Origin of the sequence: Clostridium sp. MB05 (assembly GCF_046581255.1) — a bacterium.
In the GTDB taxonomy this organism is placed as follows: Bacteria; Bacillota; Clostridia; order Clostridiales; family Clostridiaceae; genus Clostridium.
Genome location: NZ_CP174370.1, coordinates 2,380,317 through 2,437,987, shown reverse-complemented (window position 1 = coordinate 2,437,987; position 57,671 = coordinate 2,380,317). Strand labels below are relative to the sequence as shown.

Here is a 57,671-nt window from a genome sequence, read left to right as displayed (position 1 = left end):
AATGAGTTTTTAAATTCAAATTTAAATGAATATGATGTTAATTGGAAGCTATTAACAGATAATGGCATTGAGGCAGAAGGAAAGCTTTCAGAAGAAGAAAAAAATATTTTAGCTGGTGAGGAAAAAACAATTCAATTAAAATTACCAGAAATTAAAGTAATAGAAGGTTCTGATTATACATTAGAATTTAATGTTACATTAAAAGAAGATAAACCTTGGGCTGGAGATTATTATGGTCATAAGGGAGATGAAGTAGCATTTGAGCAATTGACATTAAATTATACACCTGAAGTAGCACGTCCTGCTATTGATGTAAGTGATTATAATCCAATAAATGTAGAAGAAACAGAAAAAGAAACAGTTATTACTGGTGGAAAAGATAAAGAATCCTTTTCGGTTACAATTGATAAAACAACCGGTTATATAACAAACTATGTTGTTAATGGAGATGTACTACTAAAAGAAGGTCCAAAGCCAAATTATTGGAGAGCAAGAGTAAGTAATGATCCTGATTTTACTGATAGTATGAAAAATGCAGCAGATAATTTTAAAGTTGAAAATTATACAATAGACGCTAAGGAAAAAGCAGTATCAGTACGTATAGATGGAAATATTGAAGGTATAGACTCTCCGAATAGCATTGATTATATGATTTATGCAAATGGTGATATAGTAGTAAGTAATAGCTTTACCCCTTCAAACTCAAGTTCTGTTGGAGAAATTGCAAGAATTGGTATGAAGATGGTTGTTCCTAAAGGATATGAAAATCTAGTGTATTATGGAAGAGGGCCTCAAGAAAACTATATAGATAGAAAAACAGGTGCTAAGCTTGGTATTTATAAAGATACAGTTACAAATGCTTTTTCTAGTAAATATACTAGACCTCAAGAGAATGGAAATAAAACAGATGTTAGATGGACAGCTTTAACAAATGGAGAAAATGGAAAAGGTATAATGGTAGTTGCTGCTGATAAGATGGAAACAAGTGCATTACATTATAGGGCAGAAGATATAAATAATGTATGGAAGAGTTTTGGACATCCATTCCAAGTGCCAACTATTGAAGATACAGTTTTAACAGTAGATTATGCACAAAGAGGTCTTGGTAATGCAAGTTGTGGACCTGGACCTTTAGGGGAATATATACTAAACAAGGGACAAACTTATACACATTCATTTAGAATTACACCTATTTCTACTGAAGCTGCTAATGAAGATGAATTTGTAAAAGAAAGAATGGAAAATAGTAAATTAAATGTAAACTCAACAATGCCGGTTACTGGAGTTACATTAGATGGCATTAAGTTAGATGAGTTTGACCCTATAAGGACAACTTACAATTATGAGTTAATTAATAAAAAGGATATTGCACTTCCAAAGGTAGAGGCTATTAAAACAGCTGAAAATGTATATGTAAAAATAACACAACCAACCATTGAAAATCCAGTTGCAATAATTGAAGCAGTTTCTTCATTTGGTATAAAAAAGGAATATAAAATTCAATTTAATATTGTTGATGAAATTCATGTAAGTGATATGAATTGGATAGTGGATAAGAGTGGATACAGCTCAAATAAAAGGGATTTCTGTACATGCGGTAGCCCACTTGGAGTTTGGATAGATGGAGTAAAAACTCCGTTTACAAAAGGAGTTGGATCTCATGCACCTTCAGAAGTAAAGATTAACGTTAAGGGTAAGAATGCTACAAACTTTACAGCAATTGCAGGAATTGGCATGGAGCAAGGTGGAAATGGTAATGTGAATTATGTAGTTAAAGTAGATGGCAAGGAAGTATTCCGTAAAGATGGTATAATGTTCAAAACATCTATTCCAGTAAATGTAGATATTCGTGGAGCTGAAACAGTATCTCTTATTACAGAAACTAATGGAGCAGATTCTAATGACCATGCTGTATGGGCTGATGCAAAGCTAATTTATGAAGTTTCAAAGATAGGCTTAGAAGAAGCAATAAGAGAGTACAAAGTAATTGAGGAAAATAAGGAAGATTATACAAAGGGAAGTTTTGAGTTATATACAAATGCATATAATGTAGCAACAGAAACATTTAAAGCAGAAGATGCAACTCAAGATGAAATTGATAATGCAGTTAATGCTTTAATGTCTAATAAGAAAGGTCTTGTTTATATTAAGGATTTAAAAGTAACAGTAGAAGAATATAAGGCATTAGATTCTACATTATTTGTAGAAGATAGCTTTAATAAATTTAATGATGTATTAGCAAGAGGAGAGGTTTTACTAGCAAATCCACTAGCAACAACAGAAGAAGTAACATCATTAATAAATGAATTAAGAAATGCATTTAAGAATTTAATTCCATTAGATGAAAGTAGAAAATCTTTAATTAATATTATTAATGAATTTAATGAAAAAGATAAAGATTCTTATACAAAATCATCTTGGAGTGCTTATGAACTTATTATTAAGGAAGCTATTGAAATATTAAATGATGTTAAAGCAACTGATGCAGACATTCAATTAGTAATAGCGAAAACAGATGAAAAGGTAAAATCATTAGTTGATTTGACAATATTAAAAGAAAAAATTAAAAACTTAACTAATCATGATCAAGTAAATTACACTGTAAATTCATGGAATGATTATATAAGTGTAGTTGAAGAAGCAAAGGCTGTTTTAAATAAATCTGATTCAAGTAAGGAAGAAGTTAATAAGGCAGTAGAAGATTTAAGAGATATAGATAATAAATTAGTAGATGTATCAAAATTAAAGCAATTAATTGTGGAAGCAGAAAAGCTTGAAGAAAAATATTATGAAAAAGATGCTTGGAAGTCATTACAAGAGGCAATTAAAAAGGCTAAAGATACATTGATTTCAGGTACAAAGGAAGAGGTTGCTAATATTATAGAAATCTTAAATAACAAAATGAATGATATAAAAACACCAGAAAAACCAGATCCGAAACCACCAGTTGTAACACCAGATCCAAAACCAATTGAAACTCCAAAGCCAGGAACTGGAGGCAATAATGGTAATAACAATATAAATGGTTCGGATAATAATGGCGGAAAGTTACCAAGCACAGGAGGAACATCATCTTCTGCTGTAGGAGTTATTGGAGTACTAACTTCAATTGCTGGAATATTTATGATGAAGAGAAAAAATAAATAATTAGTATTGAGACAGTAGGTGAATTTGCATAAATTAAAGAGCAATAAATTAGAATTTTCATTCTAATTTACTGCTCTTTTTTCTTTTGTATCTAAGATATCACTAAATATAATATCAGAAGCTGAAGACTTAACAGAAAAGGTTTCAGCTCGAGTAGTTACTAAAGAAACAAATAAAGTAACTACTTAGCAATAAATTAAATTTAAAATAGTATCTATAATATAAATCATGTTAACTATTTGCACAGTAAACTAAAAATTTGGATGTATAAGCTCAAAGGCGTATCGAGTAAATTCTTAATTAGACTATATGACTTGAAAGTTTTAGGGAAGATAAAGAAATAGTTAGAATAAAGAATATGCTAATTCACAGAGTAATATCATCTGTATATACTAAAATTAAAAGGTATAAATATAGAGATGTAAAATTTATATAATATATTACTAAAACACTGTATTTGTGTTATGATTTGGTAATAAATGTAATATGATATTTTATAAATAAAGGAGGTTTTAAAATAATGAGAATTAGTTTCAAAAGTTTTAATGAACCAAATGTAACAGATGAAAATGGAAAAGAAATTATTAGCTTTGAGAAATCGAAAGCATTACCTACACGGGTATGCTATTCTGTTATTAACGCTAATCATGAAAAGATAGGAAAGATAGAAAGAATTAGAAATACTTTTGGCTTGTTTGATTTGCCCCGAATAGTTATCTCTGTAAATAATGATAAAATTACAATCAGAAAAGATATAAAAGAATTGAGGGATATTTACGAGATTACGGGGAGTGGCTTTTCAATTATTGGTAATTGGTATGGACCGCACTTTAATATCTCCAAAAGTGAAAAAGTGTTAGCTTCAGTTGATGTAGAAAAAGAAGAATCAGAAAGTACCTATTTAGTTGATATTATTGACAAATCAAACACAGAGCAGATTATATGCATCTTATTCGCATTAAGCTGGATTATGTAAGAAGAAAATAATAAAGTATCTACTTAATAGCATAAAAATTGATAGTCATCGTCACAACTAAAATAACAAAAGAAAACAATTCTGTTGATTTTTTAATTTGCTCGTAAAACTTTAAATCTATTCGCTAAATTCCAATTTATATGATATATTAGATAGAAATATATAGTAACAATATTAAATTAATTAAAATTATATACCAAAAGGATTAAAAACACTTTCGTAGTTAATACTAATTAAGGAGGTGTTAGTATGTCTGAGTTAGATGAATTATTAAAGGATATAGATATATTAAGGGAACAACTAGAGCGTTTAATAAACGAAAAACAGGGGAATTTAGTTGATCAGGAAGTAGTAGCAGCGAGCAAGGTATTAAATGCAGCATTAAATCAGTATAATAAGTTTATTGATGAAAAGTTAAATAAGAAATGAGCTCTTAACAGGGCTCTTTTTTATATTTCAATAAACCTTTTATATATTATAAGAAAGTATAAATTTTTGGCGTTTTATAGGGAGATATTGGTTTCACATTGACTAGTTCCAGAAATTTCATGAAGTCTGTAAAAAGTCAATATTACATGTACTTCTAATTATGAAAATGGTATAATTTAATACAGAAGTAAATTAAAGGTTAGTTTTCATGATTTATGAATTTAGTACACTATTAATCAAATCACGGAAGATAAGAAGTTTTCAGTACTATTTCCTAGATTAAAAGAAGTAAATTATTATTGAGAGGTCAAATCAGATGAAGAAGTTTAGTAATGGTATAAGTAAGTGTTTTAATTGTATACGCTGGAAGGGGATAGGTATTATAGCCGTAGTATTAAAACCTACTATAAAGTATTTAGAATCTAAAGGTACACAAGGATATCCTATATTAGGTGTTGTAGGTAATATCCTATTAGCAGTACCTAGTATAATATTTTTTATAGTAGCATGCTTGTGTTTAAAATGGGACCTATTCATAGATATACATAGTCATAAAGGAAAGAATAGAAATAAATCAGAGTTTGTAGATGATTCTAAATTTATCAATAAGGTTTTACCAGATTTGATAGGATTTATGTTATTTATGGAACTTCTAGACAGAGAGAAAATAGAAAATATAATTAAAGAAAAAGAGGATAAATCTATCTACAACTTTGGAGTGGATACCTTTTGAAAAATATTGCCAGAAAATGAGAAACGATAATAAAAGCTTTATTACAAACATTTAGATGTAAAATGCTTTAAAATATATTTTATGGAGGTAAATTATGAGAAAAATATACGTTTTAATTATAGCTTTAATTGCAAGTATAGGCCTTATTTCATGTAGTGCTAAAACAAAGAATGAGGGGCCAAAGGAAAGTGATACTAAAGTCAGCAATGAAAAACAAGAATCTACAAATGAAAAGTCTTTAGATGGATTAAAGTACACAGTATTAAAAGTTTCAAAAGAAGCACCTATAGGTGATATGAATGCAGATATGTCCTATAATGAAAAGGGAGAATATTTTCAAACAGGATTAACTGCTAAAAAGGTATCTGATTATGATTATGTTGTTATTGACTTAAAAGTTGAAAATACTACTGATAAAGCTGTAAAGTTATTTCAAACTGGATGGTATGCAACAGCAGCAGATGGTTATGAATTTAAAGACATAATAGTTACAGATAAACTAAACAATGAGCAGGTGCCATCTAAATATTCTTTTGAGGCAAAAGTTAAGATTCCAGTAGAAAAGAGCTTGAATTTAGATAAAATAAATTTAAAATATAATCTTAAAGATTACAGTGATTTAGGAGCTGCAATGGAAGATGCTACAAAAGGTATGTCTAAAAGTGATATACAAAAAAAATATCCTCATCTTTATAAAGACAATTTTATAGAGTTTGGTACTTTGGAAATTAAATAATATTTATATAAAACACTTACTTAGGTAGGTGTTTTATTATTTTTATCAAAAATAATTTTTAGTAATTCAATGCTAAAAAGTAGATTTGTTTTATACTGTCCTTAACTTTAGTTTATAAGTGGATATATGCAAGTTTGTGTTGACTTGGAGTGAAGTGACGGAATAAGTAAACTTACAGATGTCCACTTTTTTATTAGTTATCTATACTTTTTAAAAAATCTTTACTTTTGTTTGCAATATTTTCAGGAGAATATAAATATATAGAATGTTTAGCTTCATAAGTAATTAATTCTCCTTTTTCAAATTTAGATATATAATCATTGTAATATTTAAATCTTCCTTCTATAAAATCCTTCTTTTCTAATCTCTCTTCTTCTGTTAAAGGAGTAGCAAGAAAAATGCAAATAGGCGTTTTGCTAGGTAAATCTAGACTATTGGATTTATTTGAGTTATCTATTAATAAAGCAAATTCATTAATTATATCATTAGAAGATAAATTTTTATATGTTAGAGCTTTATATATTTCTTTATCATCTTCTGAAATAAGATTTGAATTTAAAACGCTCTCATCAAGACTAAGAGAAGGTAAAAACCTATGAACTCCAAGTTTAGCAAAAAGACATTGGACTTTCATTATAGATAAGTTTGATTTCATTCTTTCACTTTCCATTAAATACCCTTCTGGGAATCCAATATCAAGTCCAATTATAGCCTTAACTTCACTTGGGTATTTTTGTGCCCAATATATTGCTTCTAATCCAGATATAGAATGAGGAAATAAAACATATGGAGGTTTTTCACCAGCTAAGGTTAAAGATTTTCTTGTTTCATCTAAAATAGTATCAATATCTCGAGGACTATTTGAACTTTCGCTAAAGCCATAACCCGATCTATCTACAATAGCTATTCTATATTCATTAGACATTTCTTTATATAAGGGCTTTAAGTCTATTTCTGGTGCAACGTTACCTAATCCAGACATAAATACACAGGTTAAATCACCTACGCCTTCAGAGTATACATGGATATTTTTATTATTTACTTCTACAAGTTTGCCAGGAGGGTTTAAAATCTTAGATTCTTTCTTTAATTGTATTTTATTATTTATAACAGATACAGAAATAAAAATTATAAAAAGAGCTATAGCAGCAATTATGCTAAACTTAGTAAATTTTAATATCTTTTTTAATATTTTTTTCATTTACTTCACCATCCCAAATATATTAATTTAAATTTTCAAGTTAATTTAGTCTATCAATAGAATGTTAAGATAAGCTATATACTACCTTAAGGCAACCTTAAATTTCATATAAGCTTAAGTTGTATAAAATTAATATGATATAATGAGAAATATTAAAAAGGGAGATAAGAATTATGTATTCAATTAAGAAAAAAAAGATATTAATTGTAGATGATGAGCCTCAATTGTTAGAAATGCTAGAAACCATATTTAAAAAAGATGGTTTTAATGATATATATACAGCTAAGTCTTGTGAAGAAGCAATGAATAAATTAATTAATAATAATCCTGATATTGCAATTCTTGATGTTATGTTGCCAGATGGAGATGGATTTTCACTTTTTAATGAATTTAAGAAGTACTGTGAAATACCAGTATTATTCCTTACTGCAAGAGGAGAAGCAGAGGACAAGCTTTTAGGCTTAGGACTTGGAGCTGATGATTATATAGTAAAGCCATTTTTACCAAGAGAACTTACTTTAAGGTTAAATGCAATATTAAAAAGAACATATTCTAAGAATTTAAAAGAAGAATTGCCAATTATATATCTTAATTCATCAACGATTGATTTAGGAAAAGCTGAAGTAGTAAAAGATAATGAAAAGTTTTATTTAACTGCTAAGGAGCACGCTATTTTAACTGTTTTATATGAAAATGCAAATAAAATAGTAACTAGTAATGTGCTTTGTGAAAAGGCTTGGGAAGATGATTCATATGGTTATGAAAATACACTGATGGTACATATAAGGCATATTCGTGAAAAGATAGAAGAAAATCCTTCTAAACCTAAAGCTCTTATTACAGTTAAAGGCCTTGGATACAGCTTAATAATAAATAACAGGTGATTATTATGAAAAATAGTTCATTAAAGTTTATTTTAAGATATATAGCTACAATTGTTTTAGTTGTCTCAATAATAATTGCATTAAATTATGGTAGTATTATTTATTTTACTCGTTATAGTTCCTATATAAAAGAGCCAACTAAATTAGTAGAAGATATTGCAAAGGAATTAAGTGAGAACAAAAATGAGTTATCTGATAAAACTTCAGAAATAATAAAAAACAATGATATATGGGTACAACTTATAAGTCCAAGTGGTGAAGTTATTTATAGCAATAATAAACCAAAAGATATAGGAAATTATTATTCGATAAAAGATATTGCAGTACTATCTAAGAGCTATTTAAATGATTATCCAGTTTTTTTGTGGGAAAGTGATGAGAATCTAGTTATACTAGGATATCCTAAAAATTCTATAGAAAAATATAATTTTTTTATACCATCAAATTTTAAAGACTCTAAATTAACTAGTTTTTTATATATAATTTTACTTAATATAGGGGTTACTGTTATCTTATCTATAGTTTTAGTTAAGGTATTAAATAAGCCACTAACTAAATTAATAAAAGCAGTATTTTCATTAAAGGAAGAAAAAGAAGTATTATTAAGTGAAAAAGGAATATATAAGGATTTAGCAAAAAGTATAAATGAAACATCAAAAATAATTATAGATAAAAATAATAAAATAAAACTTCGAAATAATGCTATTGAAAGCTGGATTGCATCAATTTCACATGATGTTAGAACACCTTTATCTATGATTTTAGGATATTCATCAATGATTGATGAAGATAATGAGCTGTCTAAAGAAACAAGGGAACAAGCGAAAATCATAACTGAAAACTCTATAAGAATAAAAGAACTTGTTACAAACTTAAATCTTGCAACATCATTACAATACAATATGCAGCCATTAAAGATAGAGAAATTAAGAGTAGGTGATTTAGTAAGAGAAGCAATAGCTAATTGTATAAATAGTAATGTTATTAAAAGCTCTAGTATTGATATACTTATAGAAGATGAAAGTGCTACTATTCTTGCAGATAAAGATTTGATTTTAAGAGCCATAATAAATTTAATAATAAATAGTGTAAAGCATAATAAAGAAGGCTATAATATAACAGTTACTGTTCCAAAGGTAGATAAAGATTCTTATGTTACTATAATAATTTCAGATAATGGATGTGGTATCTCAGAGGAAAAAATCAATAAGATAAATAATGAAAATACTTTTTATAATAAAGAAAAGAAAAATCATGGATTAGGATTAATTATTGTTAAAAGCATATTAGAGGCTCATAATGGAAGCTTTTTAATTGAGAATGGAAAGGAAACCGGAGCAGTTGTGACATTGAAGATTCCTCAAAAAAGAGATAGCTATGCTTAAAAGTTAGTATTTTCAATACATTAGACATAAAATTAAGATTATCTTAATTAGGTTTACCATTATAGCGATAAATGTTAAAATACACATATATAAATTGAAATAAGGTGATAAAATGTTAGATTTTGATTTAATGAATGTATTTAATGGGTTTATAAAAAATTATATAAATTTTAATTTAAAAAAGGATAGTATTAAGTTTTATATAGTCAAGCAAGAAACGAGATATTTTATAATGTTAGGGCAATTATTAGGTTATTCAGTTATTTATAAGGGACTAAATGAAAATGACAAAATAGCTTCTAATAAAATTGAACTTTCATGGAAAGATAATGATTTTAATAAGATGGCATCTGGAGTAACTAAGTTACAGTTATTTAGAGAGAACGATTTAGAAAATGATTTATCTGCAATACAAAATTTATTGAATAAAGTAAAAGAAAATCCAAATTGTGTGTATATCCAAATAATAGAAACATCTTCCAAGACAAGAATAGATTATCTTAATAATATAATTGCAACATCGATTACAGGCATAAAAAAAGATATTTTAGCAATTTATATAATTAGAGATATATTAAATGATACAAGTTATTACAATGCATATTTATTTGAAAAAGGGAAAATTACTAAAGATAAGGTAGGTATTTGTTATAGTGATGCAGTTGGAAATATGAAAGGTATCTTTAAAGTTTAATTTATAACAAGTCTTTATAAGGAGATAAGCTATGGAAATACAAAAGGGAAAAATAATAGAGGTATGGAATGATAATCATAATAAGGTATTAAAATATAGGCAAGTAATAAGAAATAATACTTTAAATGAAGTTGCAGAAATAGAAACTAAAAGTCTGAATTCCTTAATGAGTAAAGTAAGACAGCAGCTTAATGAATGGGATAAAATAACTTAATTAGTGAGGGAAATATGGGAATCAAAGCAATAAAAAAGAACGAATTTAACATGGTTATAAAGTTAAAATTTGAAAATATTTTAGAGGGTTTTGATAATTATAAATATGTTGAGCTTTATCCTAGGAAAAATAAAAGCCAAATCAATATAGAAAATGATTTTATTAATACATTAGAAGATTTTTTTTATTTAAATTCTGATAAAGATAAATTAATAATTGATTTTTATAAAAACAAGTTAAATTCAGATAGTATTAAATATATAGAATCTTATCTTAATTATGATGAAAAGGAGCTATTTCATAATATCTTAAATGAAGGTAGTGAAGAAGATATATTTTTTGAAATAACTGATAAGAGATATATAAAATTATTAACGAAGCTTTGTGTTAAGGAATTGTTTTTTATAACTTTCTACTTTACTAAAGGACCAATAACGTTATGGGGAAATTATAATTTGAAATTCCCTTTATTTTATTGTAATGAATATTCAATACAAGAATACTTAAAAATCGCAAGAGATAATGACTTACTATAATTAATTAAAATATTCATTCATAAAAAATGCTTATATATCATAATAATTACTATTATATTATATAAGTGAGGAATCATAATGAATCTCTTAAGGGAATTAATAGAGAAAATTAACATTGAAGATTTTGAAGAGGAAAATACTAATGAGTTATTAGCAAACTGTATATATTGTAATAGTGATATTAATATTAAAGTTGCATATATAAATAAAGATAATTTAAATATATATTGTTGTAAGGAATGTTTTTTAAGGGATTTAAGCTCTAAATATTATTAAGGGTAAATAGGTATTTACCCTTAATTTTTTTACTTTTTAGGAAATTATATTTCTAAATTTATTATTGATAACTATTTTAAGATTTAGGACTATAGTATCATTATTCAAATACTAGTGAATTAGTAATGAGGTGACTTTCATATCAACATTTTACCCTAACAGAACCTAAAAATATAATTTCATATAGAGTAAGAAAGTGGACATATGTAAGTTTGCGTTGACTTGGAGCGGAGCGACGGAATAAGTAAACTTACATATGTCCACTTTTAATTATTAAAAGCCTTATATAATAACATTTTTAAAGCTTTAAACTTTTATAATTTCTAGGCATTAAAAAATGCTGATTATTTCATCAGCATTTCTATCATTATATCTAAAGTAGATTTAGTTTTATTTAAATTATCAATGTAGTCAGAAATATGATATTTGTAATATTCAATTCCACTATCTGTTATTGAATATATCTTTTTACTTCTTTTATTTAGAAATTCATCTCCTGTCCAATTACTTTTGACATATCCTTTTAATTCTAAATCATAGAGTGTTTCATATATGGTACTTGATGAAACTGGAAATGGCAACGAGGTTTCAGAAAATCTATTTCTAAACTCTTCAAGGACTCTATTACCAAATATAACATTTCCTTTTGATAACTCCTTTAATATATAAAAACTATAAAGCATTTTTGTATTTACTACATTTCTAGGCGCCACAAGTCTATTTCTTTTTTCCATAGAACAACCTCCTTATATATATTTTATCATAAAAACTAGTAAGTGTACATTTAAATAATATACTCGTAAATGATAATAAAAAATATAAAAAATATAACAGAACATAAGCAATATATAATGAATAGAATGTAATAAACCAAAGAGTAGGAGTTGATAAACATGTCAAGAAGATCTTGTTGTACTAGCTGTTGTAGGAGTAATTGTTGTAGTAGAAGAAATTGTTGCTGCGTTAGAAGAGATTGTTGCTGTGGAGGATTCGGCGGTGGATTCGGCGGCGGATTCGGTGGCGGATTTGGATGTGGCGGCTGTTTCCCATTATTATGGATATTATTGCTAGGCGGCTGTTGGTAGTAAAATAATAATAAAAGGGTGCATTATGCATCCTTTTATTATTATTTATAAATTGTAACGATACATTTGACTTATTGTGTTAATAAATTTACCATAAATATGAAAGATAAATTAATTCTATTAGGTTATTATAAAAAATAGTTTAAGGTTAGGAGATTTAAATATGAAATTTAATACAAAAAGATTAATAGTAATTTCTTTATTAGCTGCATTATGCTACGTAGGTACATTTATTAATATAAGAATACCTATAGGAACTAGCACATCAATGATTCACTTAGGGACTACAGCCATATTTATAGCTGCAGTGTTAGTTGGAAAGGATGCTGGATTAGCAGGGGGAATTGGATGTGCATTATTTGACTTGTTAAGTGATTTTGCTGTATGGACAATCCCAACATTTATAATAAAGGGTTTAACTGGATATGTAGCAGGTAAAATATCATTTTCAAAGAAAAGAAATGGTGAAAGTTTAAAATGTAATATAATTGCATTTATATCTGGTGGCATAATATCATTAGTGGGATACTTCCTAGCTAATTTATTTATTTTTGGAATGACATTAGGCAATGCAATAGCTTCTTTAGTTACATCAATAACAACAACCACTATAGCAATAATTATAGCAGTACCTTTAGCTACAGCCATAAAAAAAATTGTCTCAAAGACTAATATAATCTAAGATAGGAGGTTTTATTATGAATAAACCTATAAAGAGAGTAGCTGTTATTCATGATTTATGTGTTTTAGGTAAGGCAGCGTTAACTAATATAGTTCCTATTTTAAGTGTTTCAGGTTTAGAAGTATGTCCAATACCAACATTAACTCTTTCTACTCACACTGGTGGGTTTGGAACACCTGCAATACAAAATATGAATAATTTTTTTTATGAATTAATAAATCATTATAAAATTTTAGATATAAAGTTTAATGGAATATTCATTGGTTATTTAGGAAATGAAGAGAACTTACATAATAGTATTAATTTTATAAATAACTTTGGAGATAAAAATGATATTCCAATTTTATTTGACCCAATTTGTGGAGATGATGGCAAGTTGTATTCTAATTTTGACAGTAGTTATGTAGATAATATAAGAACTTTTATTAAATTTGCTAATATTATAACTCCAAATTATACTGAAGCATGTTTATTATCAAGAAATCAATACAAAAATAAAGTAAGTGATAATGATATTTATAAAATTTGTATTGAATTAGCGTCAGTAGGTGCAAAAACTATAATAATTACCAGTGTTCCAGTTAATGAAGATAAATTAGGAGTTGCTGTTTATGATTCAGAACAAAATAAATTTAAATTAATAGTTCATAATAAAGAAACATATAGCTATCCAGGTACAGGTGATATTTTTTCATCCGTTTTGTTTTCTAATATTGTTAATAAAAAAGATATTTTTGAATCAGTAAAATCTTCAATAAATTTTACAAGAAATTGCATAATTGAAAGTTCGAAATACGACTATCCTAGAAGGGAAGGAGTATTACTAGAAAAGTTTTTAAAAGATCTAATATAAGAGTTATATTTTTATTTAACTCTTATATTAGAATTTTTTTTTTATATAAGCTAATAATAATCTAGAAATAATAACATAAGTAAGGTGATACATATGAAAAAATTATATTTAAAAGATATAAAACAAAATCAAACTGTTGAAAGTACTTTTATGATTATAAAAATACTTTCATATGATTTAGAGAATTTAATTGCAGTAATTGGAGATAGTTCTGGAGAAGTAAAAGCATATATAAAAAATATAGGCACTGAACTTAAAGTAGGCGATGTTATTTTAATAAAAGGTAAATTAGCTTCAAAGTTTAAGGTTAATTTTATTAAAAAAATTTCAGACATAGATATATCTGATTATTTACCTTCAGTAAAACGTCCAATAAATGAAATAATGAAAGAATTAAATGATATAAGTGAAAAAGAATTTAAAAGCTTAGAAGCAAAATCTATAAATGAATATTTTTTTAATAATGAAGACTTTTTAAATAAGTTCACTAGAGCAATTGGAGGAGTTTTTAATCATCATAATTATATTGGAGGGTTAGCAGAACATACTTTAGCTGTAACTTCTCTTGCAAGAGACTTTGCTTATAAATACAATTGTAAAAATAAAGAAATAGCTATATTAGGTGCAAAACTTCATGATATAGGAAAAATAAGAGAAATGAATTATGATGGCCCATTTTCATATACTTTAGAAGGTGAGCTTCAAGGTCATATAGTTATTGGATTAAAGATGCTGGACGATGCCTTTAGTAATAATAAAGAGATTTATTCAGAAAATTTTATAAATAGATTAAAAGCTATAGTAGTTCAACATCATGGTAAAGCAGAGTTTGGTTCACCTAAAGAACCTAATACCTTAGAGTCTTATATAGTACATTATGCAGATTATGTAGATGCAACATTAAATAAAATAAGTATAATATCAGAAGGATTGGAATCAGGTGAGTGGACTGAGTTTGATAGAAGAATTAATGGAAAAATATACATTTAAAAATACTTATAATATAAGAAAATTTCACTTGAATTTTGAGAATCATAGTTTAGTTTATAGTATGTTTATCAAATAAAATACAATATAAAGATTATATAATCAGTACTTTCATATGGTACAATATAATAGAGGTGAAATTATGCTAGAAAATAGATGTTTTTGTGAAAAATGTAATAAGATTCAATCAATTGAAGTGAATAGTTATATGGAAACTAAGGATTTTAATATAGGAAAAATAACTTATGAAAAATTATATGGAAATTGTTCAGTTTGTGGAAGTGAAGTTTATTCATCAGATTTATCTAAAAAGAATAAAGATAAATTGAATAAAAAAATAAAGGAATTAGAAGATGAAGTAACAATATTGAAGATACTAGAATCTAACAAAAATGGAGAGTTAAGATTAAAAAAAGGTGATAAAGAACTCCTTAATGAAATAGAAAATATTTTATCAAATAAAAATAAAAAGTAATTTCTTAAGTTATTAAAAATAGTTTAGTCTAATATAATATGGTGTAAAAGTATATAATTGCTTTAGGAGGACGCTAATGTTAGACTTACTAGTATATTTAGATGAAGCACTAATAAAAAATTTAAATTCACTAACATTAAATGGATATATTGATATAAGAACTTTTAGGAGAATTAAAGATAGAACATTTGGAGGAAATGTTAGAATAGGTGATAGAGAGTCCAATGGTTCAGAGTTTAGGTATCAAAAAGATAAAATATTAGGATATAAAAGTAAACATAAAACTTGTGAAGATAATTATGAAAATGCAAGAGATCGAAGCCTAGGATTTGAAGGAAGAGATTTTGATAGAAGTGAGCAAGAAGTAAAGAAGATAAGTACTATATTTACACTGCATAATGATTTATTGAATAAAATGCATAAGAGTAAAGATGTGAAAAAATTTGGTTCCAGGTCCATAGTAAGTGGTGAAATTAAAGAGGGAGATTATATACAAATAAATGGGTGTGTTCAAGAAACTTCCATGCCAATATATATAGATACTTTACTTGATAGTATTAACTGTTATGGAGTAGATTTTTTAAATACTTTTTTAGAAAAAAAAGAATTAAAAAATTTAAATTTTGGTATAATTTGCAAGCTTTTAGAAGGGCTAAGAAAATCTATAACAGCAAATGGAGCTCATGATTTGTTAATTCAAAATGATAGTGCATCTTTAATACTTACAATAAATGAAAATAACTTTTTAAGTAATCATTCCCATATGTTTGATTTAGTGCATTGTTCTTGTAAAGTATTTGGGAAGGTCATGATGATAAAGGAAGATAATGATAAATGTATAAGTTTATTAAGAAAATCAGCACAAGAAGAGTACTATCAACAAATAATAGATTCTATTGATCCATATTTAGAAGTATTAAAAGAAAATAATATAATTCTTCCTAAAAAACCTGAATGTAATATAAAAGGAAAAATAATAATGATATTACCTATAAGCATATGCATATGAATAAAAATATGCATATGTTTTTTACTCTATAAGAAATTATATTTTTAAAATCTATGGATAAGTTATTTATAGCATATAAGTTATTAAAGTTAGCCCATAGAGTAAAAATAGAATAAAGTGCGCGTGCAAGATTTTCCTCAGGCAAGCTTCGGAAATGCACATGCGCTAAAAAAGTCGACAGCTCGGCAAGCTCGCCTTGACGACTTTTTTATATAATTTAATATAGAAAGAAAAAATTTTTTGATGTATAATTAATACTTAATGAAAAACATAAAGAAAATAAAGAAAAGAGGCAATAGGATGAAAGTAGGATTTGACCATAAGAAATATTTAGAAGAACAATCTAAGTATATTTTAGAAAGAGTAAATAACTATGATAAACTATACTTAGAATTCGGTGGGAAACTTATGTTCGATTTACATGCAAAAAGGGTTTTACCTGGATTTGATGAAAATGCTAAAATAAAACTTCTTCAAAAGTTAAAAGAAAAGGTTGAAGTAGTAATTTGTGTTTATGCAGGAGATATAGAGAGAAACAAAATAAGAGGAGACTTTGGTATTACATATGATTTAGAAGTTCTAAGATTAATAGATGACTTAAGAACTTATGAGTTAGATGTAAATAGTGTTGTTATAACAAGATACGATGGACAACCGGCTACAACTGTTTTTATAAATAAATTAGAACGTAGAGGAATAAAAGTATATAAGCATGAAGCTACCAAAGGTTATCCAACAGATGTTGACACTATAGTAAGTGATGAAGGATATGGAAAAAATCCGTACATAAAAACTACTAAGCCTATAGTAGTTGTTACTGCGCCAGGACCAGGAAGTGGGAAGCTTGCAACATGTTTAAGTCAATTATATCATGAACATAAAAGAGGAAATGTTGCAGGATATTCTAAATTTGAAACATTTCCAGTTTGGAACGTTCCACTAAAGCACCCACTAAATATAGCTTATGAAGCTGCAACTGTAGATTTAAAAGATGTAAATATGATAGATTCATTTCATTTTGATGCCTATAATAAAGTAGCCGTAAATTATAACAGGGATATAGAGAGCTTCCCTGTACTTAAAAGAATAATTGAAAAAATTACTGGAGAAGAATCAATTTATAAATCACCTACTGATATGGGAGTAAATAGAGTAGGTTATGGAATAGTAGATGATGAAGTTGTTAAAGAAGCATCAAGACAAGAAATAATAAGAAGATATTTTAAAACTGTTTGTGAATATAAAAAAGGTTATGTAGATAAAGAAACTTCTGATAGATCAAAATTAATAATGGAAGAACTAAATTTAAAGGAAACTGATAGAAGTGTAGTAATACCAGCTAGAGAATATTTATTAAAACAAAGAAGTTTAAAAAAGAAAAGTGAAGGATATTCATCAGTTGCTTTAGAATTAGAAGATGGAAAAATTGTTACAGGAAAAAGTTCAGATGTAATGGATGCTTCTGCAGCAGTTATTTTAAATTCTATTAAATATCTTGCAAATATATCAGATGATATGCATTTATTATCTCCTGTTATATTAGAACCTATTAAAAATCTAAAATCAAAAACTTTAGGAATAAAAAATACAGTTTTAAATTGCGAGGAAATATTAATAGCTTTAAGTATATGTGCAGCAACTAATCCAACAGCTCAAGTTGCACTTGAAAAATTAACTATGCTAAAAGGATGTCAAGCACACTCAACAACAATAATACCTACGAATGATGAACAAACATTTAGAAGACTTGGAATAGATATAACTTGTGATCCTGAATATCAAAGTGAAAATCTATATTATAATAATTAATACTAACTTAAACTATCTTTAGATTATCCTAAAGATAGTTTTTTACTATAAATTATTAAAATTTAATCTTATACTATAATTTAAAATTAATATTTTGGAAATACTATTCTTAATTAGAATAGGAGGTTTTTAAAATGAGTGAAGATTTATCTGTTAAGATTATTCCTTTAGGTGGAGTTGGAGAAATAGGAAAAAATATTACAGTAATTGAGGTTGAAGATGAAATAATAGTAGTAGACTGTGGTATTGGTTTTCCAGATGAAGAAATGTATGGAGTTGATTTAATCATACCTGATATAAGTTATTTAATGCAAAATAAAGAAAAGGTTAAGGGTATTTTTATTACTCATGGACATGAGGATCATATTGGCGCTATTCCATATATATTAAAGCAATTTAATATGCCTATATATGGAACAAAAATAGCACTTGCAATTATTAAAAATAAACTTATAGAGCATGACTTACTAGAAAAAAGTAACTTAATAAGTGTTGATCCAGGCCAAACAATTCATTTAGAAAAAGTAAGCGTTGAATTTATTCAAAGTACACACAGTATTGCTGAATCATGCTGTTTAGCAATAAGAACTCCAATTGGAGTAATATTTCACACTGGTGACTTTAAAATCGATTTAACTCCTATAGATAATAAAGTTATAGATATTGATAGAATTTCTACTATAGGAAAAGAAGGTGTTATCCTATTATTGGCTGATAGTACTAATGTAGAAAGATCTGGACATACGATGTCAGAAAAATCAATAGGTAATACATTTAAAAGAATTTTTACAGGAGCAAAGGGAAGGATAATTGTAGCAACATTTGCATCTAATATTCATAGAATGCAACAAATTATAAATGCTTCTTTGGATAATAACAGAAGAGTTGCATTTTCAGGAAGAAGTATGGAAAGTATTTCAAAGCTTGCAGTGGAACTTGGATATCTTCATATTCCAGAGGATATGTTGATAGAAATTGATGATATAAAGAATTATTCTAATGAAAATATAACTATTATTACTACAGGAAGCCAAGGGGAGCCTATGGCAGCTTTAGCGCGAATAGCTTTTGAAAATCATAGAAAAATAAAGATAGAGAAAGATGATTTATTTATTATTTCTGCTGCCCCAATACCTGGTAATGATAAATTAATATCTAAGGTTATAAATCAGTTATTTAAAAAAGGAGCAAATGTCATATATGAAGATTTAGAAGAGGTTCATGTTTCAGGTCATGCATATAGTGAAGAACTTAAACTTATGCATAGATTAGTAAAACCAAAATACTTTATGCCTGTTCATGGAGAGTATAGGCATTTAAAACACCATAAGGATTTAGCTTTAAGACTTGGAATGGACTCAAAAGATGTTTTTATAGTTGAACGTGGAGAAGTGTTAGAGATAAATAATGATTGTGCTACGATATCAGGTAAAGTTGATAGCGGAGTTGTTTTAGTTGATGGCTTAGGTATTGGAGATGTAGGAACATTAGTTTTAAGAGACAGAAAACATTTAGCACAAGATGGATTAGTAAATATAGTTGTTACAATAGAAAGAGAAAGCTATAGTATAATTGCAGGGCCTGATATAATAACTAGAGGTTTTGTATATGTGAAAGAATCAGAAGAATTAATACACGAGTTAAAGGAAATAGCTACTGAAGAACTTCAAAATTGTTTAGATAAGAATATTTTAGAATGGTATTTAATAAAAACTAATGTCAAAAAGTCTTTAGAAAGATATATATATGATAAAACAAAAAGAAGACCAACAATAATACCAATAATTATGGAAATTTAGAAAAAATACGATATAATAGATATAAAAATAAAATGGAGGGGTTTCATGAAAAACGTAGCAGCATTTTTTGATATTGATGGAACAATATATAGAGAAGGATTAATTACTGAGGTATTTAAAAAAATAATAAAATATGAATTAGTTAGTGAAAATAAGTGGTATAAAGATGTAAGACCAGCATATATAAAGTGGGATAAAAGACAAGGGGATTATGATACATACTTATTAAAAATGGTTGATGTGTATTTAGAAGCAATAAAAGGAATAGATAAATACCATATTGAGTATATTGCTAAAAAAGTAATAGAACAAAAGGGTGATAGAGTATATACATTTAGCAGAGAAAGAATTAAATGGCATAAAGAGCAAGGGCACATAGTAATTGCCATATCAGGGTCACCTAGTGAGTTAGTTAGGGAAATGTCTATGAAATATAATATGGACGATTATAAAGGAACAATATACAAGTTAGATGAAAATAATAAGTATAGTGGAGAAGTTATACCTATGTGGGACCACGAAAGTAAACTAAGTTCTATAAATGAATTACAACAAAAATATAATATAGATTTAAGCAAAAGTTATGCATATGGAGATACATCTGGTGATATAACGATGTTTAAGTCAGTTGGTATCCCTTATGCAATAAACCCGACAAAAGAACTTTTAGATAAGGTTATGAATGATAAAGAAATAAGAGAAAAAATAAAGGTTATAGTAGAGAGAAAAGATGTAACATATAATTTAGATATAAATTATATCAATATATTATAGTGATTTTTACTCTTTAGGAAATTATATTCTTAATTTAATAATACATAGACAATGGAGTTTCTAGGTTATATAATAATTAATGGATTACAAAGGAGAAGTATTTAATTTAAGGAGAAGAGTATGTTAACTATTGATAATAAAACTTTAGAAGAGAAAATAAAACAACTTAGAAAAGCTATTGAAATAGTTGGAGGAAATGAATTATTAGAAAATATAAAAAATGATAATGAATTAGCACTTTTTATATTACAAAGTTCTTTTCAAGATGAATATGCTTCAATAGAAGTTTTAGAAAGAAAGTATTCTATTTCAGAACTTCTTAAAATAAAATTAGAATATGAAAAAAATTATATAAAAAATAAGAAGAAATATATTGAAAAAATAGTATATAAAATAAAAGAATATAATACTTATTTAGATTCTCTTACTAGAAAATATAAAAAAGATGGTAGCATTGAGTCATTTAGGGCTATTAAAAGTGAAATAGAAACTAGATATTCTAATGATATAGACGCTTTTATACTATCAAAATTAAATGAGTTAAATATAGAAAATTGCAATGACTTTTATGGGAATTACTTAAATTCAAAAAAAGAAGATTTTATAAATTCTATAATTAATGCAATACTGTAATTAATTTATAATAAATTTTTATCTTAAGGGAAAGCTATAGAATGTATAGTATAATCTTAGGAGGTATTACAAATGAATAAACTTACAAAAAGATTCCAAAAGAATTCTAAAAGAAGGAAGATTAAAGGTAATTTATTGCTAGAAATGGCAGATGATTTTATGGACATAATTCACAATGCAAGACTATACAAGAGAATTAATAAAAATAAAAAATAATATAAAAAATAATGCCTAATATTATAGAAATATTAGGTATTATTTTTTATATTGTCAATAATTATCATTTATATATAGAATGTATATTATATAATTATATTTATTTAATTTGAGGGAGGTGTATTAATGCAAGAAGAAATAAAAAATATCGTAGATGAAATAAAAGAAGAATTGACTAATATTAGAAGGAAACTACATTCTAATCCTGAATTATCTTTAAAGGAATATGAAACTAGTAAATATATATATGAAAAATTAAGAGAGTTTGGAATAGAGGAAATTAGTAATAATATTTATAAAACCACTATTTTAGCAATAATAAGAGGAAAAAATCCTGGGAAAACTATACTTTTAAGAGCCGATATGGATGCATTGCCAATTGAAGAAATGAATAATTGTGACTATAAGTCATTAAAAAGAGGAGTCATGCATGCTTGTGGACATGATGGTCATGTAACATGGATGTTAGGAGTTGCATATGTATTAAATAAGTTAAAAGATAAAATAAGTGGTAATATAAAAATATTATTTCAACCAGCAGAAGAAGAAGTTGGTGGAGCAGAGGAATTACTAAAAACTATAGATATATTAAATTTACCACCAAAAGTAGATTTTGCAATTGCAGGTCATATATGGCCAGAGTTAAATTCAGGAGAATATGGAATTGTAAATGGAAGTGCAATGGCTGCAGCTAATAAGTTCATTTTAGAAATAGAAGGAAAAGGTGGACATGGAGCAGAGCCGCATAAAACTATTGATCCAATAGCAATCGCAAATCAAATTTATATGACTAGTCAGCAAATAATAAGTAGACATACATCACCATTTAGTAATGCAGTTTTGACTATAGGTAAGTTTATAGGGGAAGGAGCTTATAATGTAATCCCAGATAAAGTTTTAATGGAAGGAACAATTAGAGCAGAAAGTTATGATAAGGTTATAGAGATGACTAAATTATTAGAAGATTTAACAAAAGGAATAGCGTTAAGTCAAGGAGCAAAGTATAAATTGACATCTTTAAAACCAATTAAAGCAGTTATAAATGATGAAAATTTAATTTATAAAGCTAATGAAATATTAAATAAAACAAATTATAAAGTTAATATTTTAAAGCATGGATCAATGACAGGTGAGGATTTTTGTTATATTAGTTCAAGGGTGCCATCATTATTTATATACGTTGGAACTAGAAATATATCTAAAAATATAATTTATCCACTTCATAGTCCTAAGTTTAATTTTGATGAGGATATATTAGGAAATACAGTAAATGTTTTTTCCTATTTAGCAATAAATTTAATTAGAGAATAAAATAAAAATAACTTAGAGTACCAATTTAAGTATCTAAGTTATTTTTATTTTTTGAAGATGCCTTAATACATTTGATTTATTTTAAAACCCATATTTGTAAAGTATTCTTTAATTAAATTTATATGTTCAAATCCATTAGTTTCAACAGTAACTTCTACTAATACATTTTTTATTCTATTTAGAGCTTTAAAGTGATTATGTTCAAGTTGAACAACATTTGCATTTAATTCAGAAAGTATTCTAGATATCTCAACTAATTGACCTGGAGTATCTGGAAGCTCTACTGAAAAGCAAAATAACCTTCCTCTTTCAACTAATCCATCATTAATTAAAGATGAAATAGTTAACATATCTATATTTCCACCACTAATTATAGAGACTACTTTTTTATTTTCAATATTAAGTTTTTTTAGAGCAGCAAGAGAAGCGGCACCGGAAGCTTCAGCCAATAATTTATGCCTTTCGCACAATATTAAAAAAGCCTCTGCTATGTCCTGATCTGAAACTGTAATAATATCATCAACATATTCTTTTATTATGTTATAAGTTAAATCTCCAGGGCTTTTAACTGCTATTCCATCAGCAATTGTATTAACTGAATTTAATGAAATTAGAGAGCCGCTTTTAAAGCTTAATTCCATTGCATTTGCACCTTCAGCTTGAACACCTATTACTTTTATTGATGGATTAATTTCTTTTGCAGCTAATGATATACCACTTATTAATCCACCTCCACCAATAGGACATAATATTATATCAACATCTTTAATTTCTTCCAGTATTTCTAAAGCTATAGTTCCTTGACCGTATATTACTTTCATATCATTAAAAGGATGAATAAATACTGAATTATTGTTTTCTTCAATACTTTTAGCTTTTATAAAAGCATCATCATAGCAAGAACCATGAAGTACAACTTTACCACCTAAATCTCTTGTAGATTGAACTTTTAAGTAAGGGGTAGTTTCCGGCATAACTATAGTAGAGTTAACACCTAAAAGTTTAGCAGCATAGGCTACACCTTGAGCATGGTTTCCAGCAGATGAGCATACAACTCCTTTATTTTTTTCATCTTCATTTAATGAGCGTATTTTATTAAGAGCTCCTCTTATTTTATAAGCTCCTGTAATCTGTAAGTTTTCACATTTCATATAAACAGAACAATTTGAAATTTTTGAAAAAATTGGACTGTATAAAATTGGAGTCTTGTTAATTACATCTTTAATATTTTCTTTAGCCTTCTCAATTTCTTTTAAATGCATACGTTTCCACCTCTAGTAATTTTTATTCTTTAGGAAATTATAAAAATATTATATCACTGCTTAATAAATATATGAAGATTTTAAATTTAATAAAAAGTATATTTTATATTAAATAACAAAAAATATAGATATATATTTACTGAAAGGAGTAATTGATATGGAAAAAACTTATGGAAATATGCATAAGGTTGGTAACTTTACTAAAAATGCTGTTGAAAATTTCGAAGAAAATATAGTTAATAAAACTAATTTTTTAGAAAGTCTAGATAATGCTAAGTCTGAAAATAATAATTTCAATATTAAGGAGAAGTCAAATGAATAATAATTTTCCTAAGGAGTTTCCTCCTCAACATCAAATTGTTCAACCTGGAATAGAAGGAAATATGAATCCTAAACCAATATACAAAGCAGAGGGATATAGTACAGTATCTAATAGATTAAAGGATAAAGTAGCAATAATCACAGGTGGAGATAGTGGAATAGGAAGAGCTGTAGCATTAGCTTATGCTACAGAAGGTGCAAAAATAGCTATAATTTATTTAAATGAAGACAATGATGCAAATGAAACCAAAAAATTAATTGAAGATAGTAATGGAGAATGTCTGTTAATAAAGGGTGATATAGGAGATGAAGCTTTCTGCATCTCAGCTGTAAATTCTGTAATAAGTAAATTTAATACTATTAATATACTAGTTAATAATTCAGCAGAACAACATGTATGTAATACTTTAAATGAAATTACTAAAGATCAGCTTGAAAGGACATTTAAAACAAATGTATTTGGAGCTTTTTATATAACAAAAGAAGTTTTAAATCACTTAAAGGTTGGAGATTGTATTATTAATACTACGTCAGTTACTGCTTATCATGGACATAAGACTTTAATAGATTACTCAATGACTAAAGGTGCTTTAACAACATTTACAAGATCATTAGCATTAAACTTAGCAGATAAAGGAATTAGAGTAAATGCAGTTGCACCAGGTCCAGTATGGACACCTCTTATTCCATCTTCTTTCGGTATAAATGAAGTTTCAAATTTTGGCAGTAAAACACCGATGAAAAGAGCTGCACAACCAGTGGAATTAGCAGAAAGTTATGTCTTTTTGGCATGCAATGGAGCATCATACATAACAGGAGAAACTATCCATGTTAATGGAGGAGAAGTAGTAAACTCATAAAAATAAATAAGATATTATTTCGCATCACTAGATACGAAATAATATCTTTTTTTATTGTTTACATCAGCTTAATATATTTATTATATCCTATAACTGCAGCACCAATTGCTCCTGCATACTGACTTAATGGGTGAGTTATAACATTTTTATTTAAGTACCCTTTTAAAATTTCTTTAAAGGCTTTTGAATTAGCAAGTCCACCAGTAAAAAAGATATTTTCTTGCAAATTTAGCTTTCTAGAGAAATTAGCGGTTCTTTGTGCAATGGAGTGAAGTATCCCCAATGCGATATCTCCTCTATCAACATCTTTTGAAAGAAGGCTAATAATTTCACTTTCAGCGAAAACAGTACACATACTAGAAATGTTAACTTTATTCTTTCCTTTTACAAAGGAATCTATGTTATTTATATCCTCTTCAAGAATTCTCATCATAACTTCAATAAACCTACCAGTTCCAGCAGCGCACTTGTCATTCATTATAAAGTCTACTATATTTAAAGAATTATCTAGCTGTATAGCTTTACAGTCCTGCCCACCTAAATCTATAACAGATCTAGTTGTACTATTTAAAAAGGCAGCTCCTCTAGCATGGCATGTTATTTCAGTGACTTTTTTGTCAGTTTCGGATAATAAATCTCTACCATAACCTGTAGTTATTACATATTTAACATTACTTGAGTATAATTCATTATAAACTTTATAAATGCTTTCTTTAGGCTTTGCTGAAGTTCTTATTTTATACTTAGCGACTATATTATCTCCGTCAAATAAAACTCCCTTTGTATATGTTGATCCTGAATCTATTCCTAATGTATATATATTCATTAATAACCTCTTTATGAAATTAAAGCATTTCTATAAAGGCAGCCATTCTTGTATTCAATTGACCAATATCACTAGTAGAAAAATCAGTTTCAACACTCATATATGGAATTTTCTTTTCGTTATTTGTGAACCTCTTTATAGAAAGTGTCTCAATATTATAAGTATGGCAAGCTGTTAAAATAACATCTACAACAGCATCAACTTTATAATCTTCAATCATCCTGTCAAGAAGCTTTATGCGATTTGGATTAGGAGTCATGCAAGAACATCCAATAGATAAATATTTACGAGCTAGTGCATCATAAACATCAGGATTTTCTTCATCAACTAGGTCCTCAACAGCTTTAGCTCCAGTACAATTTTCAAAAGCTACAACATATGCACCATTATCTTCAATAGCTTTTATAACTTTTTCAGTTGCAGCTCCTAAAGGGCAACCAGTAATTAGTATTCTAGGTTTAGATTCATATTTTTCATTGCTATCATATTCAGATTTAATTTTTTCTATTAAATCATATAATTGATTTGGAATAGCTTCTTTATCAAAAGAGAAGGTTGTCCCATTTAAAACTTTAAATATATCTTGTCCCTTTAAAGGTACAGGATCTAACTTTCCTAATTCATAAAACTCCTTAAGAGCTTTTCTTTCATTATTTTTTATTTTTATAGCTTTTCTTATGTTTTCTTCACTAATAGTTGTTTTAAATTGATTTTCTAAGGTATCTTTCAATCTTATAATTTCATTTTTCCAAAGTTTAAAGCCATCTTCACTTTGAGAGTTTGGTAATTCCATAACATGAACAGGTTTAAACTCTGAAAGATATTCATACATTTTCTTTTTTCCATCACAGGTAGTTTCTCCAACAACTAAATCTGAAAAATAGAAAAATGGACATTTATCTGTCTTTCCAAAACCATAGCTAGATTTAATCAATGGGCATAGATTACGAGGTAAATCCTGTTCAGCATCTGGGATGGTTTCATCAGAAGAAGCACATAGTGAAACTGTTGAAGCTCCCATAGCTAAAGCTATTTCTTGAGGAAAGTATGTGCAAAATACACCGATTAAAGGAATATCTTTTTCTTTAAGTTCTTTGGCTGTAAGAAATGAGTTTCTTCTTATTTCTCCAAAGGTCTCGAAAATTTCTGGTAATTCTTTTTGTAGTTTCATAAATCTCAATCTCCTTTTGAGTTAGTGAATTATATAAAAACAAGAAATAAAAAACTTGTTTATATATCTAAAGAGTTAAAACCATAGTAGAATTTAAAATATTAAAAATGTAGTATGTATTTTTAATTAACATATTTTATTTATAGTAATATTTTACCATAAAATTACTAAGATAGTAAATTATTTTACATTATATACAAATTTAAACAAAAAAATCGCAATGATAAATAGAAATAATAGTATGAAATTACAATTTAATAAAGGATTCAGAGATGAATTTCGAGATAAAATGGCGATGACAATAGCATATTTAAAAAAGAAATTTTGTTATTATTTCTGTTTTTCATCTAGATTTGATATTAGTAATAAAAAATAATATTTTATTAATCTTAACAATAAATTTTAAGTTATTAAAATTTGTTACTATATAATAGTAACAAAGTCAATGTTAAATCATATTATATAGATATATATCAATATGAGGTTTTATAATATAAGTAATAATCAGCTATATATTGACGATATATAGATAATACTCTATATTAATATATAGAAGGTTATCTATATAAGGAGGGTTAGTATGAATAATAATTATGAAGTAAATGCAAAAATTTTTAAAGCACTAGGAGATCCTAATAGATTAAAAATACTAGATATTTTATCTTGTGGTGAAAAATGTGCTTGTGATTTACTAGAAAATTTTAATTTCACTCAACCTACATTATCTCATCATATAAAAGTTTTAACTGAATGTGGGTTAGTATTATCGAGGAAAGAAGGCATATGGAATTATTATAAATTACATACCACTAATGCTAACAGGTTAATATTAAATTTAATGAATATAGTTACTGATACAGAAGAATGTATTTGTAAGCAAAAGGAATGCGTATGTAAAAATGATTAAAAATTTAAAGGAGTGTGTATTATTATGAAAAAAATGATTATCTTTGATCCAGCAATGTGTTGTTCCACAGGAGTTTGTGGACCATCTGTAAATCCAGAACTTTTAAGGGTTTCTACAATAATAAATAACTTAAACAGTAAGGGAATATTAGTTGAGAGGTATAACTTAACAAATAATCCTCAAATATTTGTTGATAACAAAACAATAAATGAAGTTTTAATGAAAAAGGGAGTTGATGTGCTTCCAGTAACAATGGTTGATGGTGAGATTGTAAAAGTAGGTAGTTATCCTACTAACGATGAATTTTATACTCTATTAGGAATATCTGCGGAGCTATTAAAATCAGAATCTAAAAAAACTAACAATTGCTGTTGTAAAGGTGGATGCTGTTAAATTTAAAAGGAGTGATATAGGTGTACAAAGCATTTGATATAAAAGAGATAAACTTAACTAAATATTTATTCTTCACTGGAAAAGGTGGAGTAGGTAAGACTTCAACAGCTTGTGCAACAGCAGTATCTTTAGCTGATGAAGGTAAGAAGATAATGTTGATTAGTACAGATCCAGCATCTAATCTTCAAGATGTTTTTAATACAAAGTTAAATAATAAAGGAGTTCAAATAAAGGATGTTCCTAATTTAGTAGTTGCTAATTTTGATCCTGAAGTAGCAGCAGAAGAATATAAAGAAAGTGTTATAGCGCCATATAGAGGAAAATTACCAGAAGCTGTGTTAAATAATATGGAAGAACAACTTTCGGGTTCTTGTACTGTAGAAATTGCTGCTTTTAATGAGTTTTCTTCATTTATTACTGATGAAAAAGCAGCTAATGAGTTTGATCATATAATTTTTGATACTGCTCCAACTGGCCATACATTAAGAATGCTTCAGTTACCATCAGCTTGGAGCAATTTTATAAGTGAAAATACTCATGGAGCATCATGTTTAGGACAATTATCAGGACTTGAAAGTAAAAAAGAAGTTTATAAAAATGCAGTTTCTAATTTAGCTGATGACAAGAAGACTACACTTATTCTAGTTTCAAGACCAGAACCATCACCATTAAAAGAAGCTGAAAGAGCATCAAATGAACTTAAAGATATAGGCGTGAAAAACCAAATATTAGTTATAAATGTAGTTTTACAAAGTCATGATGATGAATTATCTACTGCATTATATGATAAACAACAAAGTGCATTAGAAGAGATTCCAAAAGGATTAAAAAATCTTATCACTTACGAAATACCATTAAGACCTTATAATATAACAGGACTTGAAAACGTAAGATCATTATTGAAAAATAATAATATTAAAGTAAGCACAGATTTAGTAAATGCAACATCTATTCCAAGATTAAATAATGTTATAGATAATTTATTCAATACTAATAAAAAAGTTATTTTTACAATGGGAAAAGGCGGAGTAGGTAAAACAACTATTGCAGCAGCTATAGCAATTGGATTAGCTAAAAAGGGAAAGAAGGTTCACTTAACGACAACAGATCCAGCAGCTCATTTAAACTTTGTTATAGATGAAGGTCATGGAATAACTTTGAGTAGTATTGATGAAAAAGAAGAACTAGAAAAGTATAAGGAAGAAGTTTTAAGTAAAGCAAGAGAAACAATGGGTGACGCTGATATTGAGTATATTGAAGAAGATTTAAGATCACCTTGTACTCAAGAAATTGCAGTTTTTAGAGCTTTTGCTGAGATAGTTGAAAAGTCAGAAAATGAAGTTGTTGTTATAGATACTGCACCTACTGGTCATACCTTATTACTTCTAGATTCAACGCAAAGCTATCATAGAGAGATTCAAAGATCAGAAGGGGATATACCAGAATCAGTTAAAAAGCTTTTACCTAAGCTAAGAAATGAAAAAGATACAGAAGTTATAATTGTAACTTTAGCTGAAACAACTCCTGTTTATGAGGCTATGAGATTACAGAAAGATTTAAACAGAGCAGGTATAAATAGTAAGTGGTGGGTTATAAACTCAAGCCTTTATGCAACTAATACAAGTAATTATATATTAAAAGCTAAAGCTAGCAATGAAATAAAGTGGATTAACAAAGTAGATGAAATATCAAATGGAAACTTTGCAGTAATAGAATGGAAAGCAGAAGAAGTAAAAGGAGACAAATTGTTAGAAATAATTAAATAGAAGGAGATATTAAAGATGAAAAAGAAGGTATCATTTATATGTGTTCATAACTCATGTAGATCACAAATGGCAGAAGCATTAGGTAAACTATATGGAAGCGAGGTTTTTGAAAGTTATTCAGCGGGAACTGAAACTAAACCTGAAATTAATCAAGATGCAGTAAGAATAATTAAGGAATTGTATAAAGTAGATATGAATGAAACTCAAAAGTCTAAACTACTTATTGATATACCAGATGTAGATATTGCTATAAAAATGGGATGTAATGTTGTGTGTCCTGTTATATTAGCTAGCCATGTTGAGGATTGGGGATTAGAAGATCCTACTGGTAAGAGTGATAAAGAATTTATTAAAGTCGCAAAAACTATAGAGGAAAAAGTAAAAGATTTAGCAAGAAGAATTAAAGATAATGAAATATAGGAGGTAATTATGGGGGAAGAAAATAAAGGAAAGGGACTGGGATTCTTCGAAAAGTACCTAACATTATGGGTTGCTGCTTGCATAGTTGTAGGAATATTAGTTGGTCAATTTTTACCTATTATTCCTGAAACATTAAACAAGTTTGAATATTACAATGTATCAATACCAGTAGCTATTTTGATATGGCTTATGATATATCCAATGATGTTAAAAATAGATTTTTCAAGTATTTTAAATGCTACAAAAAAGCCAAAAGGACTTATTGTGACTTGCGTGACAAATTGGTTAATAAAGCCATTTACAATGTATGCAATAGGAGCATTTTTCTTATTTGTAGTATTTAAGGGAATTATTGCACCTGAGTTAGCTAAGGAGTACTTAGCAGGAGCAGTTTTATTAGGAGCAGCACCTTGTACAGCTATGGTATTTGTATGGAGTCACTTAACTAAAGGAGATCCAGCTTATACTCTAGTTCAAGTAGCAGTAAATGACTTAATTATTTTAGTAGCTTTCGCACCTATAGTAGCATTTTTACTAGGTGTAAGTGATGTATCGATACCATTTGAAACTCTAATATTATCAACTGTATTATTTGTTGTAATTCCTTTAGTACTAGGTTTTGGTACAAGAACTTTAGTAATTAAAAGCAAGGGGAAGGATTATTTTGAAAATGTATTTTTAAAAAAGTTTGATAATGTAACTATAGTAGGATTACTTTTAACTTTAATAATAATATTTTCATTCCAAGGGGATACTATATTAAACAATCCAATTCACATATTATTAATTGCAATTCCGCTTACAATTCAAACTTTTTTAATTTTCGGATTTGCATATATTTGGGCAAAGCTTTGGAATCTACCTCACAATATTGCAGCACCAGCTGGAATGATAGGAGCAAGTAATTTTTTTGAACTTGCAGTAGCAGTAGCAATTTCACTTTTTGGCTTACAATCAGGAGCTGCACTTGCAACGGTAGTTGGGGTTTTAGTTGAAGTTCCGGTAATGTTAACTTTAGTTAAAATTGCAAACAAAACAAGAAAGTGGTTTCCTATTGAAAAGTAGAATAATATTTTATGTATTAATATTAATAATAGAAAGGAGGTCATATGATTTATGAAGTGGGAATACAAAGTTATTGAAATAAACTCCATAAAAGGATTAGGTGATTCAGAAGAATTACAGAAAGAGCTTAACAATTATGGAGAAGCAGGATGGGAATTAGTAGGGGGATTAACAAAGCCTCATGAAGGAGTAGGGTGGATTCCAAAGTCAGATGAAGGGTCAGTAATATTTAAAAGGGAAATTGTTTAATCATTAAAAATGTTATTACATTGATTAATAAAATAGAGAATTACGTAATAAAGGTGATAATATGATTTTAAATGTAAAAATAGCCAGTATAGAAATTAATTAATTAATGGTCCGCTAAAACACATAAATTAAATTTTATATACCAGCTAGTTTGATTATATAATATATAAAGGAATAGAGTAAAGTATTATCTTTACTCTATTTTTATGAAATAGAAGTATAAAAATAATAGATGAATCATAAAAAAGTGGTTCCTGAATTTCAATAAATGATAATCTTTTTATTAAATTATTTTATGGTATGCTTTAAATAGTAATATTTATATAAAGTGATATAATTATATTATTTGGAGGTATACTACATGGATGAAAAAACAAATGTAATGAGAATTTTAGATAAAAAGAAAATTAAATATAATAGCTACTGCTATTCAAATACTGATGCTATAAGTGGATTGGAAGTTGCTGAGGTATTAGGAGAAGATCCTAATCAGGTTTTTAAAACACTTGTAACAGTTGGAAAATCAAAGAATTATTATGTTTTTGTAATACCAGTAGAAAAAGAATTAAATTTAAAAAAAGGTGCAAAGAGTGTTGGTGAGAAATCTATTGAAATGATAAAATCAAAAGAATTATTGCCATTAACAGGATACATTCATGGAGGATGTTCACCTATTGGAATGAAGAAATCTTTCGTTACTACAATTGATATATCTGTTGAGGAGCTTGAAACATTTATTTTTAGTGCTGGTAAAATAGGATATCAAGTAGAACTAAGTTTAGATGAATTAAGTAAAGTTATCAGGTTTCAGTTAGCAGATATAGTATAAATAATAAAAAACTCCCCTTTGGGAGTTTTTTTATTTATTAAATAAGCTTTCTATCCAACTAAAAATTTCAGAGAAAAAATTACCTATTGCATCAAAAAGACCTTGAAAAAATCCACTATCTTGAATATCCTTGCCAGACTTTTTAAGTGCGTCTGATATCTGATTACCTATATTTTTTAAGGTATCTTTAACATTATCGTAATCTATATCTAAGTCATTTATATTAACCATTAAAGCTTTTATTTCTTCTTTTTGTTCATCTGATATTTGAACTGTATAATTCTTTGTAACATTATCAACTATTTTAGAAATTTCTTCACTGTTTTTTGGTGCTTCTTTTATAACTTTTGTTTTTACATCATTTATAACTTTAGCAGCTTCGTCATATCCAATTTCTTCTCCAAGCTCTGAAGTAGTTTCTATTTCTTCTTGTGCTGTCTTTTTATTTTTTAATGATAACTCTTCACCTTTAGCACTTTCAAAACCCTTTAATATTCCTGATAAAGCAGAAGTTCCTGTAACAGGAAATGGTGAACTTGCTTTAATTTCAGCATTAGTTACTCCAGATGTAACTAGAGCATTTGAAAGCATAAGAGAGGTTACTTCAGTTAAATTATTAGATTTTACTTGTATCCCACCATTATTAGTAAGTTTAACGTAAGAAGAAGAGTAGCATCCTCCTTGATAATTTGATTTATCATTAGGATCTAGACCTAATTGTTTGATTATATCATCATTAGTTATTCTATCTATACTAACTTCATTTTCTGAAACTCCAAATTCTTTTAACATTTGAGCTTCTTGAGCATCTGTTAAGTCAATACCAAAAGTTACTCTTTCCTTATTTTGAGCTTGTACAGTAAAACTAAATAAAGAAAGAGCAACAGTACAAGCTGTAATTAGCTTTAGTATATTTTTTTTCATAATAAAACTCCTTTTTAAAATATAATATTACTTTACTTTAATATTATAAAAGAAACTAAAAAAATAGAAGGCTTTTAAGATTTATTTAAGAATTTACTAACAAAAATTTAAAATATAAAAGGAAGTCTAATAAAATAGACCTCCTTGATTGATATTAAAAAGCACCAGAATCTCCGCCACCACCACCAGAGAAACCTCCTCCAGATGAAAAATCATTAAAACTATTGTTGCTAAAATCCATGCTATTATTAAAGTTTGAATTATTGTTGTAATTATTATTTGTTGAATTGTGTATTTCATTAAATAAAAATGCATTAGTCATATAATAACTATAAAAAGAAGTATTAAAATTATTATCAAAAAGAGAGTTGTCTTTAATGTCTTTTGGATCTATCTCCAAATCATAATAACTTATTCCTAATGCAGAAGCATATATAATTGATTCTTTTATATTAGATATATTTTTACTATTTATTAGCGACAATAAATATTTTTTATAAGCAAACCACTTAAGATATTCGTTATAAGCATCGTTAGTCAATACTTCTTTATCTTTAATATTTATATAATAATTGTTAGATCTTCCATTTAATCTAATTTCGTTTATAAAGTCCCAATAGGAATTATGAAAGTTTTTAGCTATATTTTTACTGACATCAATTTTTGTTTTTATAGAGTTTAATGAAAATTCATTATTACTATCTTCATATGTCTTAAACCAATCCATTAATACTTTTAGATGTGAATATTCACATTTTGAGCTATCCTTTATTCTTTTAAACTTAACATTAACAAGTTCATTTTCATCTGATAGATCACTGCTTAACTTATAAAAACCTTTATTTGCAAGATACATAAGAGTAGAAGGAACTATAGACCATTGAATATTATTCTTATCATATAAATATGCAACTAAAGTAGGACTTAAATTAGAAGGAGGAGAAGTTAATACATCCTCTTCTATAAAAACAAAATTTGATCTATATTCATTTAAAGCTTCATTGAAGATCTTTTTTGAGCGTTTGCTTGAAAGATAGAAAGTTAAAGCTATTAATAAAATTAATGAAGATGGAATTAGTATAGGTAATAACATATTAGAAGAATCTTTTGCTACATGTTTATTCATATTGTTGTCTATAATATTTGTATTATTATGTTTGTCTACTGATGGTGTTGTAATAAATTCTTTTTGAAACCTTAAATCAATACCTAAATCAGAAGTTAAATTTTCTCCATTAATTTTAATTTTATTTTCTGTAGTTTCAGTACTAAAGCTACCATCACCATAAACTGTGTAATACAGATTATTAGCATTAAAATTAGTTGAATTCAAATTGATATTTAGTTCAATATCATTAACTGGATGTTCTTTTGAGGCAGTGTAAAAGCTCCAGTTTAATGAACTAAAATCTTCATACTTTACAGCAGCAGAGTTTAGTAAATACTGAATTTTAAATTTCTTTTTTTCATTGATACTTTTAGAATAAATTTTTACTTGAACTTTATCACCAGTATTTATAATTTCATAGCTATTATTTGATTTATCATCTTTGTTTTCTAAAGTATATAATCCATCATTATCTTCTATTGTTACATTGTAAATTGAATATCCTTTAGAACCATTTAAATTTAAATTTAAATAGATACCATTAAAATCTCCATTAAAAGTATAAGTAAATTCATCATTTACTAAAATATCTCCATTACTTTGTATCTCTGCATTTACCAATAAATTATCAATTGAATAATATTTATTGTCTGCATATACAATAACAGGAATTGTTAATGAAAATAATAAAGTTAAAAAGAAAATTAGTTTTTTCATTATTTTTACCCCCTTATATTTATTAGGATAGCATATAATATGTATTTTCTCCATATTCCTAAATAGTATTTAGATAGAATTAATGTTCCTTTTGATTAATGTTTTTATTAAAAACAAAATACTGTATAATAGAATATATGGGAATTATTAGGAGGTTGGATTAATGAAAAGAATATTTGAATTAACAACAAGTGACATTGAAGGACTAAATAAGAATGCTCTTAAGGATATAATAAAGAACTCTGAGGGTAGAACTGTTATGTCAGAAACTATTATTAGTTATACTCCATATATAAGAGAAGTATCTAATTTAGAACTTGCTGCAAGCTTTGGTGCAGATATGATAACATTAAATACATTTAACTTTGAAAAACCATTTATTTTTGGTATTGATGGTGGAGCTAATTTACTTTTAAGTATTGATAACTTAGCTACTAAAATAGGAGATCAAATTAAGTATAATTTAACTAACAAAGATTATATAAAGAATGTAAGAAAGCTTGTTGGTAGAATGATAGGCGTAAATTTAGAGCCTGTACCAGATGGAAGTACTTATGAAAGAGGATATAGATTAAATAAAGAAAATCTTGAAAGAGTTAAGGAATACGGGTTTGACTATATAGTTATAACTGGAAATCCCAATACAGGTGTTAATGAAAATACTATTTGTGAAGGAATAAAGCTTGCTAAGGAAATATTAGGGGATAGTACTTTAATAATAGCTGGAAAAATGCATGGAGCTGGTAGTGGGAATATATATGATGAAAATGCTATAAAAAGGTTTATAGATTGTGGTGCAGATGTTATATTAATTCCAGCACCAGGAACTGTGCCAGGGTATGATTTAGATTTAGCAAAGAAAATAATAACTCTTATTCATGAAAATGAAGCTCTTGCAATGACTACAATAGGAACTTCACAAGAAGGTTCAAGTAAAAGCATAATAGAACAAATAGCTTTAAACTCTAAGATGGCGGGAGCTGATATTCAACATATTGGAGATTGTGGAACTTTTGGAATAGCCTTACCTGAAAATATAATGGCACTTTCAGTTACAATAAGAGGAGTTAGACATACTTATAGAAGAATGGCACAATCAATATTAAGATAAAAATATTGATTATTTACAATAAAGTTTTAATGATATTTTATATTGCTAAAGCTTTATTGCTTATCAAAATAATAATTAATTCTCAAAATGATATTAAATTAGACTAGGAATTTAGTCACTGTAATCAAATATCATTTGGCATATTCATTGCTAATATATAATAAATAATGTAAGCGGTATTGTATATTATAAATTCATGTAAGAAAGAGAAGTGAATCCAATGTCATTACTAATAAAAAACGGGACAATTGTGACAGCTAGTGATACATATATAGGAGATGTATATATTGAGGATGGTATTATAAAAGAAATTGGAGTAAATATAGATAGATCTAGTGAAGAAATAATAGATGCTAAAGGCAAGTATGTTTTACCAGGCGGGGTAGATGTTCATACTCATTTAAATTTGGATGTAGGAATTGCAGTTGCAAATGATGATTTTTACACAGGAACAGCAGCAGCAGCTTGTGGAGGGACAACTACCATAGTTGATCACATGGGTTTTGGACCAAAGGGATGTAATTTAAAACATCAAGTTGATGTATATCATGGATATGCTAATAAAAATGCAGTAATAGATTACAGTTTTCATGGAGTTATACAGCATGTAAATGAAGAAATACTTAATGAAATGGAAGAGATAGTTAATGAAGAAGGGATACCAAGCTTTAAGGTTTATTTAACATATGATTATATGGTTAATGATGAAGAAGTTTTAAAGGTATTAAATAGACTTAAAGACCTTGGAGGAATTACAACTGTTCATTGTGAAAACCATGGAAGTATAAAACTTTTAAGAGAGCATTATGTGAAAAATGGATTAAAGACTCCTAAGTATCATCCATTAAGTAGACCTGTAGAAGCGGAAGGTGAGGCTGTAAATAGAATGATCAACTTAACATCTATTGCGGAGGATGCACCCCTTTATATAGTTCATCTATCATCAGCTTTAGGATTAAGTTATATAAAAATGGCAAGAGATAGAGGGCAGAATATATATGCTGAGACATGTCCTCAATATCTAGTTTTAGAAGATAGCAAATACGATTTAGAAAATAATGAAGGATTAAAATATATTATGAGTCCTCCATTGAGAAAAGAAAAAGATATAAACTCTTTATGGGAAGGCATTAGTAATGGGTATATACAAACTATAGCAACAGATCATTGTCCATTTTCATTTAGTAAGGATAAACAACTTGGAAAAGATGATTTTACAAAATGTCCAAATGGAGCTCCAGGAATAGAAGAAAGAATGCCTTTAATTTTTTCAGAGGGAGTAATGAAAGGAAAAATCACTATAAATAAATTTGTTGAAGTGTGCTGTACAAATCCAGCTAAAGTATTTGGATTGTATCCTAAAAAAGGATCAATACAAGTAGGAGCAGACGGAGATATAGTTATAATTGATCCTAATATAGAAAAAATCATAACAAATAGCGAGTTACATTCAAATGTTGATTATACGGCTTATGAAGGAATTAAAGTAAAAGGATATCCTATATACACTATATTAAGAGGTGAAATTATAGCCAAAGATAATAAGTTTATAGGAAAAAAAGGATTTGGAAAATTTATAAAGAGAAAAGATTTATTTAAATCTTTATAATGGAAGTAGGAGATAAGAATAATTATCTCCTATTTCTATTATAGAGGTATTATTTAAAATAGTGTGTCTAATACATAAATATATAAATATAATAGCTATTATTAATAAATTTTTGAGAGGCTATATGAAAAGAAAAAAACATAAAAAAGAAAATAAAAAGAAAAATATTAAAAACAGGGACTTTTACTTGTATCCAGCTCTTACTAATACTATAAATGGTAAGAGATATGGATATATAAATAAAGATAAAAATATTATAATTCCATTTAAATTCAATATCGCATACGATTTTAATAATTATGGGGTAGCAATAGTTTTAGAGGATAGTATTTTTAGGCTAATTGATACAAAAGGAAATTATATATCTACTGAGAAATATGAAAGTATAAATCCTTATAAAGAAAATAGAGCAGTTTATGTACAAAATTCAAAAATGGGAGTATTAGATGAAAAAGGATATAAAATAACAGAAGCAAAGTACGACTATATAGGAAATTATAATAATGGACGTGCTGTAATAGAGAAAAAAATTGATAACAATTATAAATACGGATATATAGATTTAGATGGGAATGAGATAGTCGAATATAAGTATATGGAAGCTTCTGATTTTAATGATGGATTTGCCGTAGTGAAAGTTAAGGATGAAGAATTCGCTTTAATAGATTTAAATGGAAATTTGGTTAACACTTACAATTATCAGTACGTTGGCTCATATGGGGAAGGCTTAATGACATTTTCTAGACTTCTAGGTGGACCTTATGGATATATAAATAAAGAGGGTGAAATAGTTATATCACCTAAATATGCATATGCTGATAAATTTAATGATGGAGCAGCTATAGTTAGTTTAGAATTTAAAGCAAATGGGACATTTGGAGTTATTGATAAATTAGGAAAAGCTATTTATGGTGAAATATATAATGACATTAGATACTTAGGAGAAGAAAAATTAGCATTAGGCTTGCCAATAGGAAAAGATAAACTCGTAACTAGAAGCATTTATGCTATTGCAGATACAAGTGGAACACTTTTAACAAAATTTATATATAGAGAAGTAGGCAGTTTTTTTAATGGTTTATCATATGCATCAGATGAGAAAAAAACATTTTTTATAGATAAAAATGGGGTAGTAGTTAAGGACTTACCAATAGTTGAAGGTAGTGGAGAATTAAGATTAAAGGGAGATTTAATATATGCAGATATAGATTATTCACCATATTATTTAGATAAAAATAAAAATATAGTATATGAAGCAAATAAAGAAATTAAATTAAGTAAAGATTACTCAATTTTTATTAATAAATATAAACCTAATATTAATTATTTAATATATATACCTAGTGTAACTGGATTGAAAAGTAAAGAGGTAGAAGAGAACATAAACTTAAAATTAAAAGAGATGTCTTTATTTAGACCTTATGATGAAGATAAAAAAGTAGAAAATATAATTATAACTAGTGAAGATGTATTAACTTATGATTACTATGGAAATTTTACTATTCTATTCTATAAAAATAATATATTAACATTAGATTTACTTGGATACTATTATCCATTAGGTGCAGCTCATGGAATGCCTACAAGAAAAACACCTACTATAAATTTAATTACAGGTGATTTTTATAAATTAGAAGATTTATTTAAAGTAAGTTCAAATTGGAAAGATGAATTAAATAAAATAATAGATGAAATGATAAAAAAAGATCCTAAGTATGAATATGTATTTAAGGATGCGTTTAAGGGCATAACAGAAAATCAAGATTTTTATATAGATGAAAACAATTTATATATTTACTATCCTCCATATGAAATAGGACCTTATTCTGCTGGATTTATTACATTCAAGATACCTTTTAGCAATATTGATATGCTTTTAAATAAAGAAGGGGATTTTTATAAATATTTAAAATAATAATTATGGAATCTATTACTAAAATTACTTGTAATAGATTCTGCACTTATATAATATACTCGTAAATGATAATAAAAATTAAAAAATATTATAACAATCTAAAAAATAACTTCAAACTAATGATTATTATGCAATTTAAGAATTATTTATAATAGTTAAAAACATGATTTATATGTATTAGTTATATTAAATATTATATAATTAAAGAAAATATATATTAAGTAAGGTGATAAAAATGATAATAGAGGTTAGCAATGAGTTGTTTGAGAAGCTTACCCCTACAGAAAAATCTGTAGTTGATTATATAAATTTAAATGTAAATAAGTTATCTAATATGTCTATTGTAGACGTCGCAGAGGAATCCTTTACTTCACCAGCAACTGTATCAAGAACAATTAAAAAGTGTGGGTTTGAGGGATTTTCAGAGTTAAGATATAAGGTTTCAGCTAAGGAAGAGCATAATTATGATTCTAAAAAAGTAAATGAAATACTAGGGAAATCTTTAATAGAAGTAACTAAAACTATTGAAAATATCTCCATAACAAATGTTTTAAATATAGTTAAAATAATTAAAGAATCTAAACGTATTTACATATTAGCAAGAGGTCTTACAGAGCTAGTTGCACAGGAGTTTAATTTAAAGCTTCAACTTTTAGGTTATAATACCTTTCTAATTGTAGATCCTAATATAATGATGAAAATTTGTAAAACAATAGATAGAGAAGATGTAGTTATTGCTTTTTCATTAAGATCAGAAACAAAAGAAATATTAGAATCAGTTAAAAGTGCAAAAAAATCAGGGGCAAGGGTGGTTACATGTTGCTGTGTAAGAAAAGGTATTTTAGAAGAGTATTCAGATGTAACATTAATTGGATACAAGCAATCTAGAACATCAATTAAAGAATTTGAAGTAACATCAAGGCTACCACTATATATTATTTCAAGAGCAATAATAGATTATTTAATAATATAGATAAAAAAGTATTTTGAAAATCAGATTAAAGCAATTTTCAAAATACTTTTTTTATTATAATCAAGTAAAATAGCCAAACTTACAGAGTAGCTTGAAAAATAACTTTGATTTTTGTGAAAACATTTTCTTAATATAAGTGATAAAATTAAATCATAGAAAAGAAAATTGGAGGTACATTATGAGAAGTATAATATCAACAAGAGAAATGTTAAAGAAAGCTCAAAGAGAAGGATATGCTGTACCAGCATTTAATATTCATAACTTAGAAACATTACAAGTAGTGGTAGATACAGCAGCTGAATTAAAATCACCAGTAATTTTAGCAGGTACACCATCAACAATAGCTTATGCAGGTGGAGAGTATATAGTAGCTATGGCAGAAGTTGCAGCTAAAAAGAATAACATTCCAATAGCAATACATTTAGATCATTATGAAGTAGTTGAGGAAATTAAGCATTTCGTAGACTTAGGCTTTAAATCAACAATGATAGATGCATCACATTCAGATTTTAAAAACAATGTAAAAATAGTAAAAGAGGTAGTTGAATATGCACATAAATTTGACGCAACAGTAGAAGCTGAACTTGGAAGACTAGGTGGACAAGAAGATGACTTAGTAGTAAATGAAAAAGATGCTATGTACACTAATCCAAAACAAGCAAAAGAATTTGTAGAAAGAACAGGAATAGATTCATTAGCAGTAGCTATTGGAACAACTCATGGTCTATATAGTGGAAAAGCAAAGATTGACTTTGATAGATTGAAGGAAATAAGAGATATGGTAGATGTACCACTAGTTTTACATGGAGCATCAGATGTACCAGATGAGTTAGTTAAGAAGGCTATTTCACTAGGAATATGCAAAGTTAATGTAGCAACAGATTTAAAAATACCATTTTCTGATGCAGTAAAGAAATACTTTATTGAAAATCCAGAGGCTAATGATCCAAGAAAGTATATGGCTCCTGGTAAAGAAGCTATGAAAAAAATAGTTGCTCATAAGATAATGGTTTGTGGAAGTAATGGACGAGCTTAATAGGAAAGGGGGAGAGTTTAATGATATATACACTAACAACTAATCCAGCAATAGATATGAATTTTACAGCAGAAAGTTACGAACCATTTAAGGTTAATAGAACAACTAACTTAAATTACTCTCCAAATGGTAAAGGAGTAAATGTATCTCTTGTGTTAAATCATTATGGAGTAGAAAGTAAAGCTTTAGGATTCTTTGGGGGATTTACAGGTAAGTTCATAGTAGATGAACTTGAGAAATTAGATATACAAGTAGGATCATTTTGGATTGATGAAGCAACTAGAATCAATGTTTTTATAGATACAGTAGATAGTAAAGAATTTAAATATGTTAATAAAGGGCCTTTTGTACCAAGAGAGATTCAAGAGAATCTATTAAGCTATTTAGAAAAATCTGAGGATTGTAGTTATTTGATTATAAGCGGAAGCTTACCTTTGAGTATAAATGAAGATTATTATGATGAGTTGTTACAGATATGTAGTAAGAGAAAAATTGATGTGATTTTAGATATAAGTTCAAAAAAATTAAAAGATTTACTAAAATATAATCCTTTATTAATTAAGCCAAATGATGAGGAAGTTAAAGATATATTTGGATTAGATATAAATAATGAAAAAGATGCTTTAGATGTATTAAAGTATTTAAAAAATGAAGGAGCTCAAAATATTCTTTTAACTTTAGGAGAAAAGGGAATGTATTTTTATAATGGTGAGAAAGCATATTATTGTACAGCACCTAAAATAAAACTTTTAAGCTCTGCTTGTGCAGGTGACTCATCATTAGCAGCATTTCTAAGTGAGTGGCTAAAAGGTAATAACATCGAATATGCATTAAAGAAATCTTCAGCAACTGGAGCAAATGTTGCTGAATCAAGTGGACTTGGAACTTTTAGCAAAGTTAATGAATATATAAATTTATTAGAGGTTAGGGAGGTAATTTAAATGAAAAAAATTATTGCTGTTACAGGATGTCCAACTGGTATTGCTCATACTTTTATGGCAGAGGAATCATTAAAAAAAGCAGCTAGGGAAATGGGTGTTGAAATTAAAGTTGAAACTAATGGTGCCATTGGTGTTGAAAATGAGTTAACCAAAAAAGATATAAAAGAAGCTGATGGTGTAATAATAGCTTCAGATAAAGATGCTAGAGTTGATAGATTTGTAGGGAAACCAATTATAGAAACTTCAGTGCAAGATGGAATACGTAAACCAAAAGAGCTTATTCAGGCTATATTAGATCGAAAGGCTCCTATAAAAAAGTCAATGATAGATGAAAATAAAAATAGTAATCAAAAAATAGAAAAGAAAGATGAAGTTATAGGGAAAGAATCATTTGGTAGAAGTATATATAAGCACTTAATGAATGGCGTTTCTCATATGTTACCATTTGTTGTTGCTGGTGGAGTATTAATTGCAATATCTTTTTTATGGGGAATATATTCAGCAGATCCAGCTTCAGATCAATATAATAAAATTGCAGCAATGCTTAAAGGAATAGGTGGAACAGCATTTTCCATGATAGTTCCAATATTTACTGCCTTTATAGCATCATCAATAGCAGGTAGGCCAGGTATGGTTGCAGGTTTTGTAGGTGGATTGATAGCAGCTTCAACAGGAGCTGGATTCTTAGGGGGAATAATTGCTGGTTTCTTTGCAGGATACTTAATGCTTGGATTAATTAAATTGTTAAAGGGACTTCCAAGACAATTCGAAGGTTTAAAATCAATTTTTTTATTACCTATACTTGGAATACTTGCAACAGGTATTTTAATGACTTTACTTGGTGAACCAGTAGCATATTTAAATAACTCAGTTATGAGTTGGCTTGCATCATTAGAATCTGCAAATCCAATACTCTTAGGACTAGTTATTGGTTGTATGGCAGCGTTTGATTTTGGTGGACCTGTAAATAAAGCAGCATATATTACTGGAACAATGCTTTTAGCACAAGGAAATTATTACTTTATGGCTGGTGTTTCAGCAGCGTGTATAACTCCTCCATTAGTAATAGCATTAGCGACAACAATATTTAAAAAACAATTTAATGAAGAAGATAGAGCAGCAGGTTTAGTTAACTATATCTTAGGGTTCACACATATAACAGAAGGAGCAATACCTTTTGCAGCTAAGGATCCATTGAGAGTTATTCCTATATTAATGGCAGGATCATCTGTATCAGCTATATTAACTTATTTAATGAAAGTTCAGGTTCCTGCACCACATGGTGGATTCTTAATACTTCCAATAGTAGAAAAACCATTTGTTTGGGTAGGATGTATTTTAATTGGTTCATTAGTTGGAGCTATATTATATGGATTATATAAAACAAACTTAAATAAAAAATTATCATAAATAAAAAGCTTTAAAGGAGATTTTTACTATGGAATTAAAAGATTTAATTAAAGAAAGTACAATAAAACTAGAACTTGTTTCTACAGATAAAAATTCAGTTTTAGATGAAATGATTGAACTATTAGAAGATGATAAAGTAGTTACTGATAAGAATAAGTTTAAAGAAGATATATTGGCAAGGGAAGAATTAAGTAATACAGGCATTGGTTTTGAAATAGCTATTCCTCACGCAAAATCAAAAGCAGTAAAAGAACCAAGAATAGCAATTGGATTAGCTAAAAATGGGATAGATTATGGTTCAATAGATGGACAAGATATAAAAATGATTTTTATGATTGCAGTTAATGAAGAACAAAGTGATTTACATTTAAGGGCTTTAGCAAATCTCTCAAGAAAGTTAATGCATACGGAATTTAGAGAAGGTATATTAAATTGTAAATCTAAAAAAGAAATAATTTATATGTTATAGAGTGAAAAGGGGCTATTTTAAATAGTCCCTTTTCATAATAAATTATATAAAGATAATTTATTATAGATATGTTTTATTTAGGTTATTTTATTTATTTAATCTTTTTTAGATAGTAATTGATTCCCATTTAAATACAAATTCATCAAGTATCTTACGAATTGTTTTGCCTATAATAGAATAGTCTTCATCTCTTAAATTTGCTAATGAAATTCTTATAGACCATTCTGGTCCGTCAAATCCAGCTCCGCTTAATAGTACTATTGATGACTCTTGTGCTAATCTATAGAGTACTTCAACAGGCTTATAATTATCTTCAAGATATTTTGCAAATTTTTTACCGTAATTAGAATTTGCCCATTCTAATAAATCAAATTCTGTGTAGTATGATGCATCATAGATGTCTTTTCTTAAATCTAAACCAAGGCCATCAAATAATAATTTTTGACGCCTATGACAAATTTCTATAGTTTGATTTTTATATTTATTTTTATCATCCAACAAGGAAAAAGCACAAAAAAATGCCATTTGAACTTGTTGAGGTGTAGAAAGTCCAGCTGTATGATTTAAAGCAACTTGCCTACTATCAGCAACAATTCTATCTATAAAAAGAATATTTTCTGGATTTAATTGCATGGCACTATATCTTCTATTTAAGATCTCCTTGTTATCTTTAGATAGATTATTAAGAAGTTTATCAAATACATTTTCTTCATGAATTGCTATTGTACCTAACCTCCACCCAGTAACTCCAAAATATTTAGAAAATGAATAGACCCCTATAGTATTATAAGGTAAATCTGCCATTAGTGACCTAAATTGAGGAAGAAAGGTTCCATAAACATCATCAGATATTATCATTAAATCCTTATTATATTCTGTTACAATAGAAACTAAATTTTTTCTACATTCATTACTTAAAGAAACAGAAGGTGGATTACTTGGATTAACTATAAATAATGCTTTTATAGAAGTATCTTTAAGTTTTTCAAGCTCTGATAAAGGATATTGCCAGGTATGTGTTCCATTAGCTGTTATCTCAGAGGCTTTTATTGGAATTATTTCTAAATCATATCTAGGTAAATGAGGTATTTCTAAATATGGAGTAAAAATAGGCACCATTATAGCTATTTTATCTTTAGGATTTAATAGCATATTTGAATTTAAAGTGTCAAATATATAGCACATTGCAGCAGTAGCACCCTCTACCGCAAAGATATTAAATCTACCAGCTGGAGGTTTATTGTAGCACATTTCTTGAACTAAGTAGTCATGGACTATTTGTTCTATATGAAATAGCATTCTATCTGGAAATGGGTAGTTATCTCCAATAATGGCATCTGTTAATTCATATAAATAATTATCAGCATCAAATTTTTTTTCTTTTATACCATATTCAATTATACTTTGTAGTAATTCAATTCCAGGTAAGCTTTTATTTTTAATTGCGAATTTATTGAATCTATCATAAATTCCCTGTTTTTTAGGTATTCCTGCTAAATCATTATGTCTAAAATCTCTTTTTGTTTCTTCAACGGCAAAAAGTCCAAAGGTAAAAAATGACTCTCTAGGAGTAGAAGCGGTCCAATTTGGATTCCCCCTACCAGCATCTAAAAGTGCACGAGTTGTTTTTTTATTTTCCCCCTTAGCTAACTCTATTAATTTATTTTTAAACTCAAATGGACTTATTTTACCATAGATTTTTTCAATTTCTTTACGTTGTAAATTTTTGTCCATATATTTTCTCCTTAATAAAAAATTTTATTTTAGTTTTTGTAGATAAGATAAATATTATTCCTTAAACATAATAATTTATTGAAAAATATTTACAATAAATTATAAAAAATATATATAGGTTCTATTAAAGTTTCTACATTTAATATAGTATTTCAATTTTTGTAAGTTATATATTTATAATATGATTTTAAAGAACCTAGATATGTAAAATTTAAAAATATATATGATTATAATTCGCTATTAAACTTGCATTTTGACTTTTAACTATTGATTTTAATTTAAACATAGATAATGTAGAATATTAATTAGAACATATATAATAGCTTAAACTTTATTTTAAGTAAGAAAAATAGCAGAGTAAAAGGGGAGTATATAATGAATCTGAATTTTGAAATAGTTAAGGATTTAGAAAAAAGAATATTAGTTATTGATGGGGCAATGGGAACTAATATTCAAAAATTTATGTTAAAAGAAGAAGATTATAGAGGAGAACTTTTAAAGAACTTTAAATTTAATCAAAAGGGTAATAATGATTTATTAAGTATAACTAATCCTAAGATTATTGATTCAATACATAGAAAATTTTTAGATGTTGGTGCAGATATAATTGAAACTAATACACTAAATTCCAATAAAATATCACAAAAGGACTTTGGTCTTCAACACTTAGTTTATGATTTGAATTATAAGAGTGCTAAACTAGCAAAAAAAGCTTGTGCTGATTACCTAAAAAAGGACGGTAAGAAAAGATATGTTGCAGGTGCAGTAGGACCAACAAATAAGATGGTTTCTTTATCTTTAGATATTGAAAATTCTAAGTGTGGTAATATTTCTTTTAATGAATTGAAAGATGCTTATAAAGAACAAATAGCTGCTTTAATGGATGGAGGAGTAGATTTAATTTTAATAGAAACTATTTTTTCCTCATTAAATGCTAAAGCTGCTATTATGGCCTCCAATGAAGTTTTTAGATTTAAAAATAGAGATCTTCCTATAATGATATCAGGAACAATATCAAATGAATCTGGAAAACTCTTCTCTGGAGAAAAATTTTCAGACTTTGCTAAGTCTATAAAAGATGAAAATGTAATTTCAGTGGGATTAAATTGTTCATTTGGATCAAAAAATTTAAATCCATTTATAAAGGAATTATCAGAAATACAAGATTTCTTTGTATCTGTATATCCAAATGCAGGATTACCAGACAAATTAGGACTTTATGAGGAATCTCCAGAGATAACATTAAAATATATTGAAGAAATGCTAAAGGAGTGCTACTTGAATATTGTAGGTGGTTGCTGTGGTACTACTTATGAACATATAAGATTAATTTCAAATGTATCTAAAAAATACAAGCCAAGAATTATAAGAAAATTTTCAAGTTCAAATATATAATAAATTAAAACGATTAAATTTAAAAATAAGAGGGATAAAAATTTCAGTAAAATAGAGAAAAGTGCTAAATACATAACCTTGTTTAGTTTTATTATAAATTTTTATAGAAAAAAGGATAATCAATGAATTTGAATATATAGATTTTTAGTGTATTATATAAATAATGAGACAAATGAATATAATGAAACAAATGAATGTGAGGGAGATTATTTATGAAAACTTTAGTAATCAATTGTGGAAGTTCATCGTTGAAGTATCAATTAATTGATATGAGTACAGAAGAATCATTAGTTCAAGGACTTGTAGAGAGAATTGGAATTGATGGCTCTATATTAACTCAAAAAGTAGAAGGAAAAGATAAATACATAATTAAAGAATCAATGCCAAATCATAAAGCAGCTATTAAATTAGTTTTAGAAGCCTTAGTAAATAAAGAACATGGTGTTATTAAATCTATGGATGAAATATCTTCTGTTGGACATAGAGTTGTTCATGGTGGAGAAAAATATTCGGAATCTGTAGTTATAGATGATAAAGTTTTAGAGTCAATTAGAGATTGCATATCTCTTGCACCACTTCATAATCCACCAAATATAGTTGGGATTGAAGCTTGTAGAGAGCTTATGCCAAATACTCCTATGGTAGCAGTATTTGATACGGCTTTCCATCAAACTATGCCAAAGGAAGCATATATTTGTCCATTACCATATGAACTTTATGAAAAATACGGAATAAGAAAATATGGTTTCCATGGTACATCCCATAAATACGTTTCTGAAAAAGTTGCAGAGGTTATGGGGAAAGACATAGAGGATTTAAAAATAATAACATGTCATTTAGGAAATGGTTGTTCTTTAGCAGCTGTAAAGGGAGGAAAATCAATAGATACATCTATGGGATTCACACCTTTAGCTGGAGTTATGATGGGAACTAGATCAGGAAACATAGATCCATCTGTAATCAGTTTTCTTGTTGAAAATCAAGGATATAATATTAAGGAGATAGGTGACTTATTAAATAAAAAGTCAGGTGTCTTAGGAATATCAGGAGTATCTTCAGATTTTAGAGATGTTATCTCAGCAGCTGAAAATGGTAATGAAAGAGCAAAACTTGCTTTAGATATATTCCATTATAAAGTGAGAGCACAAATTGCTTCTTACGCTGGAATAATGGGTGGGGTTGATGTTATAGTATTTACAGCTGGTATAGGTGAAAATTCATCATTAACAAGAAAAGAATGTTTAAGAGGATTAGAATTCCTAGGATTTACTATAAATGATGAAAAAAATTCAATTAGAGGTGAAATTCAAGAAATTTCAAATGAGGAATCAAAAGTTAAAGTTTATGAAATTCCTACAAATGAAGAATTAATGATTGCAAGAGATACTTTTAAATTAGTAAATAATAAATAATATAAAAAATAGTCTATATGTATCAAAAGCATATAGACTATTTTTATATTTATATGAATTATAAATATGTTTTACATAGAAGAAGTATTGATTGTACTTAGGTTTTTCTTTTAAAAAAATCTATACTTTTAAAAAATTTATTGTGTATTGGGACTAGGAAAATGATTTCGGATTAGATGTATATACTAATAGTCTACAGGATACAATACATATAAGATTCATATAAGTTCTTATTAAAAACGATTGATGAAAATTTAATTTTATAAAACCATAAAAATTCATATATTATTTAGAAATTTAAAGATTTTAAAAGCTAAATAAATCTTATTTAAATAATTAGAAGTTGTAAATAATAATCATTATTTGTATAATTACATTATAAGAAATTTAAATATAAAGGAGAAAAGTTATGATATCAGTTTGTCCAACATGTTCAGGAATAGAAATAGAAAAGTTAGAAGAAAAGTTTGGAAAAGATAATATAGAAGTAAGTTGTATTGGAGAATGTGGAGGTAGAGATGGGTTAATCATTGCTTATGCAAATGGAAAATATATCGAAGCTGAAACAGAAGAAGAGTTTATAAAACAAATAGAAGAATAGAATGCTTAACACCTTAGGGTAATATAACTCTAGGGTGTTAAATTTTTATAATTAAAATAGTATATAATGTATTAATAAAGGAGTGATAATAGTGAATAACTTAAGTAACAGGAATAAGGGGATAATATTTTTAATATTCTCAGCCTTTGGATTTGCAGCAATGTCTGCCTTTGTAAAGCTATCAGGAGATTTACCATCCTTTCAGAAGACTTTCTTTAGAAATATAGTATCCTGTGTTATAGCATTAGTGTTTATTATAAAAAATAAAGAAAGTTTTTTTGGAAAGAAAGAAAGTCAAAAGTTATTAATATTAAGATCTGTATTAGGAACCATCGGTATAGTTTTAAACTTTTATTCAATAGATAAGCTTGTTTTATCAGATGCAAATATGTTGAATAAGTTAAGTCCTTTTTTTATAATAATATTTTCAGCTTTATTTTTAAAAGAAAAAATTAACTTAAAGCAAATTTTGGCTATAATTATAGCTTTTATAGGAGCTCTTTTTATAATAAAGCCAAGCTTCAATTTAGATATGATTCCATCAATTATGGGATTTTTAGGAGCAATTTTTGCAGCTGGTGCATATACTTGTCTTAGAGTTTTAGGGGGAAAGGAAAAACATTATACAGTAGTATTCTATTTTTCATTATTTTCATCAATAGTAATTCTTCCATTTATGATGGCTGTATATACTCCTATGACTATAGAGCAACTAGCTTATTTAATAATGGCAGGGGTTTTTGCAAGTATAGGACAATTTGGAATAACTATTGCATATAAATATGCTCCAGCAAGGGAGATATCAATATTTGATTATTCAAATATAATATTCTCAGCTATAATAAGCTTTTTTGTTTTTGGAACATTACCAGATTATTTAAGCTTTATTGGTTATTTCATAATTTTTTTAGCCTCTTACTATATTTTTAGTTATAATAAAAGATTAGACAAGCTTGAGAGAAAATAATTTGCAAAAAGTTAAATTATTTTAATTATATTATATATATAAACATAGAATAGTATTATATATTATAATTAAGAGGGTTGGTGATTAATAATTGATAGGTTTTATTATTGTTGGTCATGGAAAATTTGCAACAGGGCTATATAGTGCTTGTAAGCTTTTTGATAAAACTTATTCAAATGTTAAAGCAGTTGATTTCCTTGATGGTGATACTTTGTATGAATTAGATAATAAAATTAAAGTAGCATTAAATGATTTAGAAGTATATGAGGATATAATAGTGTTTTGTGATTTGTTTGCAGGAAGTCCATTTAAGATGGCTTTAATGAATTCTATATATGATTATAATAGATTCACTGTTTTATCTGGTGTAAACTTACCAATAGTTTTAGAGGGGATTATGATAGGACAGAACTCAATTTGTGATCCAATAAAACTTATTAAAACACTAAAAAATGAATTCCCAAGTACATTGGTTCATACAGTAGATGAAAAGAAGGTAAAATAACCCCTCCCATTAGTTGAGAGGGGTTTTATTTAGCCTAATATTTTCTTTACCATAGGATTTATTTTTGATCTATCGAACTTTCCATTAACTTTTGGCATAATTTCTTTCATTATTTTTCCCATATCTGAAACTCCATAGTTGCCATTTGTAATTATATCTTTAAGCATAGACTCAACTTCTTCTTCACTTAATTGTGCTGGAAGATATGGTGTTAATAAATTAATTGCGAAATTTCCTTCAGCAATTTTATCATTGTCATTTAATTGAATAGCATATTGAAGAGCTTCTTTAAGTTGTTTAATTTGTTTTTCTATGATTCTTATAACATCTTCATCAGAAATATCTTTTCTTTCATTAACTTCAAAAGCTTTAATTTCTGAATTTACTAATCTTAAAACATTAACTGTTTGCTTATCTCTAGCTTTCATTGCAGCTATTTCGTTCTTTTTTAATTCTTCTTTTAACATATTTACTCACCTCACTGGTAATACTTACAATAAACCATATAGTTTATCCCTGTTAAAATTATATACTTTAAGGAATATTATTGCAAGGAATCTAACTAAGAGTAGTTTATTAATCTAAATTTATATATCTGCCAATAGGTAAACATTTTGAATTTGCTCCATGACCAATCTCACTGGTTTTAGCTATTGGAATATTAGTATCTTTAAGTTTTTTAATTATAATATCCTCAACTCTAATAGAGTTTTGAGATTTTTCTAATTCTGTAAAGCTACCTAATAAAATACCATTAAGGTTATTAAATGCACCAATTTGTTGATATTGCGTTATAAATGTAGAAATTTTATTAATATCTCCACTTAGAGCTTCAAGAAAAAGTATCTTATTATTAAAATCTGGCATATATTCTGTTCCAGCTAATTTTAAGAAACATCTGATATTACCACCAATAACTACTCCATTCATAGAATTGCCTTGAATCCATTTATAATTAAAGTCATATAAATTGTTTTCTCCATCTATGATACTATTTTTAAAATTAGAAATTTGGTTTATGCTATCTTCTCTTATAAGATTTCTAAGTTGGTAGTTGTAATTTATAGTTTTAGACTTTTTATATAGTGCATTTAAAATCACTGTTAAGTCACTATACCCAAAAAAAGGTTTGTTAGCTTCAGATATATTATCGTAGTCTAAGTAATCTAAAATTTCATTACACAAGTCTCCTCCAGATAAATCAAAAATAGCTTTTATATCTTTATTTAGATAAAAGTTCATAAGCTCTTTTGCTCTAATCTCAGCATCATAAGAAATACTCTTATCATTTTTATATAGTACATTGGAACATATAACATTTATTCCAATGGAAGATAAAATATTAATTAAATTTTCTATATTAACTTTCATATTCTTATCTAGTCCATTTGAACAAGAAATTAACCCTATTGTGTCATTAACATTCAATATATTTTCCATAAAAATCCTCCATAAATATTTATTAATTTAATTTTAAGTATAAGAAAGAAGGAGAAAAAAATCAAATAAACTAAAAATTTAGCTTGTTAAAGTTTTATATTATGTATATTTAATAAAGAATATTAACATTATAGGATGAATATTTTTATAGTATAGAAGTTTATAAGTGGAGGATATATGAAGTATAGACTTTATGTAAATGGGAGATGTAAAAATTCAAGAAACTTTCAAAGTGATATTGGTATTGGTGGAGTAATTTTAAGTGATGAAGGGAAAGAAATATCATTTTCAAGAAACATAGGGATTGGAACTTGCTGTGAAGCTCAAATTTATGCTATATTTTATGGAATCGATGAAATATTAAAGCAAAATAATGCAACTAGTATAACAGTTTATTTATCTAATTTGATGCTTGTTGATTATTTAAACGGTAATAAATTATATCTAAACCCTAGTACAGAAATTTTAGTAAACAAATTAATTAACTTTATAGAAACGTTAGAGATTTGCATATATTTTAAGTATTTTGAAGTAAATGAGTATAATTATGTTAGAACATTGGCTGAAGATGCAATAAATTTATAGAGAGCCTTTGTAAATAATACCAATGTATAGTAAGATATAATTGTAATGTAGTAAATAAATAAAAGGGAGTGATTTTATGGTTAAGAAATTACAAGTTTATAAATGTGAAATATGTGGCTCTATGGTTGAAGTTTTAAATGAAGCAAAAGGAACTTTAGTATGTTGTGGTAAACCAATGACACTTTTAAATGAAAATACTGTAGATGCAGCTGTAGAAAAACATATTCCAGTAGCAGAAGAAAAAGATGGACAACTTTTGGTAAAAGTTGGAGAAGTTGAACATCCTATGATAAATGAGCACTTCATTCAATGGATAGAAGTTATAACTAAGGATGGAGAAGTTGTAAGAAAAGATTTAAATCCAAATGAAAAACCAGAGGCTAAATTTACAATAAATGGAGAAGTGGATAGAATTAGAGAATATTGTAATTTACATGGATTATGGAGTACTAAATAATATAAAAATAAAATGCTATCTTAGAAATCTAGGATAGCATTATTTTTTATTCTTTAGGAAATTATAAAAAGTTTACTCAGTGAATAACTTTTTATAATTTCCTTCCTTCAGCTTTGAAGTTCACCTATGTAATTTTGCGATGACTTGGAGCGAAGTGACGGAATAAGCGAAACTTACATAGGTGAACTTTTTTATTTACTTTATTATATACAGGTGATAGAATTACACATGGTAATAAAAAAATGGAGGTAATACAGATGAAAAAGTATTATAGTATCACTACTTTTTTGACTTTTGGTATTTTTAGTATATTGACTACATTCTATTTTCCTTATTTAAACCAACAAATTGGTTTGAATTTATCAGAAGTTGGACGAGTAGTATCTATAGGAGCGTTATTTACATTAATTGCGCAACCTATATTATCAAATAAATTTTCAAAGGCAAAAAATAAAAATAGATTTATATTAATTTACTTAGCCATTGTATTTATAGCTATAGTAGGATTAATGTTTATAAATAAGGATTTGTCTATAATATTTGCTCCAATATATGGTTCAGTTTTAGGCTCTGTAGCTGGAATATTTGAAATATATATAGAGGAGTTATCAATAAAAAATGGATATGAATTTTCAGATATAAGAAAATGGGGATCTATTGGATATGCATGCATAGTATTTATAGCAGGAGGAATTATTACTACCTTTGGTTATAGAATATTACATTTGCTTGCACTAGCTATGATTATTGCTATGATGCTTACTATTGTATTTAAACTTAATGATAATGTAGAAATTAAAGAAGTTGAGAACAATACAAAAATAACAGATTTATTTAAGAATAGAAATATTATTTTGCTTGTAATAGTAGTTTTCTTAGGTATGGGAAGCTACATGGGGCTAGATTTTGCTTATTCATCATATTTAGTTGATATAGTTGGAGATGTAGATAAAGCAAATAAAATTTATAGTACCTCAATAAGCTTTAGAGTAGTAATTGAGTTTTTCTCATTTATGCTAGTTGCTAAGTATATAAGTAACGCAAATAGTAAAAAATGTCTTACTATAGCATTATCAATAGCAGCAATTAAGGTACTAATGTTTTCAAGTGGCAGCGTAGTACTTATAGTCCTTGGAGATCAGCTTCATGGAATAATGTATGGGTTATATTTAAGCTTTTTATTTAAATATTTAAGAGAAATATTAGATGAAAGTTTAGTTGCAACTTCCTTTGCAGTTCTTTCTGTTTTAAGTACAGGAGGCTCTAACTTTATATATCCATCTATATATAGTTTAGTCCAAGGGAAATTTGGATATAGTGGAATGTATATAGTTGGATTCATATTATTAGTTTTATCTGTAATAATATTTTTTACTTTTCTACCTAATTCAAAAAGTAAGATTAAATTGAACGCATAAACTATTTTGAGGTATTTATGAAAAGAAAAGTAAATATTAATAATTTAGAAATTGAATATAATTTAATATTTAAAAACAAGAAGAATATTTCAATAAAAATAGATGGTGAAGGAGAGATACACGTATTTTCACCAAAAGGCATTAGCTATGAATATATTAATAAAGTTATTATAGAAAAAAGTAATTGGATATTAAAAACCCTAAAAAAAATAAATAAAACTAATCTAATAAAAGAAAATAAGATATTATTTTTAGGTGAATACTATAATTTGGTTATAAAAGAATCAAAGCTTCATAATATCTATATAGATAATAAAAATTTAGTAATAAATAGTTTATGCTTAGAGGATGAATATATAAGAAATGAAATAATGAATTGGTATAGAAAATTAGCAACAGATATTATTGGTAATAGAGTAATGGAAATTTCTAATAAAATTTTGTTAAAACCATCTAAAATTATTATTAAAAATCAAAAAAGTTTATGGGGGAGTTGCAACTCTAAAAAGGAAATTAGGTTAAATTGGAGATTAGTGTTAATGCCTTATTTCGTAATTGATTATATTATAATCCACGAGTTATGTCATATTATACATATGAATCACTCAAAAGATTTCTGGGACTTAGTTAAACAGTATTGTCCTAATTACAAAGAAAGCAAGAATTGGCTAAAAGAAAATGGAGCTATGCTAATGAATTTAGTATAGCTCTATTTATATTATTTAAAAGTATAAATAGTTATTTTATAACATTTATAACAATATTTTTATAAAATTAGTATTTCATATTTTTTAATATAATTATATAATGGTAATTAATCATCTAAATCTGTGTCATAACAAAAGTATAAAATCAGTTATTTAAAGTTTATTTTTATCTTTCTTTATTTTAATATATAATTTCCTTAAAAATTAGTATTTTAAATTTATTAATTCATTTATCATAAGATTCACTTTGAAAATTATCATTTCAATAATTATCAAAATATTTCTTATATTTATTTAAAGTCTTAATAATTTTCTTTTTAAAATTCAATTGTTTATTAAATTTTATAGATAAAAAAGTTATTATGTATTTAAAATAATATTTAATATATAATATAGTGATTTTTGAAAAATAGTTTAAAGTTTATCTTAGAAATATAGATTTTGAATTTGTTTTAGTAATTTAAATTATAATTTTTATATACTTTATAAGTTTTTTATAATGAATATTTGGAATACTAATTTTATCAATAAAACTTAGGAGAAAACATATGAAAAAAGTTATTATTTTATTACTATCAGCAATTTTAATTCTTTATGCTTGTACAAATACAAGTAAAACAGATATTAATGAAGAAGAAACTAAGAAACAGGAACAAAGTGATTCAAATGAAAGAAGGATAGAAAATAAAGATGATACTATTATTTTTAGAGCCACATCTAAAGAAAGCAATGTAGATATAAAGTCTCTTATAAAAAAGGTAGAAAAGGATCTCAATTCTAAAGGACTTTCATCAAAAGTAATTAATAGAGATGGAAACTCATTATATATAATGACTACTGGCTTGGAAGTAAAAGATATAAGAGTTCATAAACTTAATATAGAAAATAAAAGTAAATTTAATATTCATGAATATATAACTAAATATAGAAATGAAAATTATGAAGCTTTATCTAAATCATTAGAAAATGAAGAATATTTAATTATTCCAATTAATATAAGAAAGGATTTTCAGGAAGAAGCAATATCATGGATTACTAGTGATGGAACTATTAAAGTATATGAAATAACTGAAAGCGAAACTTATGAAGAATAAATATTTTAATTAGGAGGGGTGTTATGAAGAGAATTATAAAATATTTATTAAAAGAAAAAAAAGCATTGGCTATTGGTACAATTTCTATGATATTAATTATATCTATAGATCAAATAACACCTATGTTGCAAAAAATAATAGTTGATAATGGAATAATAAATAAGAATTATTCTATTATTTTACCAATATTATTTGGATTTTTAATATTAACATTGATAAAGGCAATATTA

At 26.9% G+C, this 57,671-nt stretch carries 61 protein-coding genes and 1 pseudogene (2 of these 62 cut by a window edge); 52 read left to right on the top strand and 10 right to left on the bottom strand.

Annotated features, from left to right (window positions below):
* The 6 genes and pseudogenes from ACH36K_RS11355 to ACH36K_RS11330 all read left to right on the top strand — a co-directional run.
* A protein-coding gene (locus tag ACH36K_RS11355) for a glycoside hydrolase family 2 TIM barrel-domain containing protein (protein WP_411167741.1) crosses the window boundary here: on the top strand, nucleotides 1–3,147 show its 3' portion. It extends 2,988 nt beyond the left edge of the window; 3,147 of the gene's 6,135 nt are visible here — the last part of the coding sequence; its start codon lies beyond the left edge, outside the window; the stop codon is at nucleotides 3,145–3,147.
* A gap of 206 nt (nucleotides 3,148–3,353) precedes the next feature.
* A pseudogene (locus ACH36K_RS11350) lies at nucleotides 3,354–3,583 on the top strand (IS1595 family transposase); the annotation flags it as partial.
* 84 nt (nucleotides 3,584–3,667) lie between these two features.
* Nucleotides 3,668–4,123: a hypothetical protein gene (locus ACH36K_RS11345; protein ID WP_411167740.1), complete on the top strand. Its 456-nt coding sequence runs from the start codon at nucleotides 3,668–3,670 to the stop codon at nucleotides 4,121–4,123.
* A 249-nt stretch (nucleotides 4,124–4,372) separates the two neighbouring features.
* Complete coding sequence (locus ACH36K_RS11340; protein ID WP_411167739.1) at nucleotides 4,373–4,552, top strand: Spo0E family sporulation regulatory protein-aspartic acid phosphatase; 180 nt, start codon at nucleotides 4,373–4,375, stop codon at nucleotides 4,550–4,552.
* A gap of 316 nt (nucleotides 4,553–4,868) precedes the next feature.
* Complete coding sequence (locus ACH36K_RS11335; protein WP_411167738.1) at nucleotides 4,869–5,285, top strand: hypothetical protein; 417 nt, start codon at nucleotides 4,869–4,871, stop codon at nucleotides 5,283–5,285.
* Between the two features lie 94 nt (nucleotides 5,286–5,379).
* On the top strand, nucleotides 5,380–6,021 hold the full coding sequence (locus tag ACH36K_RS11330) for a hypothetical protein (protein WP_411167737.1): 642 nt from the start codon (nucleotides 5,380–5,382) through the stop codon (nucleotides 6,019–6,021).
* 193 nt (nucleotides 6,022–6,214) lie between these two features.
* Here ACH36K_RS11330 and ACH36K_RS11325 read toward each other — a convergent pair whose 3' ends face one another.
* Entirely contained in the window at nucleotides 6,215–7,222 is a 1,008-nt protein-coding gene (locus tag ACH36K_RS11325; protein ID WP_411167736.1) for an alpha/beta fold hydrolase, read from the bottom strand.
* Nucleotides 7,223–7,395: 173 nt separating this feature from the next.
* Between ACH36K_RS11325 and ACH36K_RS11320 the strand changes: the two genes are divergently transcribed.
* From ACH36K_RS11320 to ACH36K_RS11295, 6 genes are all read left to right on the top strand, one after another.
* Nucleotides 7,396–8,106 (top strand): response regulator transcription factor, encoded by a 711-nt coding sequence (locus ACH36K_RS11320; protein ID WP_411167735.1) that lies wholly within the window; start codon nucleotides 7,396–7,398, stop codon nucleotides 8,104–8,106.
* A 5-nt stretch (nucleotides 8,107–8,111) separates the two neighbouring features.
* Nucleotides 8,112–9,491, top strand: coding sequence for a sensor histidine kinase (locus tag ACH36K_RS11315; protein ID WP_411167734.1), 1,380 nt, complete (start codon nucleotides 8,112–8,114; stop codon nucleotides 9,489–9,491).
* 112 nt (nucleotides 9,492–9,603) lie between these two features.
* Nucleotides 9,604–10,185: a hypothetical protein gene (locus ACH36K_RS11310; RefSeq protein WP_411167733.1), complete on the top strand. Its 582-nt coding sequence runs from the start codon at nucleotides 9,604–9,606 to the stop codon at nucleotides 10,183–10,185.
* Nucleotides 10,186–10,216: 31 nt separating this feature from the next.
* Nucleotides 10,217–10,399, top strand: a complete 183-nt coding sequence (locus ACH36K_RS11305) for a hypothetical protein (protein ID WP_411167732.1) — start codon at nucleotides 10,217–10,219, stop codon at nucleotides 10,397–10,399.
* Nucleotides 10,400–10,413: 14 nt separating this feature from the next.
* The gene (locus ACH36K_RS11300; RefSeq protein WP_411167731.1) at nucleotides 10,414–10,935 is read left to right on the top strand and encodes a hypothetical protein; all 522 of its coding nucleotides are present in this window, start codon (nucleotides 10,414–10,416) and stop codon (nucleotides 10,933–10,935) included.
* A 78-nt stretch (nucleotides 10,936–11,013) separates the two neighbouring features.
* A complete protein-coding gene (locus tag ACH36K_RS11295; RefSeq protein ID WP_322379306.1) occupies nucleotides 11,014–11,211 on the top strand; it encodes a hypothetical protein in 198 nt (65 codons plus the stop codon).
* A gap of 344 nt (nucleotides 11,212–11,555) precedes the next feature.
* Here ACH36K_RS11295 and ACH36K_RS11290 read toward each other — a convergent pair whose 3' ends face one another.
* A complete protein-coding gene (locus ACH36K_RS11290; protein WP_411167730.1) occupies nucleotides 11,556–11,945 on the bottom strand; it encodes a PadR family transcriptional regulator in 390 nt (129 codons plus the stop codon).
* A gap of 159 nt (nucleotides 11,946–12,104) precedes the next feature.
* On the opposite strand from ACH36K_RS11290, the gene ACH36K_RS11285 reads away from it, so the two are divergent.
* From ACH36K_RS11285 to ACH36K_RS11230, 12 genes are all read left to right on the top strand, one after another.
* On the top strand, nucleotides 12,105–12,296 hold the full coding sequence (locus ACH36K_RS11285; RefSeq protein ID WP_411167729.1) for a hypothetical protein: 192 nt from the start codon (nucleotides 12,105–12,107) through the stop codon (nucleotides 12,294–12,296).
* A 163-nt stretch (nucleotides 12,297–12,459) separates the two neighbouring features.
* The gene (locus ACH36K_RS11280) at nucleotides 12,460–12,978 is read left to right on the top strand and encodes an ECF transporter S component (protein WP_411167728.1); all 519 of its coding nucleotides are present in this window, start codon (nucleotides 12,460–12,462) and stop codon (nucleotides 12,976–12,978) included.
* Nucleotides 12,979–12,994: 16 nt separating this feature from the next.
* Nucleotides 12,995–13,831 carry a pyridoxamine kinase gene (locus tag ACH36K_RS11275; protein ID WP_411167727.1) on the top strand — a complete coding sequence of 279 codons (837 nt, stop codon included), beginning with the start codon at nucleotides 12,995–12,997 and terminating at the stop codon, nucleotides 13,829–13,831.
* 93 nt (nucleotides 13,832–13,924) lie between these two features.
* Nucleotides 13,925–14,821 carry an HD domain-containing protein gene (locus ACH36K_RS11270; RefSeq protein ID WP_411167726.1) on the top strand — a complete coding sequence of 299 codons (897 nt, stop codon included), beginning with the start codon at nucleotides 13,925–13,927 and terminating at the stop codon, nucleotides 14,819–14,821.
* Nucleotides 14,822–14,960: 139 nt separating this feature from the next.
* Nucleotides 14,961–15,293, top strand: coding sequence for a hypothetical protein (locus ACH36K_RS11265; RefSeq protein WP_411167725.1), 333 nt, complete (start codon nucleotides 14,961–14,963; stop codon nucleotides 15,291–15,293).
* Nucleotides 15,294–15,369: 76 nt separating this feature from the next.
* Nucleotides 15,370–16,302 (top strand): hypothetical protein, encoded by a 933-nt coding sequence (locus ACH36K_RS11260; protein WP_411167724.1) that lies wholly within the window; start codon nucleotides 15,370–15,372, stop codon nucleotides 16,300–16,302.
* Between the two features lie 300 nt (nucleotides 16,303–16,602).
* Nucleotides 16,603–18,111: a DUF1846 domain-containing protein gene (locus tag ACH36K_RS11255; protein WP_411167723.1), complete on the top strand. Its 1,509-nt coding sequence runs from the start codon at nucleotides 16,603–16,605 to the stop codon at nucleotides 18,109–18,111.
* Between the two features lie 134 nt (nucleotides 18,112–18,245).
* A complete protein-coding gene (locus ACH36K_RS11250) occupies nucleotides 18,246–19,910 on the top strand; it encodes a ribonuclease J (RefSeq protein ID WP_411167722.1) in 1,665 nt (554 codons plus the stop codon).
* Between the two features lie 45 nt (nucleotides 19,911–19,955).
* Nucleotides 19,956–20,684, top strand: a complete 729-nt coding sequence (locus ACH36K_RS11245) for an HAD-IB family hydrolase (protein ID WP_411167721.1) — start codon at nucleotides 19,956–19,958, stop codon at nucleotides 20,682–20,684.
* A 120-nt stretch (nucleotides 20,685–20,804) separates the two neighbouring features.
* A complete protein-coding gene (locus tag ACH36K_RS11240) occupies nucleotides 20,805–21,317 on the top strand; it encodes a hypothetical protein (RefSeq protein ID WP_411167720.1) in 513 nt (170 codons plus the stop codon).
* A gap of 72 nt (nucleotides 21,318–21,389) precedes the next feature.
* Nucleotides 21,390–21,533: a hypothetical protein gene (locus tag ACH36K_RS11235; RefSeq protein ID WP_411167719.1), complete on the top strand. Its 144-nt coding sequence runs from the start codon at nucleotides 21,390–21,392 to the stop codon at nucleotides 21,531–21,533.
* Between the two features lie 126 nt (nucleotides 21,534–21,659).
* A complete protein-coding gene (locus ACH36K_RS11230; RefSeq protein WP_411167718.1) occupies nucleotides 21,660–22,844 on the top strand; it encodes a M20 metallopeptidase family protein in 1,185 nt (394 codons plus the stop codon).
* Nucleotides 22,845–22,906: 62 nt separating this feature from the next.
* Here the strand turns inward: ACH36K_RS11230 and ilvA are convergent, their stop codons facing one another.
* Nucleotides 22,907–24,106, bottom strand: coding sequence for a threonine ammonia-lyase (gene ilvA, locus ACH36K_RS11225; protein ID WP_411167717.1), 1,200 nt, complete (start codon nucleotides 24,104–24,106; stop codon nucleotides 22,907–22,909).
* 157 nt (nucleotides 24,107–24,263) lie between these two features.
* Here ilvA and ACH36K_RS11220 point away from each other — a divergent pair, with 157 nt between their 5' ends.
* Both ACH36K_RS11220 and ACH36K_RS11215 read left to right on the top strand, forming a co-directional pair.
* The gene (locus tag ACH36K_RS11220; RefSeq protein WP_411167716.1) at nucleotides 24,264–24,428 is read left to right on the top strand and encodes a hypothetical protein; all 165 of its coding nucleotides are present in this window, start codon (nucleotides 24,264–24,266) and stop codon (nucleotides 24,426–24,428) included.
* Nucleotides 24,421–25,287 carry an SDR family oxidoreductase gene (locus tag ACH36K_RS11215; RefSeq protein ID WP_411167715.1) on the top strand — a complete coding sequence of 289 codons (867 nt, stop codon included), beginning with the start codon at nucleotides 24,421–24,423 and terminating at the stop codon, nucleotides 25,285–25,287. The genes ACH36K_RS11220 and ACH36K_RS11215 overlap by 8 nt, the downstream gene beginning before the upstream one ends.
* 58 nt (nucleotides 25,288–25,345) lie before the next feature.
* On the opposite strand, the gene ACH36K_RS11210 is transcribed toward ACH36K_RS11215, so the two are convergent.
* Together ACH36K_RS11210 and ACH36K_RS11205 are read right to left on the bottom strand one after the other, a co-directional pair.
* Nucleotides 25,346–26,113: an acyl-CoA dehydratase activase gene (locus tag ACH36K_RS11210; protein ID WP_411167714.1), complete on the bottom strand. Its 768-nt coding sequence runs from the start codon at nucleotides 26,111–26,113 to the stop codon at nucleotides 25,346–25,348.
* A 19-nt stretch (nucleotides 26,114–26,132) separates the two neighbouring features.
* Nucleotides 26,133–27,284: a double-cubane-cluster-containing anaerobic reductase gene (locus tag ACH36K_RS11205; protein ID WP_411167713.1), complete on the bottom strand. Its 1,152-nt coding sequence runs from the start codon at nucleotides 27,282–27,284 to the stop codon at nucleotides 26,133–26,135.
* 580 nt (nucleotides 27,285–27,864) lie between these two features.
* Between ACH36K_RS11205 and ACH36K_RS11200 the strand changes: the two genes are divergently transcribed.
* From ACH36K_RS11200 to ybaK, 7 genes are all read left to right on the top strand, one after another.
* A complete protein-coding gene (locus ACH36K_RS11200) occupies nucleotides 27,865–28,191 on the top strand; it encodes an ArsR/SmtB family transcription factor (RefSeq protein ID WP_411167712.1) in 327 nt (108 codons plus the stop codon).
* Between the two features lie 24 nt (nucleotides 28,192–28,215).
* Nucleotides 28,216–28,584, top strand: coding sequence for an arsenite efflux transporter metallochaperone ArsD (arsD, locus tag ACH36K_RS11195; protein WP_411167711.1), 369 nt, complete (start codon nucleotides 28,216–28,218; stop codon nucleotides 28,582–28,584).
* Between the two features lie 20 nt (nucleotides 28,585–28,604).
* Nucleotides 28,605–30,350: an arsenical pump-driving ATPase gene (arsA, locus tag ACH36K_RS11190; RefSeq protein WP_411167710.1), complete on the top strand. Its 1,746-nt coding sequence runs from the start codon at nucleotides 28,605–28,607 to the stop codon at nucleotides 30,348–30,350.
* Nucleotides 30,351–30,365: 15 nt separating this feature from the next.
* Nucleotides 30,366–30,770 (top strand): arsenate reductase ArsC, encoded by a 405-nt coding sequence (locus tag ACH36K_RS11185; protein WP_322459134.1) that lies wholly within the window; start codon nucleotides 30,366–30,368, stop codon nucleotides 30,768–30,770.
* A gap of 9 nt (nucleotides 30,771–30,779) precedes the next feature.
* Nucleotides 30,780–31,835, top strand: a complete 1,056-nt coding sequence (arsB, locus tag ACH36K_RS11180) for an ACR3 family arsenite efflux transporter (protein WP_411167709.1) — start codon at nucleotides 30,780–30,782, stop codon at nucleotides 31,833–31,835.
* 51 nt (nucleotides 31,836–31,886) lie between these two features.
* The gene (locus ACH36K_RS11175; RefSeq protein WP_411167708.1) at nucleotides 31,887–32,084 is read left to right on the top strand and encodes a DUF4177 domain-containing protein; all 198 of its coding nucleotides are present in this window, start codon (nucleotides 31,887–31,889) and stop codon (nucleotides 32,082–32,084) included.
* Nucleotides 32,085–32,445: 361 nt separating this feature from the next.
* Complete coding sequence (ybaK, locus tag ACH36K_RS11170; protein WP_411167707.1) at nucleotides 32,446–32,913, top strand: Cys-tRNA(Pro) deacylase; 468 nt, start codon at nucleotides 32,446–32,448, stop codon at nucleotides 32,911–32,913.
* Between the two features lie 30 nt (nucleotides 32,914–32,943).
* On the opposite strand, the gene ACH36K_RS11165 is transcribed toward ybaK, so the two are convergent.
* Entirely contained in the window at nucleotides 32,944–33,837 is an 894-nt protein-coding gene (locus ACH36K_RS11165; RefSeq protein ID WP_411167706.1) for a DUF1002 domain-containing protein, read from the bottom strand.
* 154 nt (nucleotides 33,838–33,991) lie between these two features.
* Nucleotides 33,992–35,662 carry a DUF2207 domain-containing protein gene (locus tag ACH36K_RS11160; RefSeq protein WP_411167705.1) on the bottom strand — a complete coding sequence of 557 codons (1,671 nt, stop codon included), beginning with the start codon at nucleotides 35,660–35,662 and terminating at the stop codon, nucleotides 33,992–33,994.
* Nucleotides 35,663–35,825: 163 nt separating this feature from the next.
* Between ACH36K_RS11160 and ACH36K_RS11155 the strand changes: the two genes are divergently transcribed.
* From ACH36K_RS11155 to ACH36K_RS11120, 8 genes are all read left to right on the top strand, one after another.
* Entirely contained in the window at nucleotides 35,826–36,773 is a 948-nt protein-coding gene (locus ACH36K_RS11155; protein WP_411167704.1) for a hypothetical protein, read from the top strand.
* 220 nt (nucleotides 36,774–36,993) lie between these two features.
* On the top strand, nucleotides 36,994–38,382 hold the full coding sequence (hydA, locus tag ACH36K_RS11150; protein WP_411167703.1) for a dihydropyrimidinase: 1,389 nt from the start codon (nucleotides 36,994–36,996) through the stop codon (nucleotides 38,380–38,382).
* A 124-nt stretch (nucleotides 38,383–38,506) separates the two neighbouring features.
* Complete coding sequence (locus tag ACH36K_RS11145; protein ID WP_411167702.1) at nucleotides 38,507–40,297, top strand: WG repeat-containing protein; 1,791 nt, start codon at nucleotides 38,507–38,509, stop codon at nucleotides 40,295–40,297.
* A 235-nt stretch (nucleotides 40,298–40,532) separates the two neighbouring features.
* On the top strand, nucleotides 40,533–41,270 hold the full coding sequence (locus tag ACH36K_RS11140; RefSeq protein ID WP_411167701.1) for a MurR/RpiR family transcriptional regulator: 738 nt from the start codon (nucleotides 40,533–40,535) through the stop codon (nucleotides 41,268–41,270).
* Nucleotides 41,271–41,448: 178 nt separating this feature from the next.
* Nucleotides 41,449–42,306, top strand: a complete 858-nt coding sequence (locus ACH36K_RS11135) for a tagatose bisphosphate family class II aldolase (protein WP_411167700.1) — start codon at nucleotides 41,449–41,451, stop codon at nucleotides 42,304–42,306.
* 20 nt (nucleotides 42,307–42,326) lie between these two features.
* Nucleotides 42,327–43,247 (top strand): 1-phosphofructokinase, encoded by a 921-nt coding sequence (pfkB, locus tag ACH36K_RS11130; protein ID WP_411167699.1) that lies wholly within the window; start codon nucleotides 42,327–42,329, stop codon nucleotides 43,245–43,247.
* A complete protein-coding gene (locus tag ACH36K_RS11125; protein WP_411167698.1) occupies nucleotides 43,248–44,657 on the top strand; it encodes a PTS fructose transporter subunit IIC in 1,410 nt (469 codons plus the stop codon). It abuts the gene before it with no gap.
* A gap of 28 nt (nucleotides 44,658–44,685) precedes the next feature.
* Nucleotides 44,686–45,126: a PTS sugar transporter subunit IIA gene (locus tag ACH36K_RS11120; protein WP_411167697.1), complete on the top strand. Its 441-nt coding sequence runs from the start codon at nucleotides 44,686–44,688 to the stop codon at nucleotides 45,124–45,126.
* Nucleotides 45,127–45,231: 105 nt separating this feature from the next.
* Here ACH36K_RS11120 and aspD read toward each other — a convergent pair whose 3' ends face one another.
* Nucleotides 45,232–46,860: an aspartate 4-decarboxylase gene (gene aspD / locus ACH36K_RS11115; RefSeq protein ID WP_411167696.1), complete on the bottom strand. Its 1,629-nt coding sequence runs from the start codon at nucleotides 46,858–46,860 to the stop codon at nucleotides 45,232–45,234.
* Nucleotides 46,861–47,235: 375 nt separating this feature from the next.
* Here aspD and ACH36K_RS11110 point away from each other — a divergent pair, with 375 nt between their 5' ends.
* From ACH36K_RS11110 to ACH36K_RS11090, 5 genes are all read left to right on the top strand, one after another.
* Complete coding sequence (locus tag ACH36K_RS11110) at nucleotides 47,236–48,255, top strand: homocysteine S-methyltransferase family protein (RefSeq protein ID WP_411167695.1); 1,020 nt, start codon at nucleotides 47,236–47,238, stop codon at nucleotides 48,253–48,255.
* 212 nt (nucleotides 48,256–48,467) lie between these two features.
* Nucleotides 48,468–49,667: an acetate/propionate family kinase gene (locus ACH36K_RS11105; RefSeq protein WP_411167694.1), complete on the top strand. Its 1,200-nt coding sequence runs from the start codon at nucleotides 48,468–48,470 to the stop codon at nucleotides 49,665–49,667.
* Between the two features lie 409 nt (nucleotides 49,668–50,076).
* Nucleotides 50,077–50,268: a DUF1450 domain-containing protein gene (locus tag ACH36K_RS11100; RefSeq protein ID WP_411167693.1), complete on the top strand. Its 192-nt coding sequence runs from the start codon at nucleotides 50,077–50,079 to the stop codon at nucleotides 50,266–50,268.
* An 85-nt stretch (nucleotides 50,269–50,353) separates the two neighbouring features.
* Nucleotides 50,354–51,235, top strand: a complete 882-nt coding sequence (locus ACH36K_RS11095) for a DMT family transporter (RefSeq protein WP_411170691.1) — start codon at nucleotides 50,354–50,356, stop codon at nucleotides 51,233–51,235.
* Nucleotides 51,236–51,326: 91 nt separating this feature from the next.
* Nucleotides 51,327–51,740, top strand: a complete 414-nt coding sequence (locus tag ACH36K_RS11090) for a PTS fructose transporter subunit IIA (RefSeq protein WP_411167692.1) — start codon at nucleotides 51,327–51,329, stop codon at nucleotides 51,738–51,740.
* Nucleotides 51,741–51,769: 29 nt separating this feature from the next.
* On the opposite strand, the gene ACH36K_RS11085 is transcribed toward ACH36K_RS11090, so the two are convergent.
* Nucleotides 51,770–52,207 carry a GatB/YqeY domain-containing protein gene (locus ACH36K_RS11085; RefSeq protein WP_411167691.1) on the bottom strand — a complete coding sequence of 146 codons (438 nt, stop codon included), beginning with the start codon at nucleotides 52,205–52,207 and terminating at the stop codon, nucleotides 51,770–51,772.
* Nucleotides 52,208–52,316: 109 nt separating this feature from the next.
* A complete protein-coding gene (locus tag ACH36K_RS11080; RefSeq protein WP_411167690.1) occupies nucleotides 52,317–53,180 on the bottom strand; it encodes a S66 peptidase family protein in 864 nt (287 codons plus the stop codon).
* 177 nt (nucleotides 53,181–53,357) lie between these two features.
* Between ACH36K_RS11080 and ACH36K_RS11075 the strand changes: the two genes are divergently transcribed.
* The 6 genes from ACH36K_RS11075 to ACH36K_RS11050 all read left to right on the top strand — a co-directional run.
* Complete coding sequence (locus tag ACH36K_RS11075) at nucleotides 53,358–53,765, top strand: hypothetical protein (protein ID WP_411167689.1); 408 nt, start codon at nucleotides 53,358–53,360, stop codon at nucleotides 53,763–53,765.
* 76 nt (nucleotides 53,766–53,841) lie between these two features.
* Nucleotides 53,842–54,222 carry a desulfoferrodoxin gene (locus ACH36K_RS11070; protein ID WP_411167688.1) on the top strand — a complete coding sequence of 127 codons (381 nt, stop codon included), beginning with the start codon at nucleotides 53,842–53,844 and terminating at the stop codon, nucleotides 54,220–54,222.
* A 257-nt stretch (nucleotides 54,223–54,479) separates the two neighbouring features.
* Nucleotides 54,480–55,640: an MFS transporter gene (locus ACH36K_RS11065; protein ID WP_411167687.1), complete on the top strand. Its 1,161-nt coding sequence runs from the start codon at nucleotides 54,480–54,482 to the stop codon at nucleotides 55,638–55,640.
* Between the two features lie 17 nt (nucleotides 55,641–55,657).
* Nucleotides 55,658–56,347 (top strand): M48 family metallopeptidase, encoded by a 690-nt coding sequence (locus ACH36K_RS11060; RefSeq protein ID WP_411167686.1) that lies wholly within the window; start codon nucleotides 55,658–55,660, stop codon nucleotides 56,345–56,347.
* A gap of 548 nt (nucleotides 56,348–56,895) precedes the next feature.
* On the top strand, nucleotides 56,896–57,441 hold the full coding sequence (locus ACH36K_RS11055) for a hypothetical protein (RefSeq protein WP_411167685.1): 546 nt from the start codon (nucleotides 56,896–56,898) through the stop codon (nucleotides 57,439–57,441).
* Nucleotides 57,442–57,464: 23 nt separating this feature from the next.
* Nucleotides 57,465–57,671, top strand: the 5' portion of a protein-coding gene (locus tag ACH36K_RS11050; RefSeq protein WP_411167684.1) for an ABC transporter ATP-binding protein. The gene runs 1,521 nt beyond the window's last position; 207 of the gene's 1,728 nt are visible here — the first part of the coding sequence; the start codon lies at nucleotides 57,465–57,467; the stop codon falls past the right edge of the window.

Excerpts from the sequence above, each read along its gene's own strand:
- ACH36K_RS11345 (WP_411167740.1), top strand. The coding sequence starts at position 3,668 with ATGAGAATTAGTTTCAAAAGTTTTAATGAACCAAATGTAACAGATGAA.
- ACH36K_RS11340 (WP_411167739.1), top strand. The coding sequence starts at position 4,373 with ATGTCTGAGTTAGATGAATTATTAAAGGATATAGATATATTAAGGGAA.
- ACH36K_RS11335 (WP_411167738.1), top strand. The coding sequence starts at position 4,869 with ATGAAGAAGTTTAGTAATGGTATAAGTAAGTGTTTTAATTGTATACGC.
- ACH36K_RS11330 (WP_411167737.1), top strand. The coding sequence starts at position 5,380 with ATGAGAAAAATATACGTTTTAATTATAGCTTTAATTGCAAGTATAGGC.
- ACH36K_RS11325 (WP_411167736.1), bottom strand. The coding sequence starts at position 7,222 with ATGAAAAAAATATTAAAAAAGATATTAAAATTTACTAAGTTTAGCATA.
- ACH36K_RS11320 (WP_411167735.1), top strand. The coding sequence starts at position 7,396 with ATGTATTCAATTAAGAAAAAAAAGATATTAATTGTAGATGATGAGCCT.
- ACH36K_RS11315 (WP_411167734.1), top strand. The coding sequence starts at position 8,112 with ATGAAAAATAGTTCATTAAAGTTTATTTTAAGATATATAGCTACAATT.
- ACH36K_RS11310 (WP_411167733.1), top strand. The coding sequence starts at position 9,604 with ATGTTAGATTTTGATTTAATGAATGTATTTAATGGGTTTATAAAAAAT.
- ACH36K_RS11305 (WP_411167732.1), top strand. The coding sequence starts at position 10,217 with ATGGAAATACAAAAGGGAAAAATAATAGAGGTATGGAATGATAATCAT.
- ACH36K_RS11300 (WP_411167731.1), top strand. The coding sequence starts at position 10,414 with ATGGGAATCAAAGCAATAAAAAAGAACGAATTTAACATGGTTATAAAG.
- ACH36K_RS11295 (WP_322379306.1), top strand. The coding sequence starts at position 11,014 with ATGAATCTCTTAAGGGAATTAATAGAGAAAATTAACATTGAAGATTTT.
- ACH36K_RS11290 (WP_411167730.1), bottom strand. The coding sequence starts at position 11,945 with ATGGAAAAAAGAAATAGACTTGTGGCGCCTAGAAATGTAGTAAATACA.
- ACH36K_RS11285 (WP_411167729.1), top strand. The coding sequence starts at position 12,105 with ATGTCAAGAAGATCTTGTTGTACTAGCTGTTGTAGGAGTAATTGTTGT.
- ACH36K_RS11280 (WP_411167728.1), top strand. The coding sequence starts at position 12,460 with ATGAAATTTAATACAAAAAGATTAATAGTAATTTCTTTATTAGCTGCA.
- ACH36K_RS11275 (WP_411167727.1), top strand. The coding sequence starts at position 12,995 with ATGAATAAACCTATAAAGAGAGTAGCTGTTATTCATGATTTATGTGTT.
- ACH36K_RS11270 (WP_411167726.1), top strand. The coding sequence starts at position 13,925 with ATGAAAAAATTATATTTAAAAGATATAAAACAAAATCAAACTGTTGAA.
- ACH36K_RS11265 (WP_411167725.1), top strand. The coding sequence starts at position 14,961 with ATGCTAGAAAATAGATGTTTTTGTGAAAAATGTAATAAGATTCAATCA.
- ACH36K_RS11260 (WP_411167724.1), top strand. The coding sequence starts at position 15,370 with ATGTTAGACTTACTAGTATATTTAGATGAAGCACTAATAAAAAATTTA.
- ACH36K_RS11255 (WP_411167723.1), top strand. The coding sequence starts at position 16,603 with ATGAAAGTAGGATTTGACCATAAGAAATATTTAGAAGAACAATCTAAG.
- ACH36K_RS11250 (WP_411167722.1), top strand. The coding sequence starts at position 18,246 with ATGAGTGAAGATTTATCTGTTAAGATTATTCCTTTAGGTGGAGTTGGA.
- ACH36K_RS11245 (WP_411167721.1), top strand. The coding sequence starts at position 19,956 with ATGAAAAACGTAGCAGCATTTTTTGATATTGATGGAACAATATATAGA.
- ACH36K_RS11240 (WP_411167720.1), top strand. The coding sequence starts at position 20,805 with ATGTTAACTATTGATAATAAAACTTTAGAAGAGAAAATAAAACAACTT.
- ACH36K_RS11235 (WP_411167719.1), top strand. The coding sequence starts at position 21,390 with ATGAATAAACTTACAAAAAGATTCCAAAAGAATTCTAAAAGAAGGAAG.
- ACH36K_RS11230 (WP_411167718.1), top strand. The coding sequence starts at position 21,660 with ATGCAAGAAGAAATAAAAAATATCGTAGATGAAATAAAAGAAGAATTG.
- ilvA (WP_411167717.1), bottom strand. The coding sequence starts at position 24,106 with ATGCATTTAAAAGAAATTGAGAAGGCTAAAGAAAATATTAAAGATGTA.
- ACH36K_RS11220 (WP_411167716.1), top strand. The coding sequence starts at position 24,264 with ATGGAAAAAACTTATGGAAATATGCATAAGGTTGGTAACTTTACTAAA.
- ACH36K_RS11215 (WP_411167715.1), top strand. The coding sequence starts at position 24,421 with ATGAATAATAATTTTCCTAAGGAGTTTCCTCCTCAACATCAAATTGTT.
- ACH36K_RS11210 (WP_411167714.1), bottom strand. The coding sequence starts at position 26,113 with ATGAATATATATACATTAGGAATAGATTCAGGATCAACATATACAAAG.
- ACH36K_RS11205 (WP_411167713.1), bottom strand. The coding sequence starts at position 27,284 with ATGAAACTACAAAAAGAATTACCAGAAATTTTCGAGACCTTTGGAGAA.
- ACH36K_RS11200 (WP_411167712.1), top strand. The coding sequence starts at position 27,865 with ATGAATAATAATTATGAAGTAAATGCAAAAATTTTTAAAGCACTAGGA.
- arsD (WP_411167711.1), top strand. The coding sequence starts at position 28,216 with ATGAAAAAAATGATTATCTTTGATCCAGCAATGTGTTGTTCCACAGGA.
- ACH36K_RS11185 (WP_322459134.1), top strand. The coding sequence starts at position 30,366 with ATGAAAAAGAAGGTATCATTTATATGTGTTCATAACTCATGTAGATCA.
- arsB (WP_411167709.1), top strand. The coding sequence starts at position 30,780 with ATGGGGGAAGAAAATAAAGGAAAGGGACTGGGATTCTTCGAAAAGTAC.
- ACH36K_RS11175 (WP_411167708.1), top strand. The coding sequence starts at position 31,887 with ATGAAGTGGGAATACAAAGTTATTGAAATAAACTCCATAAAAGGATTA.
- ybaK (WP_411167707.1), top strand. The coding sequence starts at position 32,446 with ATGGATGAAAAAACAAATGTAATGAGAATTTTAGATAAAAAGAAAATT.
- ACH36K_RS11165 (WP_411167706.1), bottom strand. The coding sequence starts at position 33,837 with ATGAAAAAAAATATACTAAAGCTAATTACAGCTTGTACTGTTGCTCTT.
- ACH36K_RS11160 (WP_411167705.1), bottom strand. The coding sequence starts at position 35,662 with ATGAAAAAACTAATTTTCTTTTTAACTTTATTATTTTCATTAACAATT.
- ACH36K_RS11155 (WP_411167704.1), top strand. The coding sequence starts at position 35,826 with ATGAAAAGAATATTTGAATTAACAACAAGTGACATTGAAGGACTAAAT.
- hydA (WP_411167703.1), top strand. The coding sequence starts at position 36,994 with ATGTCATTACTAATAAAAAACGGGACAATTGTGACAGCTAGTGATACA.
- ACH36K_RS11145 (WP_411167702.1), top strand. The coding sequence starts at position 38,507 with ATGAAAAGAAAAAAACATAAAAAAGAAAATAAAAAGAAAAATATTAAA.
- ACH36K_RS11140 (WP_411167701.1), top strand. The coding sequence starts at position 40,533 with ATGATAATAGAGGTTAGCAATGAGTTGTTTGAGAAGCTTACCCCTACA.
- ACH36K_RS11135 (WP_411167700.1), top strand. The coding sequence starts at position 41,449 with ATGAGAAGTATAATATCAACAAGAGAAATGTTAAAGAAAGCTCAAAGA.
- pfkB (WP_411167699.1), top strand. The coding sequence starts at position 42,327 with ATGATATATACACTAACAACTAATCCAGCAATAGATATGAATTTTACA.
- ACH36K_RS11125 (WP_411167698.1), top strand. The coding sequence starts at position 43,248 with ATGAAAAAAATTATTGCTGTTACAGGATGTCCAACTGGTATTGCTCAT.
- ACH36K_RS11120 (WP_411167697.1), top strand. The coding sequence starts at position 44,686 with ATGGAATTAAAAGATTTAATTAAAGAAAGTACAATAAAACTAGAACTT.
- aspD (WP_411167696.1), bottom strand. The coding sequence starts at position 46,860 with ATGGACAAAAATTTACAACGTAAAGAAATTGAAAAAATCTATGGTAAA.
- ACH36K_RS11110 (WP_411167695.1), top strand. The coding sequence starts at position 47,236 with ATGAATCTGAATTTTGAAATAGTTAAGGATTTAGAAAAAAGAATATTA.
- ACH36K_RS11105 (WP_411167694.1), top strand. The coding sequence starts at position 48,468 with ATGAAAACTTTAGTAATCAATTGTGGAAGTTCATCGTTGAAGTATCAA.
- ACH36K_RS11100 (WP_411167693.1), top strand. The coding sequence starts at position 50,077 with ATGATATCAGTTTGTCCAACATGTTCAGGAATAGAAATAGAAAAGTTA.
- ACH36K_RS11085 (WP_411167691.1), bottom strand. The coding sequence starts at position 52,207 with ATGTTAAAAGAAGAATTAAAAAAGAACGAAATAGCTGCAATGAAAGCT.
- ACH36K_RS11080 (WP_411167690.1), bottom strand. The coding sequence starts at position 53,180 with ATGGAAAATATATTGAATGTTAATGACACAATAGGGTTAATTTCTTGT.
- ACH36K_RS11075 (WP_411167689.1), top strand. The coding sequence starts at position 53,358 with ATGAAGTATAGACTTTATGTAAATGGGAGATGTAAAAATTCAAGAAAC.
- ACH36K_RS11070 (WP_411167688.1), top strand. The coding sequence starts at position 53,842 with ATGGTTAAGAAATTACAAGTTTATAAATGTGAAATATGTGGCTCTATG.
- ACH36K_RS11065 (WP_411167687.1), top strand. The coding sequence starts at position 54,480 with ATGAAAAAGTATTATAGTATCACTACTTTTTTGACTTTTGGTATTTTT.
- ACH36K_RS11060 (WP_411167686.1), top strand. The coding sequence starts at position 55,658 with ATGAAAAGAAAAGTAAATATTAATAATTTAGAAATTGAATATAATTTA.
- ACH36K_RS11055 (WP_411167685.1), top strand. The coding sequence starts at position 56,896 with ATGAAAAAAGTTATTATTTTATTACTATCAGCAATTTTAATTCTTTAT.